At 38.5% G+C, this 57,671-nt stretch carries 56 protein-coding genes and 1 tRNA gene (2 of these 57 only partly in view); 24 read left to right on the forward strand and 33 right to left on the reverse strand.

Features of this window, described 5'->3' with window-relative positions:
* The 11 genes from HNP38_RS01025 to HNP38_RS01075 form a co-directional block, all read right to left on the reverse strand.
* Window positions 1-1,085, reverse strand: the 5' end (the start) of a protein-coding gene (locus tag HNP38_RS01025) for a M1 family aminopeptidase (RefSeq protein WP_184183096.1). The gene continues 2,086 nt to the left of window position 1, outside the view; only the first 1,085 of its 3,171 coding nucleotides appear in the window; its start codon is at window positions 1,083-1,085; its stop codon lies beyond the left edge, outside the window.
* Between the two features lie 2 nt (window positions 1,086-1,087).
* Window positions 1,088-1,960 carry an ABC transporter ATP-binding protein gene (locus HNP38_RS01030; protein ID WP_184183099.1) on the reverse strand — a complete coding sequence of 291 codons (873 nt, stop codon included), beginning with the start codon at window positions 1,958-1,960 and terminating at the stop codon, window positions 1,088-1,090.
* Window positions 1,961-2,308: 348 nt separating this feature from the next.
* On the reverse strand, window positions 2,309-2,512 hold the full coding sequence (locus tag HNP38_RS01035; protein ID WP_045494476.1) for a helix-turn-helix domain-containing protein: 204 nt from the start codon (window positions 2,510-2,512) through the stop codon (window positions 2,309-2,311).
* A 1-nt stretch (window position 2,513) separates the two neighbouring features.
* Complete coding sequence (locus tag HNP38_RS01040) at window positions 2,514-3,029, reverse strand: DUF2975 domain-containing protein (protein WP_184183101.1); 516 nt, start codon at window positions 3,027-3,029, stop codon at window positions 2,514-2,516.
* Between the two features lie 286 nt (window positions 3,030-3,315).
* Window positions 3,316-4,407, reverse strand: a complete 1,092-nt coding sequence (locus HNP38_RS01045; RefSeq protein WP_184183103.1) for a DNA polymerase beta superfamily protein — start codon at window positions 4,405-4,407, stop codon at window positions 3,316-3,318.
* Window positions 4,404-4,805: a hypothetical protein gene (locus HNP38_RS01050; RefSeq protein ID WP_184183106.1), complete on the reverse strand. Its 402-nt coding sequence runs from the start codon at window positions 4,803-4,805 to the stop codon at window positions 4,404-4,406. Before HNP38_RS01050 ends, HNP38_RS01045 begins: the two co-directional genes overlap by 4 nt.
* An 8-nt stretch (window positions 4,806-4,813) precedes the next feature.
* Window positions 4,814-5,545 (reverse strand): ATP-grasp domain-containing protein, encoded by a 732-nt coding sequence (locus tag HNP38_RS01055; protein ID WP_184183107.1) that lies wholly within the window; start codon window positions 5,543-5,545, stop codon window positions 4,814-4,816.
* Between the two features lie 17 nt (window positions 5,546-5,562).
* On the reverse strand, window positions 5,563-6,312 hold the full coding sequence (locus tag HNP38_RS01060; RefSeq protein ID WP_184183108.1) for a DNA polymerase beta superfamily protein: 750 nt from the start codon (window positions 6,310-6,312) through the stop codon (window positions 5,563-5,565).
* 506 nt (window positions 6,313-6,818) lie between these two features.
* Window positions 6,819-8,576, reverse strand: a complete 1,758-nt coding sequence (locus HNP38_RS01065; protein ID WP_184183109.1) for a hypothetical protein — start codon at window positions 8,574-8,576, stop codon at window positions 6,819-6,821.
* 240 nt (window positions 8,577-8,816) lie between these two features.
* A tRNA-OTHER gene (locus tag HNP38_RS01070) sits at window positions 8,817-8,925 on the reverse strand.
* A gap of 73 nt (window positions 8,926-8,998) precedes the next feature.
* Window positions 8,999-10,381 carry an RtcB family protein gene (locus tag HNP38_RS01075; RefSeq protein WP_184187482.1) on the reverse strand — a complete coding sequence of 461 codons (1,383 nt, stop codon included), beginning with the start codon at window positions 10,379-10,381 and terminating at the stop codon, window positions 8,999-9,001.
* Between the two features lie 165 nt (window positions 10,382-10,546).
* On the opposite strand from HNP38_RS01075, the gene HNP38_RS01080 reads away from it, so the two are divergent.
* The 10 genes from HNP38_RS01080 (at window position 10,547) to HNP38_RS01120 (ending at window position 19,361) form a co-directional block, all read left to right on the forward strand.
* Window positions 10,547-10,879 (forward strand): HopJ type III effector protein, encoded by a 333-nt coding sequence (locus HNP38_RS01080; protein WP_184183110.1) that lies wholly within the window; start codon window positions 10,547-10,549, stop codon window positions 10,877-10,879.
* A gap of 110 nt (window positions 10,880-10,989) precedes the next feature.
* On the forward strand, window positions 10,990-12,009 hold the full coding sequence (locus HNP38_RS01085) for a helix-turn-helix transcriptional regulator (RefSeq protein WP_184183112.1): 1,020 nt from the start codon (window positions 10,990-10,992) through the stop codon (window positions 12,007-12,009).
* 63 nt (window positions 12,010-12,072) lie between these two features.
* A complete protein-coding gene (locus HNP38_RS18065; RefSeq protein ID WP_262888889.1) occupies window positions 12,073-12,204 on the forward strand; it encodes a hypothetical protein in 132 nt (43 codons plus the stop codon).
* A 331-nt stretch (window positions 12,205-12,535) separates the two neighbouring features.
* The gene (locus HNP38_RS01090) at window positions 12,536-13,099 is read left to right on the forward strand and encodes a hypothetical protein (protein ID WP_184183114.1); all 564 of its coding nucleotides are present in this window, start codon (window positions 12,536-12,538) and stop codon (window positions 13,097-13,099) included.
* 115 nt (window positions 13,100-13,214) lie between these two features.
* The gene (locus HNP38_RS01095) at window positions 13,215-14,264 is read left to right on the forward strand and encodes a glucokinase (RefSeq protein ID WP_184183116.1); all 1,050 of its coding nucleotides are present in this window, start codon (window positions 13,215-13,217) and stop codon (window positions 14,262-14,264) included.
* Between the two features lie 143 nt (window positions 14,265-14,407).
* On the forward strand, window positions 14,408-14,974 hold the full coding sequence (locus HNP38_RS01100) for a YceI family protein (RefSeq protein ID WP_184183118.1): 567 nt from the start codon (window positions 14,408-14,410) through the stop codon (window positions 14,972-14,974).
* A gap of 78 nt (window positions 14,975-15,052) precedes the next feature.
* A complete protein-coding gene (locus tag HNP38_RS01105; protein WP_184183120.1) occupies window positions 15,053-15,679 on the forward strand; it encodes a YceI family protein in 627 nt (208 codons plus the stop codon).
* Between the two features lie 70 nt (window positions 15,680-15,749).
* Entirely contained in the window at window positions 15,750-16,391 is a 642-nt protein-coding gene (locus tag HNP38_RS01110) for an alpha/beta hydrolase (protein WP_184183123.1), read from the forward strand.
* 107 nt (window positions 16,392-16,498) lie between these two features.
* The gene (locus tag HNP38_RS01115) at window positions 16,499-17,845 is read left to right on the forward strand and encodes an ammonium transporter (protein ID WP_184183126.1); all 1,347 of its coding nucleotides are present in this window, start codon (window positions 16,499-16,501) and stop codon (window positions 17,843-17,845) included.
* Window positions 17,846-17,942: 97 nt separating this feature from the next.
* Window positions 17,943-19,361, forward strand: a complete 1,419-nt coding sequence (locus HNP38_RS01120) for an L-serine ammonia-lyase (RefSeq protein ID WP_184183129.1) — start codon at window positions 17,943-17,945, stop codon at window positions 19,359-19,361.
* Here the strand turns inward: HNP38_RS01120 and HNP38_RS01125 are convergent.
* The 8 genes from HNP38_RS01125 to tsaE form a co-directional block, all read right to left on the reverse strand.
* Window positions 19,333-19,983 (reverse strand): hypothetical protein, encoded by a 651-nt coding sequence (locus HNP38_RS01125; RefSeq protein WP_184183132.1) that lies wholly within the window; start codon window positions 19,981-19,983, stop codon window positions 19,333-19,335. The genes HNP38_RS01120 and HNP38_RS01125 overlap by 29 nt on opposite strands.
* A 157-nt stretch (window positions 19,984-20,140) precedes the next feature.
* Window positions 20,141-20,986, reverse strand: a complete 846-nt coding sequence (locus HNP38_RS01130) for a prephenate dehydrogenase (protein ID WP_184183136.1) — start codon at window positions 20,984-20,986, stop codon at window positions 20,141-20,143.
* A 163-nt stretch (window positions 20,987-21,149) separates the two neighbouring features.
* Complete coding sequence (locus HNP38_RS01135) at window positions 21,150-23,429, reverse strand: cation:proton antiporter (protein ID WP_184183138.1); 2,280 nt, start codon at window positions 23,427-23,429, stop codon at window positions 21,150-21,152.
* A 120-nt stretch (window positions 23,430-23,549) separates the two neighbouring features.
* On the reverse strand, window positions 23,550-24,260 hold the full coding sequence (locus HNP38_RS01140) for a LytR/AlgR family response regulator transcription factor (RefSeq protein ID WP_184183142.1): 711 nt from the start codon (window positions 24,258-24,260) through the stop codon (window positions 23,550-23,552).
* The gene (locus HNP38_RS01145) at window positions 24,238-25,008 is read right to left on the reverse strand and encodes a sensor histidine kinase (RefSeq protein WP_184183145.1); all 771 of its coding nucleotides are present in this window, start codon (window positions 25,006-25,008) and stop codon (window positions 24,238-24,240) included. Before HNP38_RS01145 ends, HNP38_RS01140 begins: the two co-directional genes overlap by 23 nt.
* A 6-nt stretch (window positions 25,009-25,014) precedes the next feature.
* Window positions 25,015-25,386: a hypothetical protein gene (locus tag HNP38_RS01150; protein WP_184183148.1), complete on the reverse strand. Its 372-nt coding sequence runs from the start codon at window positions 25,384-25,386 to the stop codon at window positions 25,015-25,017.
* Window positions 25,387-26,580, reverse strand: a complete 1,194-nt coding sequence (locus tag HNP38_RS01155; protein ID WP_184183151.1) for an alanine dehydrogenase — start codon at window positions 26,578-26,580, stop codon at window positions 25,387-25,389.
* 69 nt (window positions 26,581-26,649) lie between these two features.
* Window positions 26,650-27,057 (reverse strand): tRNA (adenosine(37)-N6)-threonylcarbamoyltransferase complex ATPase subunit type 1 TsaE, encoded by a 408-nt coding sequence (gene tsaE, locus HNP38_RS01160; RefSeq protein ID WP_184183154.1) that lies wholly within the window; start codon window positions 27,055-27,057, stop codon window positions 26,650-26,652.
* 92 nt (window positions 27,058-27,149) lie between these two features.
* Between tsaE and dnaG the strand changes: the two genes are divergently transcribed.
* Both dnaG and clpP read left to right on the forward strand, forming a co-directional pair.
* The gene (gene dnaG / locus HNP38_RS01165; RefSeq protein ID WP_184183157.1) at window positions 27,150-29,126 is read left to right on the forward strand and encodes a DNA primase; all 1,977 of its coding nucleotides are present in this window, start codon (window positions 27,150-27,152) and stop codon (window positions 29,124-29,126) included.
* Between the two features lie 57 nt (window positions 29,127-29,183).
* Window positions 29,184-29,870: an ATP-dependent Clp endopeptidase proteolytic subunit ClpP gene (gene clpP / locus HNP38_RS01170; RefSeq protein WP_184183160.1), complete on the forward strand. Its 687-nt coding sequence runs from the start codon at window positions 29,184-29,186 to the stop codon at window positions 29,868-29,870.
* A gap of 65 nt (window positions 29,871-29,935) precedes the next feature.
* Here the strand turns inward: clpP and tpiA are convergent, their stop codons facing one another.
* From tpiA to HNP38_RS01195, 5 genes are read right to left on the reverse strand one after another with little or no spacing between them, the layout of a single operon-like run.
* Window positions 29,936-30,700, reverse strand: coding sequence for a triose-phosphate isomerase (gene tpiA, locus HNP38_RS01175; protein ID WP_184183163.1), 765 nt, complete (start codon window positions 30,698-30,700; stop codon window positions 29,936-29,938).
* 16 nt (window positions 30,701-30,716) lie between these two features.
* Complete coding sequence (locus HNP38_RS01180) at window positions 30,717-32,843, reverse strand: S9 family peptidase (protein WP_184183166.1); 2,127 nt, start codon at window positions 32,841-32,843, stop codon at window positions 30,717-30,719.
* Between the two features lie 25 nt (window positions 32,844-32,868).
* Window positions 32,869-33,219 (reverse strand): TerB family tellurite resistance protein, encoded by a 351-nt coding sequence (locus HNP38_RS01185; RefSeq protein ID WP_184183169.1) that lies wholly within the window; start codon window positions 33,217-33,219, stop codon window positions 32,869-32,871.
* A gap of 38 nt (window positions 33,220-33,257) precedes the next feature.
* On the reverse strand, window positions 33,258-34,388 hold the full coding sequence (locus tag HNP38_RS01190) for a BT_3928 family protein (protein WP_184183172.1): 1,131 nt from the start codon (window positions 34,386-34,388) through the stop codon (window positions 33,258-33,260).
* 2 nt (window positions 34,389-34,390) lie between these two features.
* Window positions 34,391-34,957 (reverse strand): DUF1599 domain-containing protein, encoded by a 567-nt coding sequence (locus HNP38_RS01195; protein WP_184183175.1) that lies wholly within the window; start codon window positions 34,955-34,957, stop codon window positions 34,391-34,393.
* A 206-nt stretch (window positions 34,958-35,163) separates the two neighbouring features.
* On the opposite strand from HNP38_RS01195, the gene folP reads away from it, so the two are divergent.
* Window positions 35,164-35,988, forward strand: coding sequence for a dihydropteroate synthase (gene folP, locus HNP38_RS01200; protein WP_228460895.1), 825 nt, complete (start codon window positions 35,164-35,166; stop codon window positions 35,986-35,988).
* 164 nt (window positions 35,989-36,152) lie between these two features.
* Here folP and HNP38_RS01205 read toward each other — a convergent pair whose 3' ends face one another.
* The 3 genes from HNP38_RS01205 to HNP38_RS01215 form a co-directional block, all read right to left on the reverse strand.
* Complete coding sequence (locus tag HNP38_RS01205; RefSeq protein WP_184183178.1) at window positions 36,153-37,622, reverse strand: M28 family metallopeptidase; 1,470 nt, start codon at window positions 37,620-37,622, stop codon at window positions 36,153-36,155.
* A gap of 14 nt (window positions 37,623-37,636) precedes the next feature.
* Complete coding sequence (locus HNP38_RS01210) at window positions 37,637-37,873, reverse strand: hypothetical protein (protein WP_184183181.1); 237 nt, start codon at window positions 37,871-37,873, stop codon at window positions 37,637-37,639.
* 101 nt (window positions 37,874-37,974) lie between these two features.
* Window positions 37,975-40,389 (reverse strand): hypothetical protein, encoded by a 2,415-nt coding sequence (locus HNP38_RS01215; RefSeq protein WP_184183184.1) that lies wholly within the window; start codon window positions 40,387-40,389, stop codon window positions 37,975-37,977.
* Window positions 40,390-40,497: 108 nt separating this feature from the next.
* On the opposite strand from HNP38_RS01215, the gene HNP38_RS01220 reads away from it, so the two are divergent.
* Complete coding sequence (locus HNP38_RS01220) at window positions 40,498-40,923, forward strand: hypothetical protein (protein ID WP_184183186.1); 426 nt, start codon at window positions 40,498-40,500, stop codon at window positions 40,921-40,923.
* Window positions 40,924-40,953: 30 nt separating this feature from the next.
* Here HNP38_RS01220 and alaS read toward each other — a convergent pair whose 3' ends face one another.
* Window positions 40,954-43,557 (reverse strand): alanine--tRNA ligase, encoded by a 2,604-nt coding sequence (gene alaS / locus HNP38_RS01225; RefSeq protein ID WP_184183190.1) that lies wholly within the window; start codon window positions 43,555-43,557, stop codon window positions 40,954-40,956.
* 361 nt (window positions 43,558-43,918) lie between these two features.
* Between alaS and HNP38_RS01230 the strand changes: the two genes are divergently transcribed.
* The 4 genes from HNP38_RS01230 to msrB all read left to right on the forward strand — a co-directional run bounded on the left by HNP38_RS01230 (window position 43,919) and on the right by msrB (window position 46,393).
* Entirely contained in the window at window positions 43,919-44,470 is a 552-nt protein-coding gene (locus tag HNP38_RS01230; protein ID WP_184183193.1) for an RNA polymerase sigma factor, read from the forward strand.
* A gap of 9 nt (window positions 44,471-44,479) precedes the next feature.
* Complete coding sequence (locus tag HNP38_RS01235; RefSeq protein ID WP_184183196.1) at window positions 44,480-44,752, forward strand: hypothetical protein; 273 nt, start codon at window positions 44,480-44,482, stop codon at window positions 44,750-44,752.
* 80 nt (window positions 44,753-44,832) lie between these two features.
* Entirely contained in the window at window positions 44,833-45,291 is a 459-nt protein-coding gene (locus tag HNP38_RS01240) for a DUF417 family protein (protein WP_184183199.1), read from the forward strand.
* 10 nt (window positions 45,292-45,301) lie between these two features.
* Entirely contained in the window at window positions 45,302-46,393 is a 1,092-nt protein-coding gene (msrB, locus tag HNP38_RS01245; RefSeq protein WP_184183201.1) for a peptide-methionine (R)-S-oxide reductase MsrB, read from the forward strand.
* 135 nt (window positions 46,394-46,528) lie between these two features.
* On the opposite strand, the gene HNP38_RS01250 is transcribed toward msrB, so the two are convergent.
* Both HNP38_RS01250 and HNP38_RS01255 read right to left on the reverse strand, forming a co-directional pair.
* Window positions 46,529-47,374 (reverse strand): ABC transporter permease, encoded by an 846-nt coding sequence (locus HNP38_RS01250; protein WP_184183204.1) that lies wholly within the window; start codon window positions 47,372-47,374, stop codon window positions 46,529-46,531.
* Window positions 47,367-48,278: an ABC transporter ATP-binding protein gene (locus HNP38_RS01255; RefSeq protein WP_184183208.1), complete on the reverse strand. Its 912-nt coding sequence runs from the start codon at window positions 48,276-48,278 to the stop codon at window positions 47,367-47,369. The genes HNP38_RS01250 and HNP38_RS01255 overlap by 8 nt, the downstream gene beginning before the upstream one ends.
* A gap of 95 nt (window positions 48,279-48,373) precedes the next feature.
* On the opposite strand from HNP38_RS01255, the gene HNP38_RS01260 reads away from it, so the two are divergent.
* The 4 genes from HNP38_RS01260 (at window position 48,374) to HNP38_RS01275 (ending at window position 52,983) form a co-directional block, all read left to right on the forward strand.
* Complete coding sequence (locus tag HNP38_RS01260; protein ID WP_184183211.1) at window positions 48,374-49,738, forward strand: AAA family ATPase; 1,365 nt, start codon at window positions 48,374-48,376, stop codon at window positions 49,736-49,738.
* A 94-nt stretch (window positions 49,739-49,832) separates the two neighbouring features.
* Window positions 49,833-50,948 (forward strand): NAD(P)/FAD-dependent oxidoreductase, encoded by a 1,116-nt coding sequence (locus tag HNP38_RS01265; RefSeq protein ID WP_184183214.1) that lies wholly within the window; start codon window positions 49,833-49,835, stop codon window positions 50,946-50,948.
* Between the two features lie 141 nt (window positions 50,949-51,089).
* Window positions 51,090-52,202, forward strand: coding sequence for a peptide chain release factor 2 (gene prfB, locus HNP38_RS01270; RefSeq protein ID WP_184183217.1), 1,113 nt, complete (start codon window positions 51,090-51,092; stop codon window positions 52,200-52,202).
* An 85-nt stretch (window positions 52,203-52,287) separates the two neighbouring features.
* Window positions 52,288-52,983 (forward strand): DedA family protein, encoded by a 696-nt coding sequence (locus tag HNP38_RS01275; RefSeq protein ID WP_184183220.1) that lies wholly within the window; start codon window positions 52,288-52,290, stop codon window positions 52,981-52,983.
* Window positions 52,984-53,032: 49 nt separating this feature from the next.
* On the opposite strand, the gene HNP38_RS01280 is transcribed toward HNP38_RS01275, so the two are convergent.
* Entirely contained in the window at window positions 53,033-53,896 is an 864-nt protein-coding gene (locus HNP38_RS01280) for an alpha/beta hydrolase (protein ID WP_184183223.1), read from the reverse strand.
* Window positions 53,897-54,140: 244 nt separating this feature from the next.
* Here HNP38_RS01280 and HNP38_RS01285 point away from each other — a divergent pair, with 244 nt between their 5' ends.
* Together HNP38_RS01285 and HNP38_RS01290 are read left to right on the forward strand one after the other, a co-directional pair.
* A complete protein-coding gene (locus HNP38_RS01285; protein WP_184183226.1) occupies window positions 54,141-55,022 on the forward strand; it encodes a DUF808 family protein in 882 nt (293 codons plus the stop codon).
* A 54-nt stretch (window positions 55,023-55,076) separates the two neighbouring features.
* Window positions 55,077-56,000, forward strand: coding sequence for an acyltransferase family protein (locus HNP38_RS01290; RefSeq protein ID WP_184183229.1), 924 nt, complete (start codon window positions 55,077-55,079; stop codon window positions 55,998-56,000).
* Between the two features lie 59 nt (window positions 56,001-56,059).
* On the opposite strand, the gene dnaJ is transcribed toward HNP38_RS01290, so the two are convergent.
* Window positions 56,060-57,178, reverse strand: coding sequence for a molecular chaperone DnaJ (dnaJ, locus tag HNP38_RS01295; RefSeq protein WP_184183232.1), 1,119 nt, complete (start codon window positions 57,176-57,178; stop codon window positions 56,060-56,062).
* A gap of 88 nt (window positions 57,179-57,266) precedes the next feature.
* On the reverse strand, window positions 57,267-57,671 hold the 3' portion of the coding sequence (locus HNP38_RS01300; RefSeq protein ID WP_184183235.1) for a nucleotide exchange factor GrpE. The gene runs 132 nt beyond the window's last position; the window shows 405 of its 537 coding nt (coding positions 133-537); the start codon falls outside the window, past its right edge; the stop codon is at window positions 57,267-57,269.

A 57,671-nucleotide genomic window follows, 5' to 3' on the forward strand; every position in this document is an offset into this window, starting at 1 on the left:
ATTAATCCGGAATCGGCGTATTTCTGCGGAAGGCGGATCCCTTTTTCGATTTCGGCATACATTTCCATCCCTACAAAAAATAAAAGGAGTATGGAAACAGCAATAATGGCGATGCTTTTGAAAAGATAGACCAGATCGATTTTTGCAAAGGACAGAATGGATCGTAAAGCTGCCGTGCCTCCAAAATTCAGAGATGTCGTGATATACTCTTTTAAATTCACTTTTAAAGAATTAAAAGATACTTCTGTTTTGTTACTTCTCTTTCTGTTTGAAGAATCCGAAAAAGAGAATATGCGGTAAGTGAATACTAAAAATACGAATGATAGTACACCAAAAATGACCCTGTTGATCAAGGTATATCCTGAAAGAGGTACGATCCGGGTATTTTTCAGTTGAACCGTATAGCTTCGGGCCTCAAAAAAATAAGCGGACAGCCCGAACGGATCGATCAAAGCGGATAATTGCTGAGTTTCCAGTGACTGGGGGATGCTTCCTGCCATGAATGGGGAATTGGAGAACAACAGGATGACCATATACAGGACGTAAAGCAGTAATCCACCCACTACAACCAGAAGTTTTTTCTTGGTGGCAAACGAAATGAAAAACAGAAAACTGCATACCAGAAAACAGTTGATAAGTCCAAAGATCAAAAGAGGGTAGAGGTAATACCATACATTAAAATAAGGCTGTATTTCGCTGCCGTCCCGCATATTCTGCCCAATCATAAAACCTAGGATCAGTAATAGAAAGGCTGAAAAGGTTTGTAAAAAATAAGAGCAGAATTTCCCTGTTAAATATTCCCGTTTTGAGAAAGGTAAAGAGAAAATAATACTATCAAATCTTGAGTCGTAATCTTTAAAAAGCTGCTGGCCTGCAAATATTGTAGCGAAGAATATGACGGATAAACTCAGCATTCCGACCATAAATCCAATGGTATAAGGAGAGTTTAAATAAATACCTTCCCCAACGGTAAGGTTGAACTGATTCCCACAAAAAATACCTGCAAATATCAGGATCAGGGCAATAAGGTAAGTAAGCCAATGCTTTGAGCTGCTTTTGGCTTCGGATAAAAATATGGCGTTCATGATTAAGGGTTTTGGGTGAGGGTATGAAAGTAAACGTGTTCCAGGAGGGGAGTTACAGGGATAAAATCTTTCGGTTGTTCTTCGGAGAAAGTGGTGATGTGAAGCTCCCTTTCAACCAGTTGCCGGCTGATGATCCTGTAATCTGACTGATAATGTTCCAGCTCATGTTTATCAATAGATTTAGACCAGATCTTATGTTCCAGTTCGGCGATCAATTCATTTGGGTTTCCTTTTCTTAAGATGTGCCCTTTGTTCATAATGGCCATTTCCGAGCAGAGATTCCTCACATCCTCAACCAGATGGGTAGAAAGGATGACAATAACGTCTTTACTGATATCATTGAGTAAGGAATTGAAACGGTTTCGTTCTTCAGGGTCCAGACCGGCAGTAGGTTCATCGACAATAATAATCTTCGGATCTCCCAATAGTGCCTGGGCAACTCCAAAACGCTGTTTCATCCCTCCGGAGAAGGTATGAACTTCTTTATTTTTAAAATCCAAAAGGTTGACCTTTTCAAGAAGATTCATGATCTGGTTTTTTCTTTCGGATCGGTTCATGATCCCTTTCAGAATGGCAATGTGTTCCAGAAGATCATACGCGGAAACTTTGGGATATACTCCGAAATCCTGAGGCAGAAATCCAAGGTTTTTCTTAATGTGGTCAGGGTCTTTGGAAACATCAGTTCCATTGAAGACAATGCTTCCCGAAGTGGGTTTCTGAAGCCCTACGATCGTTTTCATTAAAGAGGATTTTCCTGCTCCGTTAGGCCCCAGCAGGCCGAACATGCCGTTCCCGATCTCCAGGGAGATGTTTTTAATTGCCTGGAACCCATTTTTATAGGTAAGGCTGAGCTGATTGATGGTTAAAGTATTCATAAGGTTAAATTAGGGTAATAGAATGACAGGCAATGCTTTCATTGCTTTTTTAAAGTGTTGATATTTAATGTTTTAAATTTGAATTTTAATTTACCGCAAAAGTCACAAAAGTTTCTTTGAACACGTTATTTATTATGGGTTTTAAAATTTACTTCTTATAAGTTATAAGGTCGCATAAGAGCAAGTGTTTAGTTTCACCACAAAAGTCACAAAAGTTTTTTTGGAACACTTTAGTTATTATAAGTTTTAAAGTTTGTTTCTTATAAGTTCACATAAGCTGAAAATCGAAGATTTTCGTATCATTTATCATTTATTATTCATCTATAACTTATAACTCATCACTAAATTTCATTCCTTATACTCCAGAATATCTCCCGGCTGGCATTCCAGAATTTTACAGATCGCTTCCAGTGTATCGAAACGGACTCCTTTGGCTTTTCCTGTTTTCAGAATAGAGAGATTGACTGGTGTAATCCCCAGTTTTTCTGCCAATTCTTTACTCTGCATTTTACGCTTGGCAAGCATCACATCTAAGTTGACTATAATCGGCATGTTATATAAATAGATCTTGTTCGTTTTGTAAATGTAGTCCCTGCTTAAAAATATTCGCAAGAAATAAACAGAAAATTCCCAGCATGAAGTGAATAAAAACCAATCCCCAGATCATACTTTCCACCTCTACAAAAAAACTGGCGATAATGACTATGGGTAAAGGAAAGAAGATATTATAAGTGTAAAATCTCTTAAGCTGTACAATATTTTCTTTCGTAAACAACTTCGTCTGAAAGAAAACCCTGAATACTTTTGCAGACAGTCCGAAAAAGATCCCATAACCGATCAAAACCAACAGAAATGAAAAGATAATATATGGGTAATTATTCTCGATATTCAAAAAGGGCTGCTCCGTGAAGGGGTAGTTGATGTGCAGGTATTTACCCTGCCCGTAAGATGTGATCCCAATGCCCGTTGACAAGCAGAATATTGCATATACTCCGGTAAGCAGATATCCTGCTGATAATATCAGGCAGATGTAATAAAGGATTCTTGAAATAATTTTGGTCTGGTCCATATTACAATAATTAATTAGTATTGCAAATTTATAATTAATTATCGTAAAACAATAATTATTTTAAATAAAATTTTATTTTTTGATGCTTTCACGAATTGAAGATAAAGAGAAATATCCTGAATTAACGGTGGTCTTAATTTAAATTTTAAGAGGTTAAATGTTTAAAAATTAGTCATTAAGATAGATTAAGAGCCTGTTTAAATTTATCAAGCTTAAAATGATTTAATATTAAGACAGCCTTTCAGGGGCCGAGCGTGAAGGGTTTTAGTTTTTAGTTATCAAGTAATTAACGGTACAATTCCTCCCGTATCTTGATTAAGAGTTTCTCTGTTTTTTCCGGGTTCGGATGATCAGGAAGGGTAGAGACGGAATGATAATGCTCTATAGAACGGATTAGGTCTTCTGCTTTTTTCATTACGGCTTCATAGGACCAGTTTCCGGCTTTAATGTCCAGTAATTCTTCACGGTTATCTACACGTATCTGCAATGACCCGGTTTTGAAGATATGCTCACAGGATTGCAATAAACGGATGGTGTGCATCATATTCTTGCTATCGTAATTCTGTCCATGCTGTTGATTGACATTATAACGGTCTTCGTTTCGTTCGGAGACCCATTTCCAGTATTCTCTGTAATCTTTACAATAGGTAGAATAGGCATCAAGGTTGCAGAACAGGTAAGCGAGAGGTTTTTCTTCTTTTGGAATAGAGGAAACGGAAACCTGGTTGGCTTCTTCATTACTAATAATTCCTTTATAGTTTAAATTCCCGGTTTCATCATAGAAAAGAGCATACATGCCTTTGGTATTATCAATGCTGGTCAAGCCACATTTTTCCTGGGGAAGACCACCCTGTCCTTTGGACACCTCTCCGGAGGAGGGGAATTCCTGTAGCCATTTTTTCAACGGAACAGAACCATGATCCTGAAGAATATAACAGAAATCAAGAATGGATTTTCTTTCTTTTTCCACCGGATTCAGGATCTTTTTATTGAGCCCTTTTGCCTTCTTGATCTGTGAAACGGCATATCCGGCAAAAGTATCTTTGCAGAGTTTGGAAAGAAAATCTCTCGGTTTCAATAGATCCATCAACGGATGCTTTTGCAGAATACAGTCTTCCGGGCTTGCCAGAACCTCAAGGATATTGGGGTTGTTTTTCTGTAACAACTCTATAAACCTTCCGATCTCATAATAAGTGATATCATTGGTCTCATTAGAGATCTGTGGAATATGGTTTAATCCGTAAAATGTTTCTTTTGGCAAATAGTAAACACCCCGGATATCCGTATCCGAGTTTTCCGTTGCCAGCCCGAAGGCACGGCTTCCAGAGATGGCTTCAAAGAGGATGAGGTTTTGGGTCTTTAAGTTTTGTATGGTCATGGAGTTTGTTTTTCAATAATGATTTCACCCTTTGCAATATTTTTATTGATACTTACAAAGGCAGGATTGCTGCCTTCCTGCCAACATTTATCCCTAAATATTAGTTTAAAATATTTGTACTCCTCATTGTTTTTTGCATTGAAGCTAATATAAAGTGTATCTCTTTCTTCGGGAATATATTCAAAATCGAAAATATTTCCTGTATTTAGTTTTAGTATAATACTTTCAGTTGAAATACCATTCTCAAAATCATTAACAGGGATCATTATTTTTCCTCTTCTATTGGTTTCTCTTTTTCCTACATATCTGTTTAATGACCAGATGTATATATCTTTTATTTCATAGATATCTTCTTCAACACAAGTGCAAAACTTAATTTCATTATTGAATGTACACATAAATTTCCTTAATTTTTAATACAACTTTCCACAATCACCTCCAAAGCCTTTACAGCATCGCAGGCATACAATCCGGAGCACCATGCAGGATTAGCCTCTATCAAAGCCCAACCTTTTCCTTTAATGATCCCAAAATCCAGAACAATGGCGTGAGGTAATGTTGCAGAATGCTTCTCCATAAAAGCATCAAATAATGCAAACATTTCCTTTTCTTCTATATCAGAGAGTGAATTCGTATCAAAGGCTTCATTTCGCCAGTAAGAAGAGAAGGTCTTTATTTCGTTATCGGAAACAAAGCATCGTACCTCCAGTTCCCATTCTACAACTTCCGAAGTGAAAACCATGCTGTTCATATCTAAAGAGTCGAAGCCTTTAATATCCTTTACCTTTCGATACACTCCGGCCTTAAAGCTTTTAAAGTCTGAGCACTTGATGAAAATGTTTTCCTGATGGATGAAGTTCTTCAGTGGCCCGTATAATATTTTACGTTTTGTGAATTCTTCAGATACTCTTGCAAGCCAGTCATCAGAGGGTTTTGTCAATGTTAAATTGCACTGATCTGCCACAATTTCTGCATAGATATCCTCTCCGTATACCGCGATCACATCCCTGCGAAATTCTTCCGGAACATTCCATTTAGCATTGAATCGATTCAGTTCGTAAGGTGAATTTAGAGATGCTTTTTTTAGATTATTGCTGTCTTCCGTATACATCGGAGATAGTGCGATAATATTTTTCATATGGCTTATTCATTTTTCTAATTTATTAATATTTCTCTAAAAACCTTTTCCATCTCATTTTTATTCGCTTTTCCTCCAGTCAGGCTCTTCGATCTTTCCTCATTCTCAGCGATCATATTCTCCAAAAACCCGAAAAGCTCCCAATCATTAGGATGGTAATAGGATTCTCCTTTTGTGGCTTTTAAGGCTACAAGGTTTTCTATTTTGTTTCTAGTGAAATCATCTGCCAAAACTAATAATTCACTGAACAAAACCGGTGGTACTGTTCCTTTCTCAAGTATCCATTTTCCCGTTAAAGCGGTTCTGAGGCAGTAAAAATAGCTTTTCAATTTTACTTCATCATTTCTGCAGGTTTCCAGATATTTTTTGCTCATACTCAGATAGTGATAAGAAACCGCTATCGGAGAAAAGCACTCATCTGCTAAAGGTTTAAAAAGCTCATAGAATTTTTCATTTTTCACATAAACAACAGGAGAGTAAAACCAGCTTAATAAAGCAGCATTAGACTTTAACAGGAGATGAAAGGTCTTCCTGAGATCCCACCCGGAACCGTCTAGATCGTCTTCAGTCATAAATTCTATAGTTTCATCCTTATCCCAAGGCGAAAGATACCATTCTTTTTCGTGTCTGTATATGAAGCGTATATCATAATCGCTGTCCGGGGATGCAAAACCCCAGGCTCTGCTTCCTGATTCCACGGCGAGAAGTATTTCTATACCTCGTTTTGCTTCTACTTCCTTTAACTTATCTATTATTTTTGTTGTCATTGTTTTTAATTTGTACTGCAAAATAAAATATACTCTGCGCAATATTTTTGCGTAGAATGTTTTAAATAACCTGTATTCATTAGAACTTGTTAAAAAGCTAACCACAAAAGTTGCAAAAGCTTTTTCGACACTTTAAAGAGCTTAAACTTAAGCGCTTTAAAACCACCAATGTTCACATAAGATGAAAATCTTTGATTTTCAAAAACTAATGTGTTCCTATTTCACTATGGCAAAGGATACTTAAACATGCTTAAGTGTCGAAAAAACTTTTGTGACTTTTGTGGTTTATTAAAAAGTTTAAATAGTTTAGAAAATCTTGAAATACAAAGAGCTTTCCATCAAAGGCAGAAAATTAAACGTAAGCTCTAAAAACAGATTTTATCTGCAAAACTTTGTTTTCTTAAAATGATATAGAATGAAAATGAACTCATTGTTTTATTTTTTATTCAGGCTTGAGGCAATTATAAAAAAAGCTGCCAATTCGGGAAATGGCAGCCAAAAGAATATTATTTCAACCTGAAAATTTTTATAAAACTATCTTTCTCCAAAGTCTCCAATGATAAATCACAGTCTGCTTCTCCTTTATCGGAAGTGATAGTTGCGCCTAATTCTTTTATAAGATGGTTGAAAGAAACCGACTCATACCATTGCTGATAAAGCGCACTTGTCGCCATCATGGAAACTTCCGAATTTCCGGATACATGGGCATGCCCTGCACCAAAGTTCAACAATATAAAACACTGTTTTCCCTCCTTTGGTAACAGCATTCCCAGGATCGTCTGCTTCTGAACCGAAGTACACTGAGCTTCAGCAAAAAGATTATTTGGATTCATCATATAATCGTAGGAAACTTCATCTCCTTTTCCAATGATGATTTTATATCCGCAATTGCTGTCTCCGTTAAAAACATTGCTCATCACAAGAGTAGGAGCATCCAGTCCTGCATTGGCATACAGATATTCTACTGCACCGTTGGGTGCGGAGGTCATATCTCCCGAATACATCAGCTGTCCTTCTCCGTGGTTATAAGCTGCATTCCAGCCGATTTTTCCGGCGATATTTAGTCCTGAAAGGTCAAGGTCATAAGCACCCCACTTGTCTTCCCAATAAATTCCAACCGCCATTTTTTCACCATAAAATCTCGTTCCGGTCGGGATATTTCCTACAAACATCTTTTCAGATGTTGGCAAAGCAAACTCTACATTTTCGGGAAAATAGAATTTCTTTCCCGCAAGATTGTATTTTGATTTTAAATGGTTTAAGATAAAATCATAATTCAGTTCATTGACAGAAGTTGTTGTTCCTTTTTGGGTCCATGACTTTCCGTTCCTGATCCTGTAGACAAAAGTATCCTGCCCATGCATCCTTGAATAACAGGCTGATAAAGCTTTGAACAAAGCAAACGGGGTTGCATTTTCCAGCCAGTGCAGATCACTATTTTCCAGTAATGTGTGGGTTGCATCGTTCAATGGGTTTGAAATGAGAGGCTGGTGATACACTTTTGACAGTTTTGAGATTTTATTGATCGTTTTCGGAGCCCTGTTTTTGTAGGCTAAAAATAAAGGCTTGAATCTGTTGAAAATTTCTGCCAGTTTTTCCAGTCCGAAGTTTGCAAACAGGTAGGTTGGATCAAATTTACTTTGTTTAATTAAATTGATCAGATCATCATTCTTGATCAAAAGGGTGGTAAGAGTCGTTTTGTAGATCACATAGCGGAAAAATTCAACCGGATTTTCAGGATAGATATCGTAAAGATCCGCAATTTTTATAATCGCTTCTTTGTTTCTTATATTTTCTTTTCCCGTAAAGTCATAGTCGAGTTCATGATGTAAGATATCAAGCAGATCATTAATGGTTTCTTCTTTCAAAGCAATACCGGATCTTAGTAATGAAAGGCATTTTTCCTGCATTTCTTCCTGCGAATAGGCTTTTACAACTTTAAAGGTCAGCTTCATGCCGGGAACGTTCAATACTTCATCGGGAATATAAATTACATCCTGAAAATCACTTCCATAAGTAGAAATATAATGCCTGATCTGATCAAAAAGTAATTCCATTCTTGAGCTGTTCTTGATTTTTTCCCAAGATTTATGGAACGTTTTATTCAGGTCGTTTCCATTCAGTTTTTCTTTTGAATAGTATTGAATGATTTCATGCTTTGCCCATAATGCATCAGGCTCAATGATGAATCCCTGATCCGAAATAAATGGTTTTTCATCAGATGTTCTTGCTAAAACGGCATTAAATAATTTTAATGTTTTCATTGTTTTTTAGTTTAAAAAAATAAGTGAGGAGTAGTTTTCTGTAAAATGAATATATAGGAACTCCTTTTACCTATATTTTAAAAGAGGCGGGGAGTAATTTTCCAAATTATAGGAACACCCTTTGCCTCAAATTATAAAAGGCGGAAAGTAATAGTGAAAATATAGGAACTTTCTTTGCCTTAATTTTTTAACTAATGAAAATAATTAATAATCAAATATAAAAATATTTTCATCATTTTGAGGAGCAGGCAGGACTCGAACCTGCGACCCACAATTGGGATATATAGGAACTTTGTCTGCCAACAGCGGAAAGTAATATTGTTGCTCTGACCATCTGAGCTACTGCTCCTGCCTTTATTAAAAAGTTTTCATAAACCTTAAGGGCTTTTATGCCATAAGGTTTGGCTATTAGTTTTTAAAAATTACGCTTTCCTGAATTTTTTCTTTTTCTTCCACGGTGCATTTTTACCTACATCACCCGCCATGATACATCCGTAAGGCATCACTTCGTCCAGAACTTCGCAAAGTCCGTATTCTTCGATTTGAGCTCTTACGTTTTTAGCACTTTTATAAGCGGTAGGAAGCTCGGAAATATCAATCTCATTGGAGAAGAAACGAACGTCTATTCCTTTGGTTTCTTCTGCAAATACTTCTTCGATGGTTTTATGGGCCAATGATCTCTTATGCTGGCTTCTGCTGAAATTTCTTCCAGCACCATGAGGTGCGAAACCTAAATTCCTTTCGTTGGTTTTTCCCTGAACGATCAGTACCGGTTCTGCCATATTCAGAGGGATCAGCCTTGGGCCTGTAATATCCGGCATGAATTTATCATCCAGAGGAGTAGCCCCTTTGGCATGATAGAAAAGGTCTCCATCCCTGAACACGAAATTATGCTCATTCCAATATCGGTTTTCTTTTTCTACCTCCAGTTTATTAAGGACAGCATCATGAATAGAGGTATGGTTTTCTTTGGTCCATGTTCTTATCAGCTGAAGGGCTTCCCAATAGGATTTACCTTCTTCAGTATCAAAAGGAATCCACGCGTTTTCTCTCAGTGTTTCAGGAGAGATTTCCTGTCTGAAACGGTTCGCCACCTTCATTCCTTTATCATATAAGGCAGCACCGGGAGCTCTTGAACCATGATGAGTAACCATCATCGTATTTCCGGTATTTTTAGAAATACCTACAAACAGGAAATGGTTTCCGTCTCCCTGCGTTCCCATATGAGAACGGGCAATGCTGATCAGTTTTTCATCATTCAGGAAATAATTTTCACTGAAAGCATCCATCAGTTCCTGGGACATTGGCATCTGTTCCCCTCTTGGCCTTCCTCCGTACCCGAAATGAGTGACAGAATGAGCGGCATCCAGTACTTCTTTCGGATCAGCTTTTCCAAAATCGGTCAGCATGACAGAACAGCAGATGTCTGCACTATGAAATCCGGGATGAATTGCGTTTTTTGCCACTACGACACCACCTACAGGAATATTTCCTTCCGGTCCCGTAGGACAGGCATCCGGCATTAAAGCACCACTGACCAGAGTAGGGGTTTTCATTAAAACCTGCATGGTTCTGATCACTTTTTCCACGTTATCGGTTTCGCTTTCATGTTCTGCCCTGATGTTGATGATAAAGTCTTTCGGGGTTTCATGAAGAGGAATCAATTCAGGTTGTCTGAACTGGTCCAGATAAGCAGTGATCTGGTTTTCATCCAGATTATTTTCGTTGATATATGCAATTGCCTCTTTGAACCATTTTGCAGGTCTGTATCCAAGATCGATTAAATGAGTTCCGTTAAATTCCATTTGTTGTTTCATTTTGATGATGCAAAGTAATGATGCTTGTGCGCAATATTTTTGCGTAGATGAAATTATTTTTTATTTTTACTGAAATTTTTAAATGCAGAAGCCACAAAAGATTTCATTTAAGTCCTGAAGTGGCTTTTGTAGCAAAATAAAAAATTAAAGAAAATGTTATTAGATCAATTAAAAAATTCACCGGAAACCGTTCAGTTTAAAGAGGTTATTGTTTATATAGACGATCACTATGATTTCACTCCCGTAAAATTCAGAAATGGAAATACAGTCAATGAAGCGGGTCAGAATAACGGTTCATGCAAGGTTTTCAGTTTTGCAAAATTGAATGGTCTTCTTAAAGAAGATGTTCTGGCTCTTTTCGGGGAGTTTTACAGGGAGGATGTATTGAAAAATCCGGAAGGTACGGACCATCAGAATATCAGGAATTTTATGAAATCCGGATGGGAAGGGATTTCTTTTGTAGGGGAAGCCTTAAAGAAGAAGTAATTATGCAGCCTGTCATTCTGAGCAAAGCGAAGAATCTCTTCTTAACATTAAAATCATTTACTCATATGAGTAACAAAAACTATGTCTAATAGATTAAAAACACAAAACATATGTCGTCCAATAAAAATGCCCTGATCCGCTATAAAACACTGGATAAATGCCTCAAAAACAAATACAGGAAGTATACGCTGGAAGACCTGATTGATGCCTGTTCCGAAGCTTTGTTCGAATACGAAGGCAAAGAATCTTATGTAAGCAAACGGACTGTTCAGCTTGACCTGCAGAATATGCGTAGCGAGAAATTCGGGTATGAAGCCCCGATAGAGGTTTTTGACAGGAAATATTACAGGTACAGCGATTCCGATTACAGCATTCATAATATTTCAGTGAATGAAAGTGATCTTAAAGCGATGAATAACGCGGTACAGATCTTAAAGCAGTTCAAGGATTTTTCAATGTTTAAAGAAATGAACGGGGTTATCCAGAAACTGGAGGATTCTATTCATTCGACCGGGCAGAAATCGATCATCCATCTGGATAAAAATGAGCAGCTGAAAGGCCTGGAGCATATTGATGTTTTGTATGAAAGTATCCTGAATAAAAAAGTATTGAAGATCCTTTATAAAAGCTTTACGGCGAGAGAGTCTAGTGTTTTTACCGTTCATCCGCAATTATTAAAGGAATACAATAACCGCTGGTTCCTGATATGCCTTTATAAAGGCAGTATGTATAATCTGGCACTGGACAGAATGGAAAAGATAGAAGTTGAAGAAAAAAATGAATATATTGATAAAGATCTGGATGGTGATGAATATTTCAAGGATATTGTAGGAGTTACGGTCTCGGAAACGATGAAACCCAGGAATGTGATTTTCTTTGTGGATGCTTCCAATACTCCTTATGTAAAAACAAAACCTCTTCATAAAAGCCAGGAGATCATCAGCGAAACGGAAGAAGGAGCTGTTTTTAAGATCTGTGTACAGATCAATTATGAGCTGGAAAGATTGCTGCTGGGTTTCGGGAACAGTCTGATCGTTCATAAACCCAGAAACCTGAGACGGAGAATAGAAGAAAAGTTCAGGACAGGTATTATGAATTACCAGAACCTGATCATTCCGGATGAAGAGTAAATATTCCAGGCTGTTTAATTATTGGCTCGGAAATTGTAGTGATTCAGGCATAAAAATCATAGTATGAAATCGAGAATTTTAAAAACCCTGATCACCATTTTGGCCCCGCTGGTCATAGAATTTATCGTTAAAAAAGTATCAGAAAAGTTAAATGAAAAGAAAGATGGGGAAAAGCAGCTTCCTGCTCAAAATTGAAGGAATTAAAATTTAAAATTATAAAAAGAGGCTTTTCTTATAGGAAAAGCCTCCTTTTTTGTGATGTAAAAATTAGAAAAGTATTATTTAACAAAAGCATCCGGATAAGTGTTTTTGTAAGCTTATCGTTATTCCGGAAAATTGCCTGAACTGACGAAGCTGGTTCTTATCATAAACCCAAATTAATTAAACATTTATTTAAATTTTAATCAAAATAAGTTATTGATATTCATTTGTTTGCGATTTTAAAGAATGTTAAAGTGACAAAAAACACCCTGTTTTGGCATGATTTTTACATCTTATTCGGTAGTAAAATTTAAAAATCAGAATTATGAAAATGTTTAGACAGGCGCTTTTATTAGCAGGTATTGTTACAGCCGGTGTTGTAGGCGCACAAAGCTCACAAATGAATAATATGATTAAAGTAGGAGCTAATGTGGGATTGGCTGTTCCTGCTGATAACCTTTCTGCTGCCGTGGGCGTAGATGTATCTTATCAGAACCTGATTACTCCGGGATTTGGGTTAGGTATTGCAACCGGGTATACTCATTATTTCGGAAAAGATAACAATAATCTGAACAATAATGATGTGGGAGTAATTCCTGCTGCTGCATTGATCAGAATATATCCTAAGCAGACAGGTTTTTATTTTGGAACAGATTTAGGATATGGTTTCCTGGTTGGAGATGAGAAGGTAGCTTCTAACAGTAATGTTAACAGGCCGGACGGAGGTTTTTACATCAAGCCGGAAATTGGGTATCATAACAAGGACTGGAATTTCTTTGTACAATATCAGAAGGTATTTACAGGAAATGATGGTGCTATAGGAGGTCAGGATTACAATGTAGGGAACATTGGTGCCGGATTTTCTTACAATATTCCATTAGGAAAGTAGTTAGATTTTTATATAAGCAATTATTAGCCAAAACCTTTTCAAATTTTTTGAAAAGGTTTTTTCGTGGTAGCAGGATTTACGAAAACAATTATTATATTTGATAAAATTTGCGATTATGAATTTGAATCCAAAGTTTCCGCTTTATTTACCGGGAGTAAAGAACAGTAACAATGATAACGTTTCTATTATCGGAGCCAACCTGAGGGAAGATATTACTACTTTAGGCTATTACATCTCGGGTAACGGAGGCCTTGAAATAAAGATCCAGAATAATTATCCAACCAAAGAGCATTCATCTTTTTCGGAAATCCTGAGGAAGTTTATTCAGGAAAACCAGTTGAACAATGTGAAACGTCTGGGAGTGGCGGTCCCGGGGCCTGTACTTGATGGAAAGAGCAGCCCTGCAAGACTGGGATGGAGTCTGGATGTTGAAGAATATAAAAAAGATTTCGGATTTGAAAGTGCTTATATGCTGAATGACCTGGAAGCTTCTGCATACGGAATGGGCCTTCTTGAGGACAGTGACCTGGATGCCATCTATACGAGTGGTCATTTAGAAAAAGGGAATGTTGCGATTTTAGCACCCGGAAACGGGCTGGGGGAAGCAGGATATTTCTTTGACGGAAAATACCTGAGGCCTTTTGCAACGGAAGGAGGGCATTCCGAGTTTTCTCCAAGGACCAATGTGGAAGTAGAATTTTATCAGTTCTTAAACAATATCTACGGAATTGTAAGCTGGGAAAATGTGCTTTCCAAAACGGGGCTGTTTAATGTCTACCGCTTTTTAAGAGATGTGAAAAGGCATCCTGAACCCGAATGGCTGGGAGAGCGTTTAACAAACGGGAATTTCGTTGAAGAAATCTACAAAGCCGCAGTAGAGGAAGATGTCATGATCTGTAAAATAGCTTTGGATACGTTCCTGGAGTTTTTGGCAAGAGAATCCAATAACTTAACCTTAAAGCTTAAAGCAACGGGCGGCCTGCTTATTTCAGGAGATATTCCTCAGGCGATAAAGGACTATATAGACAAGGCTAAATTCTACGAGAAATTTAAAATAAGTGATAAGATGGAGAATATGTTGAGAAATATCCCGATCTACCTGATCAAGAATGATCATACGGGGTTACACGGCTCAGCTCTCTATACGGCTTATTATCAGGAATAAAACAGAACTCCGAATCTTTTCGGAGTTTTTTATGAATGATATTATTCATAAAAATGATTGTTTTTATTGATGTACATCAATATGATCTATCAGATAAGATGGCTACATTTGCGTCATAAATAACAAGTAAATAACTTATTCAAATGAAAAAAATATTTTTACTGGCAGTTTTAGCTGGTGGTTTAGCATTCGGACAATCGAAAAAAGTAGTGGCATCTGATGTTCACTGGTGGGGATATAAAGTAGCTAAATCTGAAGCTAGCTCTCATGACGGAACCGTAAAAGTGAAGTCTGGAAATATGGTGATGAAAGGAAATCAGCTGGTAGGCGGGACTTTTGTATTGGATATGACTTCCATTAACGCAACAGATCTTTCCGGAGAGTATCAGGGAAAATTGAACGGGCACCTTAAAAACGGGGATTTCTTTGAAGTTGAAAAATTCCCTACGGCAACATTCAAGATTACTTCAGTAAAGAAAAATAATGATAAGATCTATAACAGCCTTGTAACCGGAGACCTTACCGTTAAAGGAAAAACAAGCTCTATTTCTTTCCCTGCCAAGATCAATTACAGCAAAGGAACAGTAAGTTTAGTATCCGATAAATTTTCTTTCGACAGACAGAAATTTGATGTTACCTACAAGTCCAGCATGCAGGATGTATTTATAAAAGATGACATTGATATGCTTGTAAAAGTAACAGCTAAATAATTTAAACAAAAAAAGATTAGTAAAAGTGTAGAAGTTCTACACTTTTTTTTATTTTTGTTGAATTGTAAATAAAAAAGAATGAAAAGATTACTATTGTTTGCGATGATGTGTGCCGGCATATCATTTGTTTTTGCTCAAAAGAAATTTGATAAGGTTTCAAAAGTGACCTCGTCCGAGATCAGATGGTGGGGGTACAAGGTTGTAAAAACTCAGGCGTCATCACATTCCGGAACTGTAAAACTGAAAAGCGGAAAATTCAACTTTGATAAAACGGTTTTAATAGACGGAGAATTTGTAATAGATATGAGAAGCCTGATGGCAGGTGATGTTTCCGATGAAGATCAGGTAAAACTGACGAATGATCTTAAAAGCACCAATTTCTTTGAAGTAAAGAAGTTCCCCATAGCTAAGTTTCATTTAACCAAAATCATCCCTCTTGCCAATAGTGAGTATAATTCTACAGTATATGGTGATGTAACGATAAAAGGTGTGAGGAAAACAATTTCTTTCCCTGCCAATGTTTACGTTACCCAGTTTACCGTAGTGATAGAGTCTGCCAAGTTTTCACTGAACAGAAGAGACTTTAAGGTATTCTACCAGTCTTCACTGAAAGATTATTTCATTAAAAACGAAATGGATATCCAGTTCAGGGTTTCCACTGAAAAGCTGGATAACGAGAACAGGGTTCCTGCAAAGAAAAAATAAGCATAGCCGCTTAATCAATAAATCAGAATGGACATTTTTTTAGGATGTCCATTTTTTTTATTTTAGTGGGATGAAGATTTATATTGTAAGCGGACTCGGGGCAGACTTTAAGGTATTGGAAAGATTGCAGTTCCCGGATCATTATGAGATTGTATTTTTAGACTGGCTTATTCCGGAGCAGAACGAGCCGTTTTATACTTACGTGGAAAGGATGGCAGGTAAAATAAACGGATCGGAGCCATTCTGCCTTCTGGGGTATTCTTTCGGAGGGATAATGGTGCAGGAGATCAATAAAATAAAGCCTGCTCAGAAAGTTGTGATCCTGGGAAGCATAAAATCCGACAAAGAGAAATCCAGGCTGATCAGGGCGGGAGAGATTACGCGGATTCCCAAAATGCTGCCTGTTGGTTTTTTTAACGAAAGGACAACCAATATATATTCTGTAGTAAGGAAATTCTTTGATCCTAAAAATCCGAAATTGCTGCAGTATTTCAGGGTAAGAGATCCTTATTACCTGAAATGGTCCATAGAAAAGATCTCCGAATGGAAATTTGAAGAAAATCCGGATGTAGTTCAGATATTAGCAGACAGGGACATTGTTTTTCCCATAAAAAACTCAAAACCCGATCATGTGATCAAAGGGGGTACCCATTTATTTCCTGCTACAAAATATAACGAAGTATCTAAAATATTAAAGGGTGTATTTGAATAATTGATATATTTTTATAAATTTAATATTAAATTTATAGGGGTTATTGTTTAAATTTTATGTTTTTACAAAATTTATATTTACTTTTGAAGGGGTAAAGCATAAATAGTATGACATTAGGATTAAAATGGATCATTTCATTTGTGATCATTGCTCTCATAGCAACAGGCGGATTATTCTGGAGCCCTGCAGCCGATATACCGGATACAGCAGAGTTTTTAAGTGAAGATAGAATCATTGCTGCCGATGTAGCATGGATCTTGGCTGCAGCAGGCTTGGTCCTGCTAATGACTCCGGGGCTCTCATTCTTCTATGGCGGAATGGTAGGTAAAAAGAATGTGATCTCTACCATGCTCCAAAGCTTCATCGCATTGGGCGTAATTTCTATTTTGTGGGTAGTGGTAGGCTTTTCCCTGTCTTTTGGGGATTCTTTAGGTTTTACCTTCAATGGAGAACATTATGGGATTATCGGAAACCCGTTAAGCTATCCTTTCTTTAATCATGTGGGTGCTTTGCCTCATAAAACAATGGCTTCTACGATCCCTTTTGTGCTTTTTGCCCTGTTTCAGATGAAATTTGCTGTAATTACCCCTGCTTTGATTACGGGTTCTTTTGCAGAAAGGGTACGTTTCATTTCCTATCTTTTATTCATGGTGCTTTTCAGTATATTCATCTATACGCCGCTTTGCCATATGGTCTGGCATCCGGAAGGGCTTTTGAACAAGTTTTTCGGGGTAAAAGACTTTGCGGGAGGAACGGTTGTACATATGAGTGCCGGATTTGCCGCTCTGGCGGGAGCGTTGGTGCTTGGAAACAGGAAAAATCCGCATCATGAACCTTCTAATATCCCGTATGTATTATTGGGAACAGGGATGCTTTGGTTCGGATGGTTCGGGTTCAATGCAGGGTCTGCTCTCAGTGCCAATGCTACAGCAGCAATGGCCTTCGGGACGACAACTATTGCCTCGGCCTCCGCTATGATGACCTGGATATTCTTTGACAGGATAAACCGTAGGAAAGTATCGGCTTTGGGAGCCTGTATAGGAGCTGTGGTAGGTTTGGTTGCTATAACTCCCGGATGCGGTTTTGTTTCTATCCCTGAAAGTCTTTTTATCGGATTTATTTCGGCTATTGTTTCCAATCTGATGCTTAACTGGAAAGCGTTAAAGAAAATAGATGACACGCTGGATGTATTTGCCTGTCATGGAGTAGGCGGGATCATGGGAATGATCTTAACAGCGATTTTTGCCCATGGAGAGAATGCAAGCCTCCTTCACGGCGGTATTGAAGTATTTGCCCATCATATGATGGCCCTTGTGCTGGTGTCTGCTTTCGCATTTTTCGGATCGTTGCTATTGTATAAGGTGACCAATTCCATTATAACCTTGCGGGTATCCGGGGAATCTGAAAATATGGGACTGGATCTCTCACAGCATGAAGAAAGCCTGAAATGGTAATTTTTACCATTTTTAAATAAGCCTGAATGAGTGCCGAAACAAATTTCATAAAGATTTATCATGTATCTTTGTTTTGAAGAAACAGGATGAATAGTTTATGGAGTCTATATCAGTTTTTGAAATCATTAAAGTAGGAATAGGCCCGTCCAGTTCACATACCATGGGCCCCTGGAATGCAGCTACGTCATTTATTAACCTTCTCAAAAGGGAAAGATCGGTTGCCGAAGTAAAAGAAGTTTTTCTGGAGTTTTTCGGATCCCTTGCCAAAACAGGGATCGGACACGGAACCGATATTGCCGGAATGCTCGGACTGAACGGCGAAAATTTCAAAACCATAGATACCTCAAAAATAGATGAAAAGGTAGAAAAGATCAAGACTGATCAGATCCTTAGTTTAGGAGGAGAAAAAGAGATTCCTTTTGTTTACGGGTATCACCTTATTCTTAATATGCAGAAGTCTTTGGAGTTTCATCCTAACGGAATGATCTTCAGGGCAGTATTTGAGGACGGAACGGAGCTTGTACAGGATTATTATTCTGTTGGTGGCGGTTTCATAGCAACACAGGAAAAAAATTCCATACAGAAAGACTGTGTCCGTACACTATATCCCTGTCATCATGGCTCGGATGTTATAAAATACTGTGAAAAATTTGGGTTCAAAAAGTTCTCGGATCTCATCTTTGTGAATGAAGAAAGCTGGCGGCCTCAGGAGGAGACCAGAAAAGAAGCTTTATACATCTGGCAGCAGATCAAGGAATGTGTTTATAAAGGAGTGAATAAAGAAGGCATCCTTCCCGGAGGGCTTAATGTGTCCCGCAGAGCTGCCGGGATCAACAGAAAGCTTTTAGGAGACAAGATCTATAAAAATATCGATGAGTGGTTCCAGTTGGTGGTAGATGCGGAAGAAAACTTCACAAATATCAATAAATGGATCGCCTGTTTTGCTTTGGCAGTAAATGAGGAAAATGCCAGCTTCGGCAGGATCATCACGGCACCTACCAATGGTGCAAGCGGTGTAATTCCAGCGGTTCTGATGTATGCACAGGCCTTTACTCCTTTCACAAGTGAAGATGATATTGCAAGGTTTTTGCTGGTGGCAGGAGAGATCGGAACCCTGTTCAAAAAGAATGCGACTATTTCCGCAGCCATGGGAGGCTGTCAGGCTGAGATAGGTGTTTCGTCAGCAATGGCAGCAGCAGGTTTAACCGAGATCCTGGGCGGAAATGTGGGGCAGGTATTAATGGCTGCCGAAATCGCTATGGAGCATCATTTAGGCTTAACCTGTGATCCGATTAAAGGTTTGGTGCAGATCCCATGTATTGAAAGAAATACGATGGGAGCTATAAAAGCCATCACTGCAGCCAATATTGCCCTTGAAAGCGATCCGGATAAAGCCAGGGTAAGTCTTGATGAGGTAATTCAAACCATGTGGGAAACCGCACAATCTATGAGCGACCGGTTCAAAGAGACTTCCGAAGGCGGGCTGGCTATTGCGGTGAATGTGCCTGAATGTTAAGCGGTTTTTCGTTTTTCAATTTATTTATATAATGAAACCCCTTTATTCTTTCGTCAAATGCTATGAATAGAAACTTAGAATTAGGTTTTAAATGTGCATAGTTATCAATGGCTCGGTCAAAGTATTGGTCCAACTCAAAAATGTCATTGTCTTTTTTGATTATGAAAATCATTAGTCGCAAGTCAGCATTGGCAACCAATAGTTTTTGAAAGTCATATTTTATGCCACTATAAGGCACTATATTGTCACCTTTGCGTTTCGGGTTCCATTCACACTCAACAACCAAAGGCAAACTTGTTGGTATATAAGGCTCGTCCGCCTCTGTATACCAATGTAGATCATAAAGCCATTCAGTATTTTTATACTTACCACCATTACTTTGTCGTAAATGATTTGAAAGTCCATGTGAGTAAACTTTATAAGATGGTTTTCCATTAAGTTTTTTGTCACCAAGCTCGGTAAGCGTATCCTTAATTAAAGTTGTCCTCTGTGGTCGTTTTGTGGTATCGAAACTAAAGAAAGTAGTTAGAGCTTGTCCAAGTGCTTTTATTATATATTTTGAGGTCAAGTCATTCAATTTAACCAAAGGGTTTTCTGTTGTATATGTCGTCCAAGTTATCATTTTATCTTTTCATTTTTGTTGAGCAGCCATCAATAGAATTACCACTAATACCCAAATATATATTTTGTGCTTATATGTTACCTACTCAATGATTTGTGCTAATCTTATATATAAATATTATTTAATGTTTGTTTTTTATATTGATCCAATTTTATTATTACTTATCCAGTATTCCTCTTATTTTATTGGCATTTTTAATCAATTCCTCTAGATATTCATAATTCTCTTTTTCCAGTGCAGATTTGAACTTTCTGAGCTGGGAAATATGCTCATTCAAAACATCCAGCACATTTTCCTTATTCTGCCTGAAAATAGGGACCCACATTTCGGGATGGGACTTGGCTAGACGTACGGTACTTGAAAAACCTGAGCTCGCAAGCTGGAAAATAGTCTCTTCTTCACGTTCTTTTTCCAAAACGGTATTGGCCAGAGCATATGAAGTGATATGGGAAATATGGGAGATATAAGCGGTGTGGAGGTCATGGTCTCCGGCGTTCATATAGATCAGGTGCATATCAAGGCTTTCAACGATCTTTTCAACAAGATGTAAGGCATCTTCTGCAGATTCTTCCTTATTGCAGATCACGCCTGCTTTCCCTGAAAAACTGTCTGCAATGGCAGATTTCGGACCATTATTTTCCGTTCCCCACATCGGGTGGAAGGCCACAAATCTTGACCGCTTTGGATGATCTTTTATAGCCTCTACTATTCCTGCTTTGGTGGATCCGGCATCCATTACCGTTTGATTTTCTGAGATCAGATCCAATACATCCGGAAGGATTCTTCCTGCCCCGTCTACAGGAATGGCCACAATTACCAGATCTGAATTTTTTATCCCGTATTCAAGATCTACTTTGGCATCGATGATCTTTAAATCCAGTGCTTCATTAAGATGCTTATCACTTTTATCAATCCCGTAAATAAATTCTGCAACGCCTTTTTCTTTCAGCTTTAAAGCTATCGAACCGCCGATCAGTCCTACTCCTATGATACTAATTTTCATTTCTTTCAGTTTTAAAATAAAAAACCCCGTCTAGGACGAGGTTTTAAGCTATATACATAAGAATCCTTATCCCGGTTTTGAGTTAAAAATTCTGTAATAATATGTTTCGTTATTTGCAATCACTAAGCGAAGGTATAAAATATTTTTCAATTGCAAAATACCTTTACGGATTAGAGATGATCAATGTTGACGGAATATCTGATAGCCAAAGGCTTTTTGTGTCGATCAGGTTTCTCCAGCTTTTACTGCTGATCAGCATCAGGTCCTGAGAATTCAGGAATTCTTTCTCTATCTTTTTTTCGTTATACAGGGTAATATGATTGGGAGCTACCTGTTCGATGCTTCTGATCAGCTCTTTTACTTCAATATTGTTCCGGATCTGGCCTGCAACATCCAGGATGATGATCTGGGAATTATTGTTATTGATCAGCCTTTTTGCATATTCAAGCAGGTAAAAATCGCTCAGGTTAAAAATAGGAACAAATACCCTGTCTGCGGTTTGGAAGTCCTTTTCAACCAAAACACCCACGGGAATATGTGTTTTGTCTAATATCTGCAGCGTAAAATCGTCGAAAGGAGAGTTGTTAAAAATATAGCTTTTGCCTTTTACGGTATTGAGAAGCTTTTCGGGATTGATGATCTTGGTGGTAAAACCCAATAGTCTGCCCAGTAAACTCCCTTCATACATTGATTTTCCCAGCATGATCAGAAGCAGATCGTAGTTTCCTTTATTGGAGATGTGGGTCAGGTCATTTTCAATATCCGTAGAGGCCTTGAAAAGGGTGGTTACTTCCAGTTTAAGATCATGGGAGGTTTCTATAACATTTTTAAACTGCTGATTCTCGTATTCATCAATTTCATAAGCATGCATTTCATCCACAGGTGCAATGTTCATGGCGGTGATGCTTTTATTTCCGTTCATTTTATTGGTGAAATCATGGGCTAGCTTTAACAGGGTACTTCCCGCTTCCGGATTATCAAAAGACAATAGGACACGATACTTGGCATCATTTCCATCATGGGTTTCTACATTATCTTTTTTAGATTTAAATATAAAGTTGATAAAATCCAGGGCAGGGCCTGTCATAAATGTAGTGAATAATGCCATAATAACCATCATGGCAAAGATCTCAGGGCTTAAAACCCCCAGATCATACCCGATGTTCAGGACGATGAGTTCCATTAAGCCCCTGGTATTCATTAAAGCTCCGATGGTCAGGCTTTCTTTCCAGTTGATGCCGAGGAATCTTGCAGTTAATGCACTTCCCACAAATTTTCCTATCACTGCTGTAAGGATGATGAATCCTGCCGTCATCCACAGATGCCCGTCATTTAACAGGCCTATTTGAGTACGAAGTCCTGTAAAAACAAAGAATAGCGGAAGCAAAAGAACCAATGCCACATCTTCCACTTTATCAATAAAAAGGGTACGGAATTTTGCATTTTCCGGCATGATGGCTCCCGCCATAAAAGCCCCGAACAAAGCATGGATGCCGATTACTTCAGTAGCATATGATGATAGGATGAGGGTCAGGAAGAATATGGCAACCATAGGTTTATTGATCGTGTTTTTTCCTGCCTGCAGATCCCCGATCCTTTTTAGGAAAGGTTTTACGATTTTGATCATCAGGAACACATAGGCAATAGCCATGATAATGACATAGATGGAGCTGGCAAAGGACCCCGCTTTTACAATCGCTATTACGGCAGCCAGAATGCACCATGCCGTGATATCATCAGCTGCAGCACAGGTAATGACAATGGTTCCCAGCTTGGTCTTCTGAAGATTTCTCTCCTGAACGATCCTGGCCAGTACGGGAAAGGCTGTAATACTCATGGCTATGGCAATGAATAAAGCGAATGAAGTAAACTGAACCCCATCCGGAGCGAATTCCTGATAAATAAAATAAGAAAGGCCTATTCCTAAGGCAAAAGGAATAATGATACTGGCATGGCTGATTACAATAGCATCCTGGGCTTTTTTTCGTAAAATGCTCAGATCAAGCTCCATTCCTACGATATACATGAACAGGATAAGGCCTATCTGGCTCAGGAACTGTAAATTCCCTAATGATTCTTTAGGAAAGAGAAAAGCGGAAAATTCAGGGAAATACATTCCCACAAGGGAAGGCCCCAGAACAATGCCGGCAACCATTTCCCCGATTACGGTAGGCTGTTTTATCTTCATGCAGATCCAGCCGAATAATCTCGCAACCAAAATGATGGTGACGATCTGTGCCAGCAGCAATGCAAGGGGATGATGAAGATTCGTCTTGAAAGACTCAACAAAATTTTCCCATGTAGAACCCGTGCTGGTCTTTACGACCATATTTTCTTTTACTTCCAGTGTCTGTCCCTCCATGATGAAAAAGTACATCAGGCAGGAAAACACGATGATGGTAGTAACATAAAAAATAAAGTTCTTGTACTTTCCCCAATTCATAATTCCGAGATTTAAATGCAAATTTGGTGAGAAAATTTGTATGATAAATGATATTCTTACCAAAATGTAACAAATGTTCTGAAAAATGTAATAAAAAGATGATTTGTGAGGGGTAAGGTCTTATTTCCCGAACATTTCCAGGAGTGAGTTTTTGTAGGTTTCCCCGACCTGCAGTTTTAAGAAGTTCTCCGTATCTGAAGAGATGGTCGTAATAATTTCGTTGGTAGAGAAAGCCTTAATGGATGATAAAGCAATGATCTCTTTCTTATTGACCTGTGCAAAATCTTTGGACGGAAGCATTTCCAGAAGGGTTTTAAAGCTAAGGTTTTTTAAAACAATAGCCGTTCCGTCACTGAGGATGATCTCTTTGTCCCTGCTGTCGATCTCGGAGGTTTTGATATAAACGATCTGTTCGGTAAATATAAGGGTCTTTCCAATATTGGTATTCCATTCAATGGTATTCTTTCTCCGAATATTGGCCACTAATTCCGCCGCTTTTTCAAATGCCTGCATCAGCCTTTCCTTTTTGAGGGGTTTTCTGACGTAATCCACAACGTTCAGGTCGTAGGCTTCAGCTGCATATTCTTTGTAAGCTGTGGTAAATATGATCTTTTTTGAATCAGGGATCAGTTCAGCAACCTGGAGACCGGTCATTCCCGGCATTTCAATATCCAAAATACAGACATTGAAATCGAGGGTATCAATTTCATTTAAAAATGCCTTGGGATCATTAAATGCTTTTACCACTTCCACATGATCGATCTGTTCACACAACAGCTTCAAATAGCTTATCGCCAATAATTCGTCATCAAGAATAACGCATTTTATCATAGAATTCTCCTAAGTTGATTTTTAATTCTGCCGTGAAGATACCGTTTTTTGAATTCTTGGTCAGCTCATAATGACTGTTATAGATCATTTTCAGTCTCTGGTCCAGTGACTGGCTTCCAAAACCGCTTTTTTCTTTTTCAAGTACGTTCTTCAAAGATGCTTTGTTGCTTACTTTCATGGTAAAAACCCTGTCTTCGAATTCTATCTGGATCGAAATAAAAGAGTCTTGTGCCAGGAAATCGGTATGTTTGAAAGCATTTTCAATAAGATCTACGGAAATTAAAGGCGCAAAAACTTTTTCTTCATATATCGCATCAGATTTATCGATCCTGGATTTGATCCTGAAATCGAAAAGCGGATTTATTTTGATCTTGTTGATCTCAATAAGGCTTAAGGCGAAATTCAGTTCTTCTTTGGGGCTTACGAATTTATTGTTGCTTTCGTATAAGATATAATCCAGTACATTCGCCAGTTTATCCAGTGACATATAGGTCTGGTAGGCATGGGACTGCACAGAATTGAGAATGTTTTTAAACAAATGGGGATTAAGCTTTGTTCCAATGTGTTCTAACTGAACCTCATTCAATTGTTGTTCAATTAATTTATAGTTTTCTATAAGCTTTTCATTTTTTTGCCGGAGCTTTTTATTTTGAGCGAATAAATAAATGCCAACAGTAAGAAAAAAGAAAACGGCAAAAACTCCAATGAAAATCAGATGATCTTGAATCATGTAGTATTTGCCTTCCATAATGATTTATTTGATCTTTTTCAGGCTGTTCAGGGTCACATGTTCCTCACATTTTTCAAAAATGATCTCGTAAACTGGGTTTTCTTTGGGATACGTCAGTAAATAGTCGGGACATGGTTTTTTTTGGGCATGGCTTCTGTCAAAATCTATTTTTCCGTTGGTAATGATACTGTCTTTCAGAAATTTTTCATCGATCTTATAGGTATTCATTCCGGTTTTGAAATTTTCGGAGTATTTGAAATCCTTAGAAAGGGTTTCCGCGATCACCCGGCTGTTAGGTAAATAGCCGCTGCAGCTTACTCCTTTTTTGTTCAGGATAAAAAATACGATGATAAGCCCCGGAACAAGACCAATTAAATAGAACTTCAGTTTTTTCATTTAGAAAATTAAAAGATTGATATCATGATAGGTAAGCCCGAAACGGTCGCAGATTATTTTTTTAGTATGCCTTCCTTTATACATGTATAAGCTTTGCTTCATTTCGTTTTTACGGAGGAGCATGTTTTCAAATCCGCCTTCTTCATCATAATTCAGGATATAAGAAAGGAAGAAGTTGGAAATGGCTTTTGTAGTGGTTCTCGGCATTTTGGAAGTAAGGTTCGGAAGTCCGCAATGGATCACCCCGTGCTTGATGATGTACGGATTTTCCATCGTGGTAAGCTCGGAAGTCTCAATTACTTTGCCATTATCTATAGTAATATCAATAATTACGCTGCCTTTTTTCATGTTTACTACCATTTCTTCGGTAACGATAGGCGTCATATTCAATCTTGGAAGAGCTCCGATCACAACGTCTGCACGTCTCAATGCTTTGCTTAGCTCTTTAGGATCTATAATGGATGTAGGAACCCGGCTGTCTACCAGAGTATGAAGCCTTCTCAGCTTTGAAAGTGAATTATCAAAAACTCTTACGCTGGCTCCCAATCCTATGGCTGCCTTGGTGGCAAATTCTCCTACGATCCCGGCGCCCAGAATCACCACTTCGGTAGGCCTTACACCTGTAATTCCGCCTAACATTAAACCATTAGAAAGAGCCAATAATTCCGAAGCATATAAAATGGAGACTGTTCCGGCAATTTCGCCTATCAGCCGTACCAATGCAAGCTGTTTATATTCATCAACGATAAATTCAAAGGCTATGGCATTGATTTTTTTCTCGGCCAGCTTTAAAAAATATTCTTTATCCCTTAGGTTGATCTGCAATGCTGAAACCAGGTAGGTATTCGGTTTCATATATTCAATTTCCTCTTCCGTAGGCGGGTTTACTTTAAGGATCAGATCCTGGCCGAAAGCTTCTTTCGGATCATTCGTGATTCTTGCTCCTGATTCGGAGTACTGTATATCTGTAAAAAATGAACCTTGCCCTGCTCCTGATTCAATGATGATTTCATGACCATGATCTGCCAGTACCTGTACTGCATCCGGTGTGATGCATGTTCTTCTTTCGTGCAGACAGGTTTCTTTAGGAATTCCAATGCTGAATTGCTTTCCTTTTTTTATAACCTCCAGTTTTTCCTCTTTCGGCATCAGCTCTTCTTCTGTGAAAGGAGTAAAAATATTTGTAGTACTCATTCTTACTTAAATTATATCTTACAGGTAATTATTTTACGATCAAATTCATCAGGCAAAGATACATAATATTTACCCGAATGTGACCTCTCTTGCTTCGCCGGTATTGATGATGTTCATTGTGTGATAGTTAAGCCCGTAAAGTTCTTCTTCATATACTTCCGGCCATTCTATAATGCAGAGGAAAGCGTTGTCCAGATATTCCTCGATCCCGATATCGTAGGCTTCCTCTATATTTTTCAGGCGGTAAAGGTCAAAGTGATACACTTTTCCTTTCGGAGTAGTGTATTCATTCAAAATGGAGTAGGTGGGTGAGCTTACTTCATCCGTACTTCCCATATTTTTAAGTAGGATCTGAGTAAAAGTTGTTTTCCCGGCGCCCAGATTTCCTTTTAATAAGAGAATATGATGTTTTAAGTGAGGAATAACCTGATCGACAACTTTTTGCCAGTCATCCATACTTTTTATATTAAATTGCATAAAGGTGGTTTACTGCAAAAATAGTTATTTTTTAGCTTCTAACTTCTGGTCTCTAACTTCTGACATCTCCAAAATTTACTTATTTTTACACTATGATTTCCAAACAGACCATAGATAAAATTTTCTCGACGATCAGGGTAGAAGAGATAGTGGGAGAATATGTTCAGCTGAAAAGAGCAGGGTCTAATTATAAAGGGCTCAGTCCTTTTCATGACGAAAAAACGCCCAGTTTTGTGGTTTCGCCCAGTAAGCAGATATGGAAAGATTTCTCTACGGGAAAAGGAGGAACTGCCATTTCTTTTTTAATGGAGATCGAAAATTTCACCTATCCTGAAGCACTTCGACACGCTGCTAAGAAATACGGGATTGAAATTGAGGAAGACCAGCAGGAATTTTCAGAGGAAGCTAAAAATGCCCAATCTGAGAGGGATCTGATGTATAAGATCCACGAAGTGGCCAATACTTACTTTCAGGAAATACTTTGGGATTCGGAGGAAGGAAAAAGCATTGGCCTGGCTTATTTTAAAGAGCGTGAGCTTAAGGATGATATCATTAAGAAATTCCAGCTTGGATATTCTCCGGAAAAGAAAAATGCTTTTACGGAATATGCTTTGGAAAAAGGATATTCTAAAGAGATCTTGGAAAAGTCAGGATTATCTATTTTCCCTGAAAATACACCTACAGGGGTAGACCGTTTCCGTGAAAGGGTTATTTTCCCTATTCATAGCTTTTCGGGCAGGGTCTTGGGTTTTGGAGCCAGGATCCTTAAAAACAATGTCAAGACTGCGAAATACCTGAATTCTCCTGAAACGGAAATTTATCATAAATCCAATGTACTGTATGGGTTAAACCAGAGCAAGCAGGCTATTTCAAGAAAAAATGTCTGCCTTTTGGTAGAGGGATATATGGATGTGATCTCACTTCATCTGTCCGGAATAGAGAATGTAGTGGCCAGTTCCGGGACTTCTTTGACTACGGAGCAGATCAAGCTTATCAAAAGACTTACGGAGAATGTGACCATTCTTTTTGACGGTGATAATGCGGGGATCAAAGCCAGTTTCCGGAGTATTGACATGCTTTTGACGGAAGGAATGAATATCCGTGTCATGCTTTTCCCTGAAGGAGACGATCCCGATTCTTTTGCCAGAAAGCATCCGCAGGAGTATGTGGAGAAATTCATTGAGAATGAAGCAATGGATTTTATCGACTTTAAAGCGGAGATCCTTCTAAAGGAAGCTGGAAATGACCCGATCAAAAAAGCGGAAGCGATCCGGAATATCGTCAAATCAGTAGCCTTTGTTCAGAATGCCCTGAAAAGAGAAGTTTACCTCAAAGAGGTTTCGAATAAATTCGGACTGTCTGAGCAGAGTTTATTCAATGAACTGGATGTTCAGAAGCAGATCACCCAAAACCAGAATCAAAATGTTCAGCAGCATAAAGAGCATAAAGCTCCTAAACTGGAGATTGTTCCAAAGCCTGAGCAGGAAATAGATTCGGTGCAATTTAACATCCTTCATCAGGAGAATAAGCTGATCGATCTGATGCTGATGTTTGGAGATATTGTTCTGCAGAGAAGGAACGAAAAGCAGGAAAAGTATGAAGTAACGGTGATTGAAGAGATCCTTCATCATTTTGAAGAGGAACAGTATGAATTCCAGATAGAAACCAATAAAAAGATCATTCAGAATATCAGGGAAGGTATTGAGCACGATGAACTGCGTGCCGGAAATTTCTTTCTTACCCTGATGGATGAGGATATTACTTCAAAAGTGGCTGACGCTTTGATTATTCCTGATGAATTAAGTGACTGGACAACCAGGAACATATTTCCGCCAGCTATTGGAGATCATGTGGCAACAGAAGTGGAAGCGGATATTTTAATTCATAAGTATTATTATATTCACTTTATCATTAAGCAGCTGACTTCTGAATTTGAAAATTATCGTGACACAGATCCGGAAAAATATCTTGAAACGATTAAGAAAATTATGATGTTGACAGAGTTTTCAAAAAAGATTGTAGAAAAACTAGGTTGGTCTCCTGTGACAAAAAGTCCTATAAAATTTTAGGAATAAAAGTTGTAATTTAAAATTCTGAAATATTTAAAAAATAATACACAAAGAAATATGGACATTAAAAAAGAATTCAGAGATTTCTCTGTAAAACATTTAGGAAACAACGGTCTGGTTACCGATCAGTATATGGGAATGTATGGGCCTACTAATCTTACCCCGTACATTATGGAAGAAAGAAGGCTGAACGTAGCCCAGATGGACGTTTTCTCCCGTTTGATGATGGACAGGATTATTTTTCTGGGAACAGGGATCGATGATCAGGTTGCCAATATCGTAACGGCACAGCTTTTATTCTTGGAAAGTGCAGACCCTTCAAAAGATATTCAGATCTACATCAATTCTCCGGGTGGTAGTGTATATGCAGGTCTAGGAATTTATGACACGATGCAGATCATTAAGCCGGATGTAGCAACTATCTGTACCGGTATGGCCGCTTCTATGGGAGCTGTATTACTGGTAGCAGGAGAGAAGGGGAAACGTTCTGCTCTTAAACACTCGAGAGTAATGATCCACCAGCCTTCAGGAGGTGCACAGGGTGTGGCTTCCGATATGGAGATCAACTTAAGAGAAATGCTGAAATTGAAGCAGGAGCTTTATGAGATCATCGGCCATCATTCAGGGCAGACCTATGAATGGGTGGAGAAGTCTTCTGACAGGGATTACTGGATGACTTCTGAGGAAGCTAAAGGCTACGGAATGGTAGATGAGGTTTTGCAGAGATCTGTAGAGAAGAAATAATCTTTTAGAAGATATCAATAAAAAAACGCGCCGACAGGCGCGTTTTTTTATTACTGTAAGTACATTTATTGTTCATTAAAAGCTTCAATAATTTTTGAAAAATCTTCCAGCTTCAGGGCAGCACCGCCAATAAGGCCGCCGTCAATATCCGGCTGGGAGAAAATTTCTTTAGCATTATCCGGCTTTACGGAGCCTCCATATAGGATAGACACTTCATCAGCGACTTCTTTTCCGTATTTTGCAGCAATGATATTCCTGATATGTGCATGGATCTCCTGAGCCTGCTCCGGGGTAGCCGTTTCTCCTGTCCCGATCGCCCAAACCGGTTCATAGGCAATCACCACTCTTTTAATTTCCTCAGCAGAAAGAGTGAAAAGAGCTGTTTCGGTCTGGGTTTTTACTACTTCCAAATGTTGCCCGGCTTTTCTCTGCTCAAGGGTTTCCCCATTACAATAAACAGGAATAAGGCCTTTATCAAGGGCTAATTTGATCTTTCTGTTGCAGTGCGAATCTGTTTCTCCGTGATATTGTCTTCTTTCGGAATGCCCGATCAAAGATCCGTTGGCATCGATGGACTCCAGCATATCCGCAGAAATTTCTCCGGTATAGGCCCCACTTTCATGTTCGCTCATATCCTGAGAGAAAACACCGATTTCCTCTTTTTCATAGATGTCTTTGGCCATCATCAGGTACAAAGAAGGAGGGGCGATCCAAACCTCACAATTGGTGGCATTATTATTTTTATAGCTTAGTAATTGAATCATTAACTGCTGGGCATCAATTACATTTTTGTTCATTTTCCAGTTTCCTGCAACTATTTTTCTTCTCATAGTTTATTTTAAAAAATTATTGATTAATTCCTTCTAATTTGAACATGAACGCATACACCAATGCAATATCCTTCAGGTAGTCAAATCTTCCTGAAGCACCACCGTGTCCATAATCCATATCCGTTTTTAATAAAAGTACATTTTTATCGGTTTTCATATCCCTTAGCTTTGCCACCCATTTAGCCGGCTCGAAATACTGTACCTGGGAATCATGTAAACCGGTTGTTACCAAAAGATTAGGATAGCTTTTCTTTTCTATATTTTCGTACGGGGAATAAGATTTCATATAGAAATAGGCTTCTTTATTGTTAGGATTTCCCCATTCGTCATATTCATTGGTCGTTAATGGAATACTTTCATCAAGCATGGTATTGACTACATCCACAAACGGCACCTGCGAGATCACTCCGTTCCATAAATTCGGGCTCATATTAGCTATTGCACCCATCAGCAAACCTCCGGCACTTCCTCCCTGAGCATACAAGTGTTTGGGAGCAGTATATTTTTCTTTCACAAGATATTCTCCGGCATCAATGAAATCGGTGAAGGTATTTTTCTTTTTCATCATCTTTCCGTCTTCATACCATTGCCTTCCCATTTCCTGTCCGCCACGGATATGAGCAATCGCAAAAGCAAAACCTCTGTCCAGAAGGCTCAGCCTTGTACTGCTGAATGTGGCATCCATAGAGTTTCCGTATGAGCCGTAAGCGTAAAGCAGGAGCGGGCTGTTTCCGTCTTTTTTGAATCCTTTTTTATAAACGATGGAGATCGGGATCTTTGTTCCGTCTTTTGCTGTGGCAAAAAGCCTTTCGGTGATATAATTGGCCTTATCATAACCACCCAGGACTTCCTGCTGCTTCAATAATATTCTTTTTCCGGTCTTCAGGTCCTGTTCGTATTGAGAACCGGGCGTGATCATGGAAGTATAACCGAAACGGAAATTATCGGTATTGTATTCTGGATTTCCTGAAGGATAAACGGTATAAGCCGGTTCATCAAATTTCAGGAATTCTTTTTTACCTGTTTTTCGGTCATAAATGACCAACTGGGAAAGCCCGTTCTGCCTTTCACTGAAAACAAGGTAGTTTTTAAACTCACTGATTCCCTCCATCAGTACTTCTTTTCTGTGTGGGATAAAGTCTTTCCAGTTTTCAACGCCTGTTTTGTTCAAAGGGGTTTCCATTACTTTGAAGTTTAAGGCGTCTTTGTTGGTCGTAATTAAAAATTTATCCTCCAGAGCTGTCACATCATATAAGACATTTTTCATTCTCGGCTGGAAAACCTTGAATGTTCCGTTGGGATCACCTGCATCTAGGTATCTTGTCTCGGAAGAAGTGGTGGCGCCGGAATAGATCATAATGAACTTTTCGTTCTTGGATTTTCCTACACCGATATAATTGGTTTTATCTTTTTCTTCATAAACCGTAACATCTTTGGCGGAATCTGTGCCAAGCGTATGTCTTTTGATTTTTTCGGACAGAAGGGTTACCGGATTATTTTCCGAATAGAAAATGGTTTTGTTATCGTTGGCCCATGTTGCACTTCCTCCGGTATTCTTAATTCCCAGATCTGTGGTCTTACCTGTAAAAAAGTCTTTTAAGAATAATTTGTATTGTCTTCTGGAAACATCATCCACTCCATAAATCATTTTGGTATTATCGGGACTGATGCTGAAACCTGCTGCCGAATAATAAGAATGTCCTTCCGCAAGCTGGTCTACATCCAGAAGGATTTCTTCCGGAGCTTTAAGGTTTCCTTTTTTCCTGCAGTATTTGAAATACTGCTTTCCTGTTTCCGTTCTGGTATAATAGTAATACCCGTTCTTGAAAACAGGTACAGACTCATCTTTTTCCTTAATCCGGGCTTTCATTTCCTGAAAAAGATGATCCCTGAAAGAATCCGTGTCTTTCATCATCCCCTGCCAGTACGTATTTTCAGCTTTCAGGTAATCAACTACTTTGGTAGAATCTTTTCCTTTTTTAAAATAGTCGATCATCCAGTAGTATGGATCATTTACTTTGTCCCCGTGCATTTCTCTGATGTGTTCCTGCTTTTCAGCAACAGGAGCTTTAAAGTCGGGGAATTTCTGAGATTGAAAGGTGGAAGCACTCATTAATAATAAACCTAAATAATATTTTTTCATAGTAAAATTTTGTTTTTGGCCATCATTATTCCAAATGCCACATATTCTTCAAAAGCTTATAAAATGTATGCTCCTCATCTGTCACTTTATGGTCTGCTTTTATCAGTGATTTTGAAAACTGTACGAATTTTTTACGTTCTTCCTCCGTAGAGTCATCATAAAAGCAACGGGCATGGAATTCAAAATGGTCTTTCCATTCTTCAGGACGAAGAAGGGCAAGAATTTCCAATTCATTATCCAGATTCATTCTGAAGGGAAATTCCTCTGCCAGGTATTGCTGGATCATCATTCCTTCTTCAGGGGCAAATTCTCCGTCAACAGAGGAAAGGATCATTGAGAGATGGTAACCGGCGATAGATTTATTTGATTTTTGCATTATTAAGTATAATATTTTTAAAGTTTAGTTTTATGCTTTTATTGTTGAATATAGTCCTTGGCAGGCTGCTTGTCCACGATCTTACCGTTTTGCAGGATGAGTACGAAAGGGTTGCTTCTTGCAATGGTTTTGATGGCAGTACCGTCCATCATTGCATTTTTGATGGTCTTAAAGGTATTGGGATCTGTAGAAACTCCGTAAACAACCGCAGTACCTTTTTCATGATGAATTTTATCTTCAAGCTTTTGCAGGAGAGAGGACGGAATGTCTTTTGGGTGATAGGAAAACACTATAATAGCTTTAGGGGCTTTGATGATCTCGTCTGTGATCTCCATTCCAGTAGGGTCTTCGATTTTAAATTTGATAATTTCAGATTTATAACCTTCCTTTACTAAAACAGATTCGTTTTTTTCCTCCTCGATTTTCCATGGAGAGCCTTCTTCCCAGTATTTTGTCTGCTTGATATAATCATCCTGGTTTACTTTGACAGTATCTCCGGTCTTTTGATTTTTAAGGGAATAAAAAGTTTTATATTCTGAAGGATTTTTAGCAATTTTTTCTTTTTCCCCGGCTAAATCGGTTCCGATCTTGTAATCCCGGAAATCGATCAGGGGTTCATGCATAATTCCCTGAGACATTATGTAGATCATGATCAGAGAAAATATTCCGAGGATCCAGTATTTGAATTTCCCTTCGGATTTTTCCGGAGTATCCTTGTCATTTTTGCTGAATTCCTTTCTGTATAATATGAACAGGATAATAAGTCCTGCTAACAGCACAATATCCTTGATAAAACTCTGCCAAGGAGTGAATTTAATGGCATCCCCGAAACATCCGCAGTCTGTTACCACATTATAATATGCGGAATAGAACGTAAGGAATCCGAAGAATATGCAAAGGGCAATTAATGCCGAAAGGGTGAATTTAAGCCTGATCTTCAATAAAAGCATAGCGCCCAGGAAAAGTTCCAACACGACCACAATAATGGACAGGAGCAAAGCATATTTTTCAAAGAACGGCATGTTGAAAACAGCAGGAGAGAAGTATTCTTCCATCTTAAAGGAAAAACCTACCAGATCCACTGCTTTTACGAAGCCTGATAAAATAAACAGTATTGCAACAGCAATCCGTAATAATTCTTTAATGAAAATCAATAAACTTTTGATCATGATTAAATAGTTTTAGGTTCGGAAGTATTTTGTTTTTCAGAAAATTTGATCAGGCAGAAGACCGCATAATTCAGCATATCGAAATAATTGGCATCCAGGCCTTCGGAAACAATTGTTTTTCCCTGATTGTCTTCGATCTGTTTTGTACGGAGAACTTTCTGGTAGATCAGATCGGTAATGGAAGAAATTCTCATATCCCTCCAGGCTTCACCATAGTCATGGTTTTTCTTCTCCATTAAAGCTTTGGCTTCATGGGCATACTTGTCATACAGGCTTAAAATTTCCTCATTATTTTCGTTGAGATCATTAGAAAAACCTTTCTCCAGTTGAATAAGCCCGATAATAGAATAGTTAACAATGGCAATAAATTCGCCTTCTTCACTTTCATCCACCATTTTTTTATCAGTCATTTGCAGGGTACGGATCCTGTTTACCTTGATATAGATCTGATCCGTAATGGAACTGGGCCTTAAAACCCGCCACGCGGCACCATAATCCTGTAATTTTTTACTGAAAAGATCCCGGCATTCATTAATGACTTTCTGGAACTGTACTGACGTTTTTACCATAAATTCTCTTGATCTTCCAAATATACGAAATAGGTTTTAGAGTTAAGAGTTGTGAGTTAAAAGTTATGAGTTATTAGGTTGGGAATGAATATCAATGAACGGGAATTATTTATGATTTATCATTTAAGTTGCAAAATGTGAATTTTAGGACTTAGTTTTGTATTGCATTAGATTCATAACTTTTAACTCACAACTCTTAACTAAAAATGTATTCTTTGAACTGTAACGGCAGGCTGGTAGATTTAAGCACTCCAAAAATCATGGGGATCTTGAATCTTACCCCGGATTCTTTTTCTGATGGCGGAAAATTTAATGATGAAAGATCTGCTTTGGAACATGCTGAAAAATTGTTGAAAGAAGGGGCAGAGATCATTGATATCGGGCCACAGTCAACACGTCCGGATGCGGAATTCCTAAGCAGCAGTGAAGAGATCAGGAGGATAGGGAATATAATTTCGCAGATCAAAAAAAAGTTTCCGGAAGCATTGATTTCATTGGATACTTTTTATGCAGAAACAGTAAAATTTGGGTATAACGAAGGGATTGATATCATTAATGATATTTCAGGAGGCCAGTATGATGATCAAATGTTTAATACGGTGGCAGAAACTGGACTGCCTTATATTCTGATGCATGTGAATCCCTCTTATGAAACCATGCATGATAAGATCAAGTATGAAGATATTATACTGGAAATCAATACATATTTCTCAAAAAAAACGAATGAACTGTTGAAAAAAGGAGTATGCGATATTATTCTGGATCCGGGCTTCGGCTTTGGAAAAACGGTGGAAGGCCAGATGAAGATGATCGATGAGGCGGGATATCTGGGTTTTGGGCGGTTTCCTTTATTGATAGGAATTTCCAGAAAATCATTTATCTACAAGCCATTGGGCAAAACTCCTCTGGATATTAATGAAGAGACCCAGAAGCTGCATTTAAAAGTATTACGGCAGGGAGCAAGAATTTTGAGGGTTCATGATGTGTCGGAAGCGAAGAAAACGATTGAAGCTTTTAAGATTAGAAGCTAGAGGATGGAAGGAGGAAGTCGAAATATCAGATCGAATAGGCTGGAAGCTTTTTAGAACCTATTAGAATTCTATTTAAACGTTATATTAAATTAAACATTCAGTTTGTCATTCTGAAAGAATCTAAATCGTACAAAGATGCCTCCAGTATGACAAACTGAATGCAGCTATCTTTCCAATGTAAAATTCGGGATCACTTTCGGGCGTTCTGCTTCATTGGCCACTTTCCAGGAGGTTCTATACATCCATTCCGTCATTTTATATAGTTTCTTGTAATTGATATTTTCAGATTCGTCCTGTGGTGTATGGTACTGGTCATGCAGGACACTGGTGAAGAATACGGCGGGTATTCCGGCTTTGGCATAGGGAAGGTGATCGCTCCTGAAATAGAAATATTCGGCATGATCCGGAGAGTCCCAATCTTTGAGGTATCTGAACTTCGTACTTTCATTGTTGGCTTCTTCAGCCATTTTTACGAGTTCTTCGGAATTTTTGTGCGGAGCATTTCCTCCCAATAATGCGGCTTCCTCCAGGCTGTTTCTTCCGATCATATCGCCATTTAAAACAGCAACGATCTTTTCTTTAGGAACTACAGGATGAGAAGCGTGCCATCTGGAACCCAATAAACCTCTCTCTTCCGCACCGTGGAATACAAAAAGGATACTTCTTTTTCCCGGTTGCTTTTTATAAGCTCTTGCCATTGCCAGCATTGCAACACAGGTGCTTGCATTGTCATCAGCCCCGTTATAGATGGTGTCGTTTTTTACGGGATGCCTGATGCCGTCATGATCCTGATGGCCGCTTAGGAGTACATATTCGTCTTTCAGTTTCGGATCTGTACCTTCAATTTTCCCGATGATGTTCACGGAAGGGTATTTATACGTTTCCGTGATAAGGGTCAAAGATATTTTAGGATTGTTTTTCACCCAGCCGGTATTTTCCCTTTTGATCCATAGTACGGGAATCCCATTGGCTACACTTTCTCTCAAACCCTCTACACCGTAAGTTCCCCTTGTCATTTGAGGAAGTACTTCCACCCAGCTTTTTTCAGAGGTACCATCTGTGATGAAAATAATGGCTTTGGCCCCAAGCTCAAATGCTTTGTTGTAATATTTTGTCCTTACAAATCCGGGGTACCTTCTCACGAAAAGGGTCATTTCTTTAGCAATATTCTTATCAGAAGCGTTCACGGCAAGAACTTTCCCCTGAATATTCAGCTTTGGCAGGTCTTCCGGCTCCGTATTTCCAGCATACACAATTTCGGAATCAAGATGGGCATTCACCGGTTCGGCGACCAGAAAGTCTTTCCACAATTTAAGATTATTTTCTCCAATCTTTAAATTACTTTGAGGAATAACCTGATGCCTGTACATATCGAAAAACTGAAAGAATGTTCCATTGTCGCCAGCCGGTTCCATGCCTGCCGCTTTGGCTTTATCAGCCAGCCACATGGAGACCTTGAGCTCATCCAGGGTTCCTGCTTCACGGCCCCAAAACTGATCTGCAGCAAGTTCGTACATATCTTTCCTGAGGTCTGATTCTTTGATGGCCGAGACCAAAGGTTTTTTATAAGACTGTGCCATTCCGAAGCAGAACAGGAGCAGGCTTAAAGCAGAGAATAAATGATTTTTTTTCATGGTGGCCTGTTGTATTAATTCATATTGGTCAGCTTCTCAGAAAACTGTTTTGAAAATTCTGTCCGGTCTTCTTCCAGTTTTTCAGGATTGTCCGGTAAAATATAATTAAAAAGGATCTTTTCTTCATTATCGATGAAAATGATCTCTTTTTCCTGCCCGTCAATCATTTGGGAGAAGATCTCCCACATGGATATGTCCTTTAACTTTAAAAGATCAAAGAACTGTTCTGCCTGTATTTCTATTTTTTGCATTTTTAGTTGTTTATTTCAATAGTATTACTTTTTTTTACCACCCCGGCAAAATTGAAAATTTTGCCACCCCTCCGGAGGAGGGGAATGTGGCGGGATATTTTTTAAAATTCCAGCAGCTTTAGTTTGAACTGTATGGCAAAATTCTGCTTAAAATTGGATGTGGTATAATACCCGACCCTGTAAAATAATCCTAAGTTAAAATAGGATGACAGGAAATTATTCCATTCCAGGCCTACTTCCTGATACAAATGATCTAATTTTCTGAATCCGAACTGATGGTATTCCGGATGCTTCATATCCCCGATGGTTCCCCGTAAAACGAAATCGAAACCTGAAATATTCTGCCCGAAGCTTTTAAAATACCAGGGCAGTTTATGGGTAAAATAATAGGCGATAAATTTATCATTATAGTATTTTCCCCCCTCCAATGTAGCAAAGCCGAGATAAGAAGTAAGGTTGAAATTAATATCTCTTCCGGGAGAGGCAAGCCCGTTCATCGTGAAATGTTTCCAGATGGGCGCTTCACCCAGAACTAAGCCTCCATATAGTCTTACACCCGTAGTTCCGAGCATGGTTTTAAAATTATGAACGAACAGTGCATCAAAACGGGTATAGTTGAAGTCCCCGCCGAACATTCTGAAGCTCTGCTCATAATTGAAGTAAAGCTCCGGAAACTTCTGTTCAATGATAGATTTCCCCTGTGGGGTCATAATATTAGTAGAATTGGGAGAAAACTTCAGGGTAAATAAAGTGTTGAAATTCTCAAATGCAAGGCCTCTTTCCCTGAACTGATAATCAAACATAGCCTCTTCGAAATTTCTTTTGGCTGCCAATACTAAGGTGAGTCCGTTGGTTACATCATTGAGATAGGATAGGGAAGCTCCTCTGAAATGGTAATATTTATCATTGTTAAGGTTGTTCCCGTAATTCATCATCCTCATTTTGAAGTTCCAGAGCCTTCTGTAGAACTCTCCCGAAGCGGTAACATCATTATAATATTCGACCCTGAAAAACGAATTCTTGTCAAGCGTGGTCTTCATATCTAAGCCGACTCCGTATTTCCACCGGTCATCTTTGAAGCCGTATGCGAAATAATAATCCGGGGAAAAATAAGGGTTAAAAGTTTCGTTCAGCTTAGCTTTTAAACCTACTCTGAAGCCTTCATATAAGTTGTAGTTTACAATTTCATCCACGGCAAAATCAACAATTCCGGCCCTAATCTGTCCGTTGATCAAACCAGTTAATATTTTGGCTTTCCTGTCGATATTATAGATCTTTCCAAGGCTGTCAATAGTTGTATAAGTATTTCGTTCCCTGTCTGTAAGGGGATCTGTGCGGTACCTATCCAAGGTTTTTCCGTCGGCATTTTTCACTGAAAATGTGTAGCCGTTGAAATCTTTGGCATTTTCTTCAATCGGGGACTGGAAATCAAAATATTTTGACGTAAGAAAAGCATATGTCCCGAAACTCCGTTTGTCTTTTTTCTCCTCTTTATTTTCAGGGTGTTCTTTATCGTCTTCTTCCATGGCCATTTTGCTCATTGCCAGCTTTACCTTTTCGTGGGCAAGAAACCATTTATTATTATAGAAGATCCAAGTACTGGTGATGATCCCGTCGTTTTTGTTTTTGCTGAAATTTTCAATTTTTTTAATGCCATAAGTTTCAGTATCTACATAGATGGCTCCATTGTATTTTCTTTTTTTGTCGGGTTTCTTATAATTTACTTCCCGGAAGCGGATAACGAAATTTTTTCTTCCGTCCAGTTCAATAGTATCTGTAAGGAAAAACCTGTATAATCCCCGGTTTTCCTGTTTGATCTGATGAGGGATCTTATCTCTGTTGCTTTGCTGCAGGGCGATCATCTCATAGATAGGCTGTTTAAGGCCCGAGATCCTGTTATCGAGAATATTGACTTTCTCCCCGTATTTTTTCGAGTACAAAAATTCCTGTGCCCTTTCCCAAAGGAAGAGCTTGCTTTTAGAGAATATATTTCTTGCAGAAATATTATTTAATGAATCTTTTTTCCTTTTCTTTTTAAAAAGTTCGCTGTTCTCAAAGAACTGATTAAACTGGGAAATGCTGTCTTCATCTATATCCAGGGAAACTTTTTCGTAAGATTTGTAGGAATAGGAGCCAAGGCTTTTGGGTGAGTTCTCCCTGAACTGCTGATTGACCTTCTTCAGGATCTCCAATGCTCTTGGATCACTTTTATCTTCAATGATCACAGTTTCAATTCCTTTGGTTCCTGACGAATTTCTGAGCAGGGAGACCTGCATGTTTTCTTCTATGGGAACGGTCTCTTTCTGATATTTATCTGCAAGGATCTCAATTTTTTTACATTTGGTCTTAAATTCCAGGAAACCTCGGATATCTGTGTGTCCCAGAAGTTTATTATTGCAGAAGACCCTGGCACCGGAAATCGGGGTTCTGTCAGTTTCGTCTACAACTTTAATCTTTGATTGTGAATAACCAAAAACAAATGACCAGAAAAATAGTATCAGTAAAACCCTTTTCATGAAAAAAACTACATCAAAAATAATAATATTTATGATGCAACAAAAGTTTTATCTGTTGTTATTGGCATGATTTTTAGTAGATTTACGCTGAATTAAAACAACAGCAAGATGAAAAATCATTATTTCGCCGGAATATTCGGTGTATCTCTGTTATTCTTTTCTTTGAATGCTAAAGCACAGATGCAGGACGTTACTGCCATGACTCAGCAGCGTGATGTTTTGAAACTTCATACGGAACTGATGGACAGGCAGATCAGCCTTGAAAAAGAGAAGCAGAATAATGCTAAAATTTTAGGCAAGACAGAAGGCCTTAACAGCCAGTCGGAGAGAAAAACGGATAAATTCAGCTCTTCTGATCCTGACAGTACTGCCAAGGATGCTAAAAAAACGGCAAAACTTTTAAAGCAGACAGAATCTGCCAACAGGGAACTGGATAAGAGCAACAATAGGATTGCCAATATCGAAGGAGAGATCAAAAAGCTACAGGTGAAGCTGGAAAAACTGAGATATACGGTAGATATTAAAGAAAAATAAAAAAAGGAAGTCAACTGACTTCCTTTTTTGTTATATATTCAGTGCTTTCTGATAAGCATTTTCCAGGCCTGCAAGGTTTTTCCCGCCTGCTGTGGCAAAGCCCGGATTTCCGCCGCCGCCGCCCTGGATCTCTTTTGCCAGTTCTTTGATGATAGTTCCGGCCTGGTAGCTGGCTGCCAGATCATCGGAAACACCTACCGTGATCATCGGTTTATGATCTGCATCTGAAAAGATGATCGTAACCGAAGCCGGAATTTCCTTTTTCAGCTGGAAAACAATGTCTTTTACAGAACCTGCATCCAGCGATGTTTTCTTTACCAATAGCTGTTTGTCTCCTTTTTGTTCGTAGGCATTTTTCCAGTTACCGATCTCGCCTTTTGCCTTTTCTTTTTTCAAAGCATCGACTTCAGCTTTTAAAGAGGCATTTTCATCAATTAGTTTTTCAACAGATTTTACAACGTCTTTAGATTTTAATAATTGGGAAAGTTCTGTGGTCTGCTTTTCCAGCCCCGTGAAATATTCATCCGATTTGTCTCCTGAAATGGCTTCAATTCTTCTGATCCCTGCGGCAGTAGAGCTTTCGGAAGTGATCTTGAAATGCCCGATCTCGCTTGTGTTCTTTACATGGGTTCCCCCGCAAAGTTCCATTGAACTTCCGAACTGGATCATTCTTACATTATCTCCATATTTTTCCCCGAATAAAGCCATAGCCCCTTTATCCATAGCTTCCTGAATAGGAATGCTCCTGAATTCCTGTAGAGCAATACTTTCCTTGATCTTTTTATTTACTTTTTCTTCTACGGAAGCCAGTTCTTCCTCAGTCATTTTATTGAAATGAGAGAAGTCGAAACGCAGGTAATCGGGCCCTACATAAGAACCTTTCTGTTCTACATGGGTTCCCAGAATTTCTCTTAAAGCTTCATGTAAAAGATGGGTTACAGAGTGGTTACCCTGAGTGTTTTTTCTGTCCGCAGCATTTACTTTGGCATAGAAAACCGCACCTGCATCTTTTGGAAGCCCGCTGATTAGAGAAATGATCAGTCCGTTTTCTTTTTTGGTATCTAAAACCTCAAAGCTTTCCGTTGCATTTTCAAGGACACCTTTATCCCCGATCTGCCCGCCGCCTTCCGGATAGAAAGGCGAGTTGCTTAATACGACCTGATAAAATTCCCCGTCTTTATTTTCTACTTTCCGGTATTTTGTAATATAGGTTTCAGCTTCAATCTGGTCATACCCTACAAAATTTTCAGGTTTTTCCTCCAGAACTACCCAGTCGTACACTTTAGAAGCAGAATCTTTTTTGGAACGCTGTTTTTGCTTTTCCATTTCAGCCTTAAAACCTTTTTCATTTATCGTTAAGCCTTTTTCCTCGGCAATAATTCTTGTCAAATCATCCGGGAAACCATAGGTGTCATACAATTCAAATACTTCTTCGCTGGGTAATACCTTGGAATTATCGGAAATGGTCTGCTGAATTAATTTTTCCACTCTTACAAGACCGCTTTCGATGGTTTTTAAGAATGATTCTTCCTCACTTTTAATCACTTCAGCAACCAATTTTCCCTGCTTTTCCAGTTCCGGGAAGAATTTTCCCATTTGGTTTTGGAGAACAGGAACCAGTTTGAAAAGGAAAGGCTCTTTCATTCCCAGGAATCGGTAAGAATATGAAATGGCTCTTCTTAAGATCCTTCTTATCACATATCCGGCTCCTCCGTTCGAAGGCAGCTGCCCGTCGGCAATGGCAAAAGAAACGGCTCTGATATGGTCTACCACTACACGGATCGCAATATCTTTTTCGTCTTCTAAAACCCCGGTATATTTCTTTCCTGAAAGTTCTTCCACCTTAGAGATCAACGGAGTAAAAACGTCTGTATCATAGTTGGAGGATTTTCCTTGTAATGCCATACAAAGACGCTCAAAACCCATTCCCGTATCAACATGCTGTGCAGGAAGCTTTTCTAAGCTTTTATCTGCTTTTCTGTTGAATTCCATGAAAACAAGGTTCCAGACCTCTACCACTTGCGGATGGTCGTTATTGACCAATTCAATTCCCGGGATTTTTGCTTTTTCTTCAGGAGTCCTCAGATCTACATGGATCTCCGAACATGGCCCGCACGGCCCGCTTTCTCCCATTTCCCAGAAATTGTCTTTTTTGTTTCCATTGATGATCCTGTCTTCTGAAATAAAGGATTTCCAATAATCATAAGCATCCTGGTCCCTTTCAAGGTTTTCGGTGGCATCTCCTTCAAAGATCGTTACATACAGGTTTTCTTTCGGGATTCCGTAAACCTCTGTCAATAGTTCCCAGGCAAAAGCAATAGCATCTTTTTTGAAATAATCCCCGAAAGACCAGTTTCCCAACATTTCGAACATGGTATGGTGGTAGGTATCTCTACCCACATCATCAAGGTCATTATGCTTTCCCGAAACCCTTAAACATTTTTGGGTATCTGCAATTCTTGGAGCAGTAGGTTCTTTATAACCCAGGAAAAAATCCTTGAACTGTGTCATCCCGGAATTCGAAAACATAAGGGTAGGGTCGTCTTTCAGCACAATAGGAGCCGAAGGAACGATAAGATGGCCTTTACTTTGGAAATAATCTAAAAATTTTTGACGTATCTCTTGTGATGTCATAGTATTGCTTTGCTTTTAAATATCAATTTTTTGATAAGATGCAAATTTAATATTTTTGAGTGATTTAATATCAAATATTAGATATTTTGATAAGACTGCTTCTAATAATGTAATGTTACGATTATGGATATTAGGTGAATTAACAGAATTTTGGTCATTCCGAAGGGAACGAAGTGTAGTGAGGAATCTCAATGGTTGAAAGTAAGGTTAGATTCTACGGAATGATAAAGATTATGATGAATTAGTAAATTAGTTTTAATATTTTTGGATCTCGCAGATTTAGCAGATTACGCAGATGGTTGTGCTTAGGCATGCAATAAATTAAAAAAATCTGTAAGAGAAGTATTTTTTAAACGATACAATGAAAAACGAAGTACTGAAAACCTGGGTAGAAGAGTATTCCGGGCCGCTTTTGAGAAGAGCTGCTTATCTGCTTTCGGATAAAGAGGATGTGGAAGATGTGGTTCAGGAAGTTTTTCTGTCAGCTTTTTCATCGTATGATTCTTTTGAAGGAAAAAGCCAGCCTCTGACCTGGCTGATCACCATATTGAACAGGAAGGTGGCCGATTTTTACCGCAAAAAATATAAATCCGAACCTCAGATCCGACTTGATCATTTTTTTGATGAGAGCGGATCATGGAAAAATGATGATGTTCTGAATGATTGGGGCGGGTTAAATAAAGAATTGGAGCTTCTGGATAATCAGGATTTCAATGCAACATTGGAAGATTGTATGGAAGATCTGCCTGTAAAATGGAAGGTTCCTTTGAAATTATATTATCTTCACGAAAAAAAAGCACCGGAAATAAGTCAGGAATTGAATATTTCCACGACTAATCTGTGGAAGATCTTACAGAGAAGCCGGATGCAGCTCAGAGAATGCCTGGATCTTAACTGGTTTGCAAACCTATAAAGAACTGAAATGCTGAAAAGATTAATTCATATCATATTCTTACCCTGTAGTGAAGCCACGCTACTGATGGAAAAAAGAAAAGCAGAAACCATTTCTTCAAAAGAGGGCTGGAAACTTTCCCTGCATTTAAAGATCTGCAAATGGTGCAGGGCTTACAAAGAAAAGCTGGAAATTCTGGACGAGATCCTGAAAAAAAACATTGCCCGGAAAGAAAATGATAAAATTAATGATTCTGATATTCAGGAATTTAAAAATAAAATGTTCGAAAAATTAGATTCCTGATCAAAATTCTGTCAGGATTTTGAAATTGTTCCGACTATACTTTTGAAAATAATAAAGTATTCATTCAAAATCTGAAAGACATGAACGGAACAATACAACAGGCCGGCAAAGAGCCGCTAATTTACAAAACAGGATATTATATTTCACTTTTCGGGGCTGCTCTTATTTTGCTCTGGATAGGGATTTTCAAATTCACGCCTACTGAAGCTGCGGCTATAAAACCTTTGGTGGAAAATCATTTTCTTACCTCTTTCCTGTATAATATCATGAGCGTGCAGGCAGTGTCAAATACTATCGGAGTTATAGAAATTATCATTGCATTGCTTCTCGTATTTAGTGTGAAATTTGCATTCTTACGGAAGTATGCAGCGATTGGGGTGATCGTTACTTTTCTCATGACGTTAAGTTATCTGTTCACAACTCCCGGCGTTTGGAAAATAGTGGACGGGGTTCCGGTAACAGATTTTTTCATCCTGAAAGATGTGATGTTCTTAGGATTCGGATTGATGATATTTAAAAATAATAGACAAAATGCATAAAAAATTAACAATGAAAAATATTTTGATATTGCTCGGAATTGTTCTGGGTATAGCAGTTTTTGCTACGAAGTCGGGCTTTTTGAACAGATCAAAGCCTAAAGAAATAAAAAAAGAAAATCAGGAAATTATGGATAATACAAACGTTAGAGAGATCTATTTTGCGGGCGGATGCTTTTGGGGAACAGAACATTTTTTTCAACAGGTACGGGGCGTTACAGCTACTGAAGTGGGGTATGCCAACGGGAATACTGAAAATCCCACGTATGAAGAGGTGGTAAGCCATACGACGGGCTTTGCAGAAACCGTAAAAGTAAAGTATGACCCGGATCAGATCGATCTGAAACTGCTGATCGACCTGTATTTCAAAACCATTGATCCTACAAGCCTTAATAAACAGGGCAATGACAGGGGAGATCAGTACAGGACGGGGATCTACTTTTCAGATAAGAATGATGAAGCTGTTGTAAAAGATGAAGTTCAAAAGCTGGCTAAGCATTACAGCAAACCGGTAGTAGTAGAGACCATTCCTCTGAAGAATTTCTATAAGGCAGAAGATTACCATCAGGATTATCTGGATAAAAACCCCGGCGGATATTGTCACATTGAACCTGGACTTTTTGAAATGGCCAGAAATGCCAATCCTCTCCCAAAAGCAAAATATCAAAAGCAAAGTAAAGAGATACTGAAGGAAAAACTGACTCCAACTCAGTATGATGTTACCCAGAACAATGCTACAGAAAGACCATTTAGTAATGAATATGATAAAGAATTCCGTGATGGGATCTATGTAGATATTACAACAGGAGAGCCGTTATTTATTTCAACAGATAAATTTGAATCCGGCTGCGGATGGCCAAGCTTTTCAAAGCCGATCACCAAAAAGCTGATCGAGGAAAAAATGGACAGATCCCACGGAATGACGAGGGTAGAAGTAAGAAGCAAAACAGGAGATGCTCACTTAGGACACGTTTTCACAGACGGCCCGGAGGATAAGGGAGGACTGCGTTACTGTATCAACAGCGCCTCTTTAAAGTTTGTTCCGAAAGAAGAAATGGAGAAAAAAGGATACGGAGAATACCTTCCGTTACTGGATAAAAAGTAAATATGAAAAAGGCTGCTGAAAAGCAGTCTTTTTTGTTTTCAACAGAGCTGAAATTAGCAATTTTGATAAAAAATAAAAAAGTGATCCGAAACAGGACCACTTAATCTTTAAATATTTTAATTTTTGAATCTTAGACTACCAATCCCTCTTTTTTAGGATCCAATACGATGCGAAAATAAAGATAAAGCTCCAGATGAAGCAGGCTATCAGATTTTCGGTAGGATAGGTGAATTCATATTTCAATCCCATCATTTTGGCCATATTCAGCCTCATCATGGGATTGGGGATCAGGCTGGACATACTTTCTAAAGGAAAATATTTGGAAATGAAAAAAGTATGCTGCGAAGCGTCAATCTGCTGTTGAGGCGTCATACCTCGCAATTTTGTGAATGATTCTATTCCCAGTACAACGTTTTCGAAAATCCAGAAAATAAAAAATGCAAGAAAAACAAAAACAGATTTCCTCAATAATACAGAAAGGAACATCAGGAAGCAGAAAAAGGTGAATAATTTAACAAAATAATTGCCGATAAAGAACATTTCTTTTATTACAAGCTCCGCATCAGTCACCTTAGAATATTTATATCCTAGGAACATGGTGATAAAAAATACAATAAGTGTAGAGATAATCGTAAAAATAATGATCGTCAGTAATTTGGAACCAATAAATTCATTTCTGCTCAATCCGTCAATGGTATTCTGTTTGAACATCCTGTTGGTAAACTCCTGGGAAATGGAAAATACAATAATGAGACCCAGGAAGATTTTTAACAAAGCCACGATCCATGTGGTAAAATTCCAGATATCGGGAAAGTTGTAGATTCCCTGTTCTTTCAGATTGATGGGATTCCCAAATATTTTAAGATCCACAAGCCCGATGAAAAGCAGGGCGATCAAAATTACAAAGTACATGATCGTGAAAACCTTGAATGGTCTGTAATTCAGGTTTTTGTAATATTCTAGTTTTAATAGTTTAAGCATGGTTATTCGTGTTTTTTACCAATTCAAGGAATTGAGTTTCAAGAGACTGTTTTTTCTTGGTCAGGTGCGAAAGGAAAATACCTTTCTCTGTTAACTTCTGATTTAAAGCAGATGCTGAAAGCGAAACATCTTCACGGATCTGGGCTTTGATGAAGTCTCCTTCCAATGTTACGGAAGAGAACCATTGCGATTCTTCCAGAATGCTTAAAAGCTGGGAATTATTTTCAGCCTTTAATTCAAAATAACCATGATTATTTGTCATTTCATCCACTCTTCCGCAGTAAATGGAGTTGCCTTCCTTTAATACGATCACGTGGCTGCATATTTTTTCAATTTCATCCAGAAGGTGGCTCGCAATAATAATCGTGATCCCCTGTTTGGCAATATTGCTGATGATCTCCCTGATCTGGATGATCCCTTCCGGATCCAGCCCGTTGGTAGGTTCGTCCAGGATTAGTACCTCAGGATTGTTCAGCATCGCAGAAGCAATGGCAAGGCGCTGTTTCATCCCCAGAGAGAAGGTCCTGAAAACATCTTTTTTCCTTTCAAAAAGGCCTACGGTCTTCAATACTTCATCAATTCTCACATAAGGGGTTCCTTTGATCTCCGCCACAATCTTCAGATTCGTTTCTGCACTTAAATAAGGGTAGAAGTTAGGCTGTTCTATGATGGCCCCTATTTTTTTTAAAGTATCAGGGTCAGTCCCTTTCTGCCCAAACCAGTACCATTCACCTTCTGTAGGGTTGATGGTGGAAAGCAGCATTCCGAATGTGGTGGATTTTCCACTTCCGTTTGGTCCCAAAAGTCCGTAAACGTTTCCTCTTTCTACATCAAAAGAGATATTGTTTACAGCAACTCTTTTGAATTTTTTTGTCAGATTTTTTACTGATAAAACTTTTTCCATGTAATTTGTTTTACATAGTAGTAGTGTATATAATTGACAAATTGTTACAGGATTCGGACTAAAATATTTAAATTTGATAGAATTAATTGCGAATTATGAAGCTAGCTGAACTTGCAAAGGAATTGAATATTTCTGCAGAAGCCATCAAACAGTTTATTCAGGATTTTGATCTTGAACTTGGAATATGCATCACGACCAGTTTTGAAGTAAAAGAAGATTTTGAAAAATTTGCACGCGAGAATGTAGATTTTTTAAGGCTTTATGAAAAAGACCTTGATAAAAATAAAACATTGGAACAGATTGCTGAGACCATCAATCAGCCGAAAGATAAGATAGAGAAGGCCATAAAAGAAGATAATCCCAATATTTTTGATAATGGTTTTTTCCGGTCCTCCATTTCCAGCTACGGTATCGATAATAAGCTTGGGGGAAATTACCAGTTTGTCTATGATTATTTCGGCCATAAAACAAGCCTTCAGCACAGGGATTTTATCGGATATAGGGATCTGTTTTTCTATATTTCAGGGGTTCTGGAACCTTTCATCAATCACCAGCAGATCAAAGACTGGGGAATCAATAAACCGGCCGGAATCATTCTGTATGGGCCTCCGGGAAGCGGGAAGATCTTCTGGGCCAATAAAATTGCTGAAATTATAGGCTATCAGTTCAAAGAAGTGAAAAAACACTATCTGGGAACCTCTTTTGTGGATGGAAACAAAACAAATTTCAACGATTTTCTGGTTACCATGATGAAAGAAGACAAAGTGCTTCTTTTCCTGGAAGATTTTGATGAGATCATGATGGAAAGGACTGCTGAGACCGATGTAGCCTCATGCAACCTTGAAACCCAGGAGATCATTCTTCACTATATCGGAAAATTTGAACAGGAAGACCTGCTGATGGTAGGATCTGCCAATTCTGTTTCAACAGTTGATGAGGAGATCCTGGCTCCGGGAAGATTTGATGTGATGATCCCTGTTTTCCCACCCAATGCTTCGGAAAGATCCGAGATTATCCTGTATGCCATGACAAAAAATCTGGAAAATGATTCCCTGCTATACAAGATTCTCAAAAACAATAAGGCGGATAAAGTATCTTTCTGGCGCGGTGTTTCTTCACAGATGAAAGCTTTCAGCAATACGATGATCATAGATTTTACACAAAGCCTGAAAAAACGGATCAGAAATCTTTATCAAAGAACGAGGAATGAGAAGCTGAAAATAGATCAGAATCTTCTGAATGGTGCCTTAAGGGATGCTGCGGCCAAACTTACTGAAGAATATCTGGATCAGATAGCCATATTTCTGAATGATGCCATTATCAATAATTTTGACGATTTCCAATATAGAATTAAAGCTCTGAAAAATGAGCTTGATGCCTACAAGGTAGTAGAAGTCCCGAGAAGAGCTATCGGATTCCATCATAATGAAGAAGAGGAGAAGGATAAAGAAAAACCTTAAAAGTTATGAGATATGAGTTATAAATTATAAGTTATTAACCTTCCTCATTACTTATTTATCATCATTCATCAATTATCATTTATCAAATACAGCCATGCAAAGCATCTGGGAGCTTGAGACTTTTTACAGAAAACGCAATATCATTATTATCGGAGCCGGATTTACCGGGCTTTGGACAGCCATTTCTATCAAAGAGAAATATCCTGAAAGATCAGTTCTGGTTATTGAAAGAAGCTCAATTCCTCTGGGAGCCTCAACGAGGAACGCCGGGTTTGCCTGCTTTGGAAGCCTTACGGAAATAATTGCTGATTCAGAAAAGATGGGTTGGGAGAAGACATTGAATTTGGTTTCGATGAGGTTTGAAGGACTGAAGAAGATCCGGAATTATTTTAGTAAAGACGAAATTGATTTTGAGTTAAGCGGAGGATATGAAATTCTGAATAATGATCAGCCTTTACACAAAATAGAGGAAGTCAATAAGAAATTAGAATCCATAACGGGAATTGGCAAAACATATACTCTTAATCAGGATAAATTAAAAGAATCCGGACTGGGAAGATCAGAATTTTTAGTTGAAAATCCTTGTGAAGGTGGTTTACATTCAGGAAAACTCCTGCAAAAGCTATTGGAAAAATGTTATGAATTAAAAGTTGAATTCCTTTTCGGAGCAGAAGTTAAGAGTATTATTGAAAATTCAGATTACGTTGAAGAATGGCTTTCAGAGGCACTTTCTATACAGTCGGATCAGCTTATTTACTGCACCAATGCTTTCAGCTCAGAATTTTTAAGCGAGGAAGAGATCATTCCTGCTCGTGGACAGGTTCTTTTGACTGAACCTGTTGAAAATTTAAAACTAAAAGGGACATTTCACTATGATGAAGGATTCTACTACTTCCGGAATTTAGGAAACCGGGTTTTATTGGGCGGTGCAAGAAATCAGGATTTTAAGACCGAAGAAACTACATCTTTTGAAACTACAAATTTTTTACAGGATCATCTGGAAAATTTTTTAAAAGAAGTGATTCTGCCTGGTCAGAACTTTAGGATTGCTCATCGTTGGTCGGGGATCATGGCAATGGGAACAGAAAAAACGCCTATTATTAAGCAACTCTCGGAAAGACAGTTCTGTGCAGTAAGGCTTTCAGGAATGGGGGTGGCTCTGGCCCCGAAGATAGGAGAGATGCTGGCAGATATGATAAATAATAAGTAATGAGCAATGAGTAATCTGATCAATTGGAGACTTGTTCGTAATTGATCCTCTCAACTCACCACTCTGAACGCTCAACTTATAACTCATCACTCTTAACTTACTTAAAAACTTTATCCGTATTTTTGCAAAAAATAAAAATTCGTGATCAACAACGACCAGATAAGAGAAGTTCAATCCAGGATTGAAGATTTACATAAATATCTTCAGATAGAAAAAAAGAAGATAGAAATATCCAATGACGACGAGAAAACGGCAGCTCCTGAATTTTGGGACAGTCCCAAAGAAGCAGAAGCATTCTTAAAACAGCTCCGTTCCAAGAAGAAATGGGTAGAGGATTATGAGGAGATCAACGGACAGTTTGAAGACCTTCAGGTGTTGGCAGAATTTGCCAAAGAAGACCCCGATTCTGAAAAAGAACTGGATGAAACATTCCCTCAGCTGATAGAGAAAATTGAAGATTTAGAATTCAAGAATATGCTTTCCAATGAAGGAGACGAGCTTTCTGCCGTATTGCAGATCACAGCCGGAGCAGGAGGGACGGAAAGCTGTGACTGGGCTTCTATGCTGATGAGAATGTACACGATGTGGGCAGAAAAACAGGGCTATAAGATCAGGGAACTGAACTTTCAGGAAGGTGATGTCGCCGGGGTAAAAACCGTGACGCTGGAAATAGACGGTGAATATGCTTTCGGATATCTGAAAGGTGAGAATGGCGTTCACAGGCTGGTAAGGATCTCGCCTTTTGACAGTAATGCCAAGCGTCATACAAGTTTTGTTTCCGTATATGTTTATCCGTTGGTGGATGATACGATCGAGATCAATATTAACCCGGCCGATATCAGTTTTGAGACCATGAGGTCTTCCGGGGCAGGAGGGCAGAATGTAAATAAGGTGGAAACAGCCGTCCGCCTTCGCCACGCTCCTACAGGGATCATCATCGAAAACTCGGAATCCCGTTCCCAGCTTCAGAATAAAGAGAAAGCAATGCAGTTGCTCCGTTCAAGATTATACGAAATGGAATTGGAGGAGCGCATGAAGGCCCGCAACGAGATCGAAGCCAACAAAATGAAGATAGAATGGGGAAGCCAGATCAGGAATTATGTGATGCATCCATACAAACTGGTAAAAGATGTACGTTCGGCTCATGAAACCTCAGATGTGGATTCCGTGATGAACGGAAATATCACTCCATTCCTGAAAGCATTCCTGATGGCGGATGGTACGGCGGTGTCTGATGATGATCTTGAGCTGTAAATATCATGTCCGTAATTTGTTAAAAACTCATAATTAATTTCCTTTTCAGGTTTTTTAGGCTTATTTTTGTTGTTCATCAATACTTATGGAAGATTTCAATAGTTGGAAAGATTTATTAAACCCTGAGTTTTACATTAAAATGGGAGGGTTTTGGTTAATTTTATTTATTATTTTTGCTGAAACAGGTCTCTTTGTAGGATTTTTTTTACCAGGAGATTCTTTGCTTTTCGTTTCGGGGATTTACGCGGTAGATATTATCAGAGAGACTTTCAGCTCTACCGGCAGTGATTTTCTGGATACTACAATTTTAGCCGCCTGTGTTTCCCTAGCAGCCATTATCGGGAATGAAGTAGGATATTATTTCGGATTGAAGACAGGACCGGCCTTATATAAAAGAAAAGATACCACCTTATTTAAAAAGAAATACCTTTATCAGGCCCATGATTTTTTTGAAAAGCATGGAGCATTAGCCGTAATTATGGCCAGGTTTTTACCAGTTGTAAGGACTTTTACGCCTATTGTTGCCGGGATCGTGAAGATGGATAAGAAAGAATTCCTTAGGGATAACATTATAGGAGCCGTTTTGTGGTCGTTTTCTTTAATATATGCGGGACATTACCTGGACAAGGTTTTCAGGGATGAATTCGGGATCGAATTAAAATCTAAGCTGGAATATATTATCATTGTTATCGTATTGATAACAACTCTTCCTGTGGTCATCAAGTTTTTATTCGGTAAAAAACAGGATTTTTCCAAATATGAAGATCAGAATTTTGAATAATATTTCAATATAAAATATAAAACGAACAGTAACCTGCTTTTTAAGCGGGTTATTTTTTTATCCAGTCGAGAATATTCGGATAAATGATACTGTCTCTTTTTCTTTTGCTGAAAAATCTTGGCGTATGGCCCGCCCCTTCCATGAACACCAGTTTATGAGGAATATTCTTTAATGTCAGAACAGAATCTAAAGAAAGTCCCTGATGCTGGTTGACTAAAAGATCCCTGTTTCCCTGGAATATCAGTGTGGGAACATTCGCTGTATTGGCGATTGGGCTTGCTTTTTCAAATTCAGGGGATAAATTCTTCCGGTCGAATTTTGTTCCTACCATTTTCTGAACGGTGGGAGAACTATATTTTGAGTAAAATGAGTTTAAATATTTTCCGGAAAAAAAATCCGTAGGTCCGCTTAAAGAAATGATCTTTTTGATCTGTTGAGGGTTTTTATATCCATACAGCAATGCCAGATGTCCGCCTGCACTTTCTCCGAGAATAATATAATTGTCGGGAAGCAGTTTCGCTTTGGGGGCCAGTGTATTAAACTTCTCAATAGCCAGGTCGATATCCCCCAGCTGCTGTTTGTAAGTGACAGATTTTGTGATGAGCCGGTAGTTGATGTTGATGCTGGGAATATTATTTTTAAAAAGCATTTTCTGGATGTGTATCATATGCTCCTTTCTCCCATGTTTCCATGCACCGCCATGTACAATCAAAACTACGGGTGCATCTTCTGCATAACCTGCAGGAAGAAAAACATCCATTTTTTGTTTCTTGTGTTCCCCGTACTTTAAATTGTAGATCTTCTGTTCATTCCCCGCACCTACCCAGACCCTGAATCTGGAATTGCAGGAATTCAATATAAAGCCGATACAGCCTAAAACAAAGAAGTGATATCTGAGAATCAGCTTTTTCATAATTTAAATGTACATAAAAATGATTGTAAAAGTAAGGATTGAAACATGATTTTTACCATAATGGTATAAAAGCCAATGTCCGATAAGCTTATATCTACCTATGATTTATATTGTGCTTTAGAACCCGCTCATTTCAAAAATTATGAAGCATTTATTTTAAAACAGAGTGTAATCATGTTCAAAAATCAGATTAAAACATTATTTTTGCTGCACTTAATAATTATTAAAAAAACATTAAAATAATATGGCATCTGGTTTTTTTGCGATTTTGGATGATATTGCTGCTCTGATGGACGATGTAGCAGTGACAAGTAAATTAGCCACTCAGAAAACGGCGGGGATTTTAGGCGATGATTTAGCGGTAAATGCAGAAAAAGCAACAGGCTTTCTTTCTTCCCGTGAACTGCCTGTTTTATGGGCGATTACAAAAGGCTCTTTTATCAATAAACTTATCATTCTTCCGGTTGCCTTCCTTCTCAATTGGCTTTATAAACCGGCTATAGAAATCATTCTCATCCTGGGGGGACTTTATCTTGCCTTTGAAGGCGTTGAAAAGATCATCGAATTTTTGTTTCACCGTTCCAAAAAGGGACATGAGGTGATAGAAGAAAGCCAGATCGATGAAGATGAGGAAGAGTCTGAAAAATCCAAGATAAAATCTGCTATTACAACAGACTTTATCCTTTCCATAGAAATTGTGATCATTGCTTTAGGCACTGTGATTCAGGAAAATCACCCATTGCTGACACAGATTCTTACGGTGACTTTTGTGGCGTTTATAGCTACGGTGGGAGTTTATGGAATTGTAGCACTTATTGTAAGGATGGATGATGCAGGTTTTAAACTGATCAAAAAAAGCAATGATAAAGGCTTTTTCTCTAAATTGGGGCATTTGTTGGTAAAGGCATTACCGATTATCATCAAAATACTGGGAGTGGTGGGAACACTTGCTCTTGTCCTGGTTTCCGGAGGTATTTTTGCTCACAATATTCATTATCTTCATGATCTGCTTCCTACATGGCCTTCCATGTTGAAGGAATTTACTCTCGGAATTATCGGCGGGCTGCTTGCTGTTGCCCTTTTTACGGTTGGTAAGAAAATATATTCGGTTGCTACCCGCAAATAATCTTTTGAAGGTTATGAAGTGTATAAGGATAAAATATTTTATGGCCCTTATACCATGACAAGGAATTTATCCATTGACCTGTTAAAAATAGTACTTGCCATTTTTGTGGTTTTTTTGCATTCGCACCTGTTGAGGAATTCCTATCCCTCATTAAGCTATGTATTGGTTAACGGGCTTTTCAGAATAGCTGTGCCTGTTTTTCTGATCATAACAGGCTATTATTTTTATGATGTTGATACTCCCGGCAGGCTGAAAAAATGGTCTTTAAGGTTATTTTTGCTATATCTGATATGGACGGTTGCCTATATTCCTTTTTGGAAAGATGGAAAACATCTATCCCATATATTATTCGGGTATCATCATTTATGGTATCTGATTGGGACACTTTTTTCCGGGCTGATCCTTTTTGCGGTAAAGAAAAAACGAGCAGGGTTCCTGTTGAGATCTATATTTCCTCTGTTCAGTTGTGGCTATATCCTGCAGCTTCTGGGTAATCTTCATTATTTTCAGGGGAATACAGATTTAGTGCTGAATTTTTTTCCAGTATATCGAAATTTTTTGTTTGTATGTTTTCCTTTTTTGACCTTAGGTTTTCTGATCAAAAAACTTGAGATTGATATAAAATATAAGCCGTCCTTACTATTGGTTATCCTTGCTGTAAGCCTTGTAATGGCCGAAGCATTTATTAATTACAGAATTATTCATCTGAGCAAAAATGAAAGTATAGATTTGTTATACTCCCTGTTGTTAGCCTGTCCTTTGCTGTTCCTCTATTGCAAGAACATTCCTCTGACTACCAATTCTAAAATTTTAGCCAGTATATCTACGGCCATTTACCTGATCCATCCGCTATTGATGAAGCTGGTCTTTAAATCTGTAAATATTCATACCAATGAAATCATTGTTTTTACAGTCTTATTACTTGTTGGAAGCTTTATGTTGGTATATGCGAACAGGAAGCTGAAATATATCCTATAAAAATAGAAAACATATAATTAAACAAAAAAGAGACCTATAGGGTCTCTTTATATTTTTTGCTAGTTGAACAGGTCTTTTACCTTGTCAAAGAAAGTTTTCTCTTTTCCTGAAGGTTCTGCGATCATCTCTCCGCTGGACATCTGTTTTTCGAAGAATTCCTTTTGCTCTTTGGTAAGCTTTTGAGGAGTCCATACATTGATGTGGATGAACATATCTCCCTTGCCATAGCTGTCAATACTTGGAAGCCCTTTTCCTGCCAGTCGCAGGATCTTACCGGACTGAGTTCCGGGATCAACAGTGATCTTTACTTTTCCGCCAACGGTAGGGACTTCTTTTTTAGTTCCCAAAGCAGCTTCGGCAAACGAAACATACAATTCCTGATGAAGGTTGTCGCCCTCTCTTTTGATGGTTTTATCTATTTCTTCTTCAATAATGACAAGAAGATCTCCCGGAATCCCGCCGAAAGGAGCATCATTACCCTTTCCTCTTACATTAAGCTGGATGCCGTCTCTTGCCCCTGCCGGAATATTGATAGTGATTTCCTCTTCGTCTTTAATAAGGCCTTGTGCATTGGCGCCCGCAGGAATTTTATCCGCAACTTTTCCAATACCCTGGCATGTTCCGCAGGTAGTCTGGGTCTGCATTTGCCCGAACATGGTATTCATTACCTTTATCTGGGCACCCGAACCATTACAGGTAGGGCAGGTTTTTGAAGTGGCACCTTCCGCCGTCTTCATTTTTTTTACCTTGATGGTCTTTTGGGTTCCGTTGACCATTTCTTCAAGGTTGAGCTTGATTCTGATCCTTAAGTTGGAACCTTTTACCTGCTGATGTCCTCCGCCACCAAATCCACCGAATCCGCCGCCAAAATGACCACCGAAGATGTCTCCGAACTGGCTGAAAATATCCTCCATGTTCATTCCGCCGCCAAATCCACCGAATCCTCCGTTTCCACCCACTCCTGAGTGCCCGAACTGATCATATCTTGCGCGCTTTTGATCATCGCTCAAGATCTCATAGGCTTCTGCAGCCTCTTTGAATTTATCTTCAGCTTCTTTATCTCCCGGGTTTTTATCTGGGTGATATTTCAGCGCCATTTTTCGGTAGGCTTTTTTTATTTCGTCGGCAGTTGCAGATTTGCTTATCTCAAGAACCTCGTAATAATCTCTTTTTGACATGTTTTCTATAATTGATTACTGATAAATGGTCATTGATGTCTATTGCTTTTTAGATCAATTATTTCTCATCATTTATCATTCATGAATATTAGTTTCCTGTTACCACTTTTGCAAAACGGATGACCTTATCACTCAGTGTATAACCGGTTTCAATAACGTCTACAATTTTACCTTTAAGATCTTCTGACGGGGCAGGGATTTGGGTGATTGCTTCGTGGAGATCCACATTAAAGCTGTCACCTGCATTTACTTCCATTGCTTTCAGGCCCTTTTCTGTAAGCCTGCTTTTGAATTTCTGATAAATAAGCTCCACTCCTTGCAGATCCGCAGGATTTCCGTTTTTGCCGATTTCTTTTAAGGCTCTTTCAAAATCATCCAAAACTCCCAGCATAGAGATCATCATATCCTGATTGGCATATTGGAAGAATTCCATTCTCTCCTTGGTCGATCTTTTTTTATAGTTTTCAAATTCGGCATAAAGACGGATGTAACG

The organism is Chryseobacterium defluvii, from assembly GCF_014204415.1.
In the GTDB taxonomy this organism is placed as follows: Bacteria; Bacteroidota; Bacteroidia; order Flavobacteriales; family Weeksellaceae; genus Chryseobacterium; species Chryseobacterium defluvii_A.

Excerpts from the sequence above, each read along its gene's own strand:
- HNP38_RS01205 (WP_184183178.1), bottom strand. The coding sequence starts at position 37,622 with ATGAAAAAAAATCATTTATTCTCTGCTTTAAGCCTGCTCCTGTTCTGC.
- HNP38_RS01250 (WP_184183204.1), bottom strand. The coding sequence starts at position 47,374 with ATGCTTAAACTATTAAAACTAGAATATTACAAAAACCTGAATTACAGA.
- HNP38_RS18065 (WP_262888889.1), top strand. The coding sequence starts at position 12,073 with ATGAAATCGAGAATTTTAAAAACCCTGATCACCATTTTGGCCCCGCTG.
- HNP38_RS01150 (WP_184183148.1), bottom strand. The coding sequence starts at position 25,386 with ATGAAAAAACTGAAGTTCTATTTAATTGGTCTTGTTCCGGGGCTTATC.
- HNP38_RS01085 (WP_184183112.1), top strand. The coding sequence starts at position 10,990 with ATGTCGTCCAATAAAAATGCCCTGATCCGCTATAAAACACTGGATAAA.
- HNP38_RS01290 (WP_184183229.1), top strand. The coding sequence starts at position 55,077 with ATGACAAGGAATTTATCCATTGACCTGTTAAAAATAGTACTTGCCATT.
- HNP38_RS01135 (WP_184183138.1), bottom strand. The coding sequence starts at position 23,429 with ATGAATTGGGGAAAGTACAAGAACTTTATTTTTTATGTTACTACCATC.
- HNP38_RS01100 (WP_184183118.1), top strand. The coding sequence starts at position 14,408 with ATGAAAAAAATATTTTTACTGGCAGTTTTAGCTGGTGGTTTAGCATTC.
- HNP38_RS01155 (WP_184183151.1), bottom strand. The coding sequence starts at position 26,580 with ATGAGTACTACAAATATTTTTACTCCTTTCACAGAAGAAGAGCTGATG.
- HNP38_RS01145 (WP_184183145.1), bottom strand. The coding sequence starts at position 25,008 with ATGGAAGGCAAATACTACATGATTCAAGATCATCTGATTTTCATTGGA.
- HNP38_RS01195 (WP_184183175.1), bottom strand. The coding sequence starts at position 34,957 with ATGGTAAAAACGTCAGTACAGTTCCAGAAAGTCATTAATGAATGCCGG.
- tsaE (WP_184183154.1), bottom strand. The coding sequence starts at position 27,057 with ATGCAATTTAATATAAAAAGTATGGATGACTGGCAAAAAGTTGTCGAT.
- HNP38_RS01110 (WP_184183123.1), top strand. The coding sequence starts at position 15,750 with ATGAAGATTTATATTGTAAGCGGACTCGGGGCAGACTTTAAGGTATTG.
- HNP38_RS01285 (WP_184183226.1), top strand. The coding sequence starts at position 54,141 with ATGGCATCTGGTTTTTTTGCGATTTTGGATGATATTGCTGCTCTGATG.
- HNP38_RS01080 (WP_184183110.1), top strand. The coding sequence starts at position 10,547 with ATGTTATTAGATCAATTAAAAAATTCACCGGAAACCGTTCAGTTTAAA.
- HNP38_RS01265 (WP_184183214.1), top strand. The coding sequence starts at position 49,833 with ATGCAAAGCATCTGGGAGCTTGAGACTTTTTACAGAAAACGCAATATC.
- HNP38_RS01130 (WP_184183136.1), bottom strand. The coding sequence starts at position 20,986 with ATGAAAATTAGTATCATAGGAGTAGGACTGATCGGCGGTTCGATAGCT.
- folP (WP_228460895.1), top strand. The coding sequence starts at position 35,164 with ATGTATTCTTTGAACTGTAACGGCAGGCTGGTAGATTTAAGCACTCCA.
- HNP38_RS01260 (WP_184183211.1), top strand. The coding sequence starts at position 48,374 with ATGAAGCTAGCTGAACTTGCAAAGGAATTGAATATTTCTGCAGAAGCC.
- HNP38_RS01210 (WP_184183181.1), bottom strand. The coding sequence starts at position 37,873 with ATGCAAAAAATAGAAATACAGGCAGAACAGTTCTTTGATCTTTTAAAG.
- HNP38_RS01125 (WP_184183132.1), bottom strand. The coding sequence starts at position 19,983 with ATGATAACTTGGACGACATATACAACAGAAAACCCTTTGGTTAAATTG.
- HNP38_RS01230 (WP_184183193.1), top strand. The coding sequence starts at position 43,919 with ATGAAAAACGAAGTACTGAAAACCTGGGTAGAAGAGTATTCCGGGCCG.
- HNP38_RS01275 (WP_184183220.1), top strand. The coding sequence starts at position 52,288 with ATGGAAGATTTCAATAGTTGGAAAGATTTATTAAACCCTGAGTTTTAC.
- HNP38_RS01140 (WP_184183142.1), bottom strand. The coding sequence starts at position 24,260 with ATGATAAAATGCGTTATTCTTGATGACGAATTATTGGCGATAAGCTAT.
- HNP38_RS01280 (WP_184183223.1), bottom strand. The coding sequence starts at position 53,896 with ATGAAAAAGCTGATTCTCAGATATCACTTCTTTGTTTTAGGCTGTATC.
- HNP38_RS01255 (WP_184183208.1), bottom strand. The coding sequence starts at position 48,278 with ATGGAAAAAGTTTTATCAGTAAAAAATCTGACAAAAAAATTCAAAAGA.
- dnaJ (WP_184183232.1), bottom strand. The coding sequence starts at position 57,178 with ATGTCAAAAAGAGATTATTACGAGGTTCTTGAGATAAGCAAATCTGCA.
- alaS (WP_184183190.1), bottom strand. The coding sequence starts at position 43,557 with ATGACATCACAAGAGATACGTCAAAAATTTTTAGATTATTTCCAAAGT.
- HNP38_RS01215 (WP_184183184.1), bottom strand. The coding sequence starts at position 40,389 with ATGAAAAGGGTTTTACTGATACTATTTTTCTGGTCATTTGTTTTTGGT.
- msrB (WP_184183201.1), top strand. The coding sequence starts at position 45,302 with ATGAAAAATATTTTGATATTGCTCGGAATTGTTCTGGGTATAGCAGTT.
- HNP38_RS01190 (WP_184183172.1), bottom strand. The coding sequence starts at position 34,388 with ATGATCAAAAGTTTATTGATTTTCATTAAAGAATTATTACGGATTGCT.
- HNP38_RS01180 (WP_184183166.1), bottom strand. The coding sequence starts at position 32,843 with ATGAAAAAATATTATTTAGGTTTATTATTAATGAGTGCTTCCACCTTT.
- HNP38_RS01045 (WP_184183103.1), bottom strand. The coding sequence starts at position 4,407 with ATGACCATACAAAACTTAAAGACCCAAAACCTCATCCTCTTTGAAGCC.
- HNP38_RS01030 (WP_184183099.1), bottom strand. The coding sequence starts at position 1,960 with ATGAATACTTTAACCATCAATCAGCTCAGCCTTACCTATAAAAATGGG.
- dnaG (WP_184183157.1), top strand. The coding sequence starts at position 27,150 with ATGATTTCCAAACAGACCATAGATAAAATTTTCTCGACGATCAGGGTA.
- HNP38_RS01105 (WP_184183120.1), top strand. The coding sequence starts at position 15,053 with ATGAAAAGATTACTATTGTTTGCGATGATGTGTGCCGGCATATCATTT.
- HNP38_RS01120 (WP_184183129.1), top strand. The coding sequence starts at position 17,943 with ATGGAGTCTATATCAGTTTTTGAAATCATTAAAGTAGGAATAGGCCCG.
- HNP38_RS01235 (WP_184183196.1), top strand. The coding sequence starts at position 44,480 with ATGCTGAAAAGATTAATTCATATCATATTCTTACCCTGTAGTGAAGCC.
- HNP38_RS01185 (WP_184183169.1), bottom strand. The coding sequence starts at position 33,219 with ATGCAAAAATCAAATAAATCTATCGCCGGTTACCATCTCTCAATGATC.
- HNP38_RS01095 (WP_184183116.1), top strand. The coding sequence starts at position 13,215 with ATGAATTTGAATCCAAAGTTTCCGCTTTATTTACCGGGAGTAAAGAAC.
- HNP38_RS01065 (WP_184183109.1), bottom strand. The coding sequence starts at position 8,576 with ATGAAAACATTAAAATTATTTAATGCCGTTTTAGCAAGAACATCTGAT.
- HNP38_RS01055 (WP_184183107.1), bottom strand. The coding sequence starts at position 5,545 with ATGAAAAATATTATCGCACTATCTCCGATGTATACGGAAGACAGCAAT.
- HNP38_RS01035 (WP_045494476.1), bottom strand. The coding sequence starts at position 2,512 with ATGCCGATTATAGTCAACTTAGATGTGATGCTTGCCAAGCGTAAAATG.
- clpP (WP_184183160.1), top strand. The coding sequence starts at position 29,184 with ATGGACATTAAAAAAGAATTCAGAGATTTCTCTGTAAAACATTTAGGA.
- HNP38_RS01115 (WP_184183126.1), top strand. The coding sequence starts at position 16,499 with ATGACATTAGGATTAAAATGGATCATTTCATTTGTGATCATTGCTCTC.
- HNP38_RS01090 (WP_184183114.1), top strand. The coding sequence starts at position 12,536 with ATGAAAATGTTTAGACAGGCGCTTTTATTAGCAGGTATTGTTACAGCC.
- HNP38_RS01240 (WP_184183199.1), top strand. The coding sequence starts at position 44,833 with ATGAACGGAACAATACAACAGGCCGGCAAAGAGCCGCTAATTTACAAA.
- HNP38_RS01050 (WP_184183106.1), bottom strand. The coding sequence starts at position 4,805 with ATGTGTACATTCAATAATGAAATTAAGTTTTGCACTTGTGTTGAAGAA.
- HNP38_RS01220 (WP_184183186.1), top strand. The coding sequence starts at position 40,498 with ATGAAAAATCATTATTTCGCCGGAATATTCGGTGTATCTCTGTTATTC.
- HNP38_RS01075 (WP_184187482.1), bottom strand. The coding sequence starts at position 10,381 with ATGGAATTTAACGGAACTCATTTAATCGATCTTGGATACAGACCTGCA.
- HNP38_RS01040 (WP_184183101.1), bottom strand. The coding sequence starts at position 3,029 with ATGGACCAGACCAAAATTATTTCAAGAATCCTTTATTACATCTGCCTG.
- tpiA (WP_184183163.1), bottom strand. The coding sequence starts at position 30,700 with ATGAGAAGAAAAATAGTTGCAGGAAACTGGAAAATGAACAAAAATGTA.
- HNP38_RS01060 (WP_184183108.1), bottom strand. The coding sequence starts at position 6,312 with ATGACAACAAAAATAATAGATAAGTTAAAGGAAGTAGAAGCAAAACGA.